The sequence below is a fragment of the Clostridium facile genome, from assembly GCF_014297275.1.
Lineage (GTDB): Bacteria > Bacillota > Clostridia > Oscillospirales > Ruminococcaceae > Massilioclostridium > Massilioclostridium facile.
In genome coordinates this window covers 2,422,201-2,479,871 of record NZ_JACOQK010000001.1, presented here as the reverse complement: position 1 = coordinate 2,479,871, position 57,671 = coordinate 2,422,201, and the positions used below count along the sequence as shown (strand labels likewise).

52 protein-coding genes and 2 tRNA genes (2 of these 54 only partly in view) are annotated in these 57,671 nt (G+C 40.4%); 12 read left to right on the top strand and 42 right to left on the bottom strand.

The window, feature by feature from the left end:
- The 14 genes from H8Z77_RS10295 to H8Z77_RS10230 form a co-directional block, all read right to left on the bottom strand.
- Positions 1 to 165 carry the 5' end (the start) of a 1-phosphofructokinase family hexose kinase gene (locus tag H8Z77_RS10295; RefSeq protein ID WP_186996941.1) on the bottom strand. It extends 783 nt beyond the left edge of the window, so only the first 165 of its 948 coding nucleotides appear in the window; its start codon is at positions 163 to 165; its stop codon lies off the left edge, out of view.
- A gap of 49 nt (positions 166 to 214) precedes the next feature.
- Positions 215 to 1,612, bottom strand: a complete 1,398-nt coding sequence (gene cysS / locus H8Z77_RS10290) for a cysteine--tRNA ligase (RefSeq protein ID WP_186996940.1) — start codon at positions 1,610 to 1,612, stop codon at positions 215 to 217.
- A complete protein-coding gene (gene epsC / locus H8Z77_RS10285; protein WP_069986892.1) occupies positions 1,609 to 2,286 on the bottom strand; it encodes a serine O-acetyltransferase EpsC in 678 nt (225 codons plus the stop codon). Before epsC ends, cysS begins: the two co-directional genes overlap by 4 nt.
- A 441-nt stretch (positions 2,287 to 2,727) precedes the next feature.
- On the bottom strand, positions 2,728 to 3,549 hold the full coding sequence (locus H8Z77_RS10280) for a Cof-type HAD-IIB family hydrolase (RefSeq protein WP_186996939.1): 822 nt from the start codon (positions 3,547 to 3,549) through the stop codon (positions 2,728 to 2,730).
- A 146-nt stretch (positions 3,550 to 3,695) separates the two neighbouring features.
- Positions 3,696 to 4,259: a CDP-diacylglycerol--glycerol-3-phosphate 3-phosphatidyltransferase gene (gene pgsA / locus H8Z77_RS10275; RefSeq protein ID WP_069986890.1), complete on the bottom strand. Its 564-nt coding sequence runs from the start codon at positions 4,257 to 4,259 to the stop codon at positions 3,696 to 3,698.
- Entirely contained in the window at positions 4,256 to 5,596 is a 1,341-nt protein-coding gene (gene rimO / locus H8Z77_RS10270; RefSeq protein WP_186996938.1) for a 30S ribosomal protein S12 methylthiotransferase RimO, read from the bottom strand. Before rimO ends, pgsA begins: the two co-directional genes overlap by 4 nt.
- 4 nt (positions 5,597 to 5,600) lie before the next feature.
- Positions 5,601 to 6,230, bottom strand: coding sequence for a regulatory protein RecX (locus H8Z77_RS10265; protein WP_186996937.1), 630 nt, complete (start codon positions 6,228 to 6,230; stop codon positions 5,601 to 5,603).
- Positions 6,227 to 7,396, bottom strand: coding sequence for a recombinase RecA (gene recA / locus H8Z77_RS10260; RefSeq protein WP_076939101.1), 1,170 nt, complete (start codon positions 7,394 to 7,396; stop codon positions 6,227 to 6,229). The genes H8Z77_RS10265 and recA overlap by 4 nt, the downstream gene beginning before the upstream one ends.
- A 15-nt stretch (positions 7,397 to 7,411) precedes the next feature.
- The gene (prmC, locus tag H8Z77_RS10255; RefSeq protein WP_069986887.1) at positions 7,412 to 8,260 is read right to left on the bottom strand and encodes a peptide chain release factor N(5)-glutamine methyltransferase; all 849 of its coding nucleotides are present in this window, start codon (positions 8,258 to 8,260) and stop codon (positions 7,412 to 7,414) included.
- Between the two features lie 5 nt (positions 8,261 to 8,265).
- Positions 8,266 to 9,204: a DUF1385 domain-containing protein gene (locus H8Z77_RS10250; protein WP_069986886.1), complete on the bottom strand. Its 939-nt coding sequence runs from the start codon at positions 9,202 to 9,204 to the stop codon at positions 8,266 to 8,268.
- Between the two features lie 5 nt (positions 9,205 to 9,209).
- The gene (locus H8Z77_RS10245; RefSeq protein WP_235843871.1) at positions 9,210 to 10,679 is read right to left on the bottom strand and encodes a sensor histidine kinase; all 1,470 of its coding nucleotides are present in this window, start codon (positions 10,677 to 10,679) and stop codon (positions 9,210 to 9,212) included.
- Between the two features lie 31 nt (positions 10,680 to 10,710).
- Entirely contained in the window at positions 10,711 to 11,412 is a 702-nt protein-coding gene (locus H8Z77_RS10240) for a response regulator transcription factor (RefSeq protein ID WP_186996936.1), read from the bottom strand.
- 4 nt (positions 11,413 to 11,416) lie between these two features.
- Positions 11,417 to 12,784 (bottom strand): hypothetical protein, encoded by a 1,368-nt coding sequence (locus H8Z77_RS10235; RefSeq protein WP_069986884.1) that lies wholly within the window; start codon positions 12,782 to 12,784, stop codon positions 11,417 to 11,419.
- A gap of 421 nt (positions 12,785 to 13,205) precedes the next feature.
- On the bottom strand, positions 13,206 to 13,682 hold the full coding sequence (locus H8Z77_RS10230; protein ID WP_069986883.1) for a deoxycytidylate deaminase: 477 nt from the start codon (positions 13,680 to 13,682) through the stop codon (positions 13,206 to 13,208).
- 235 nt (positions 13,683 to 13,917) lie between these two features.
- Here H8Z77_RS10230 and H8Z77_RS10225 point away from each other — a divergent pair, with 235 nt between their 5' ends.
- Together H8Z77_RS10225 and H8Z77_RS10220 are read left to right on the top strand one after the other, a co-directional pair.
- Positions 13,918 to 15,015, top strand: a complete 1,098-nt coding sequence (locus H8Z77_RS10225) for a glycerol dehydrogenase (protein ID WP_069986882.1) — start codon at positions 13,918 to 13,920, stop codon at positions 15,013 to 15,015.
- Between the two features lie 269 nt (positions 15,016 to 15,284).
- The gene (locus H8Z77_RS10220; protein ID WP_069986881.1) at positions 15,285 to 15,977 is read left to right on the top strand and encodes a DUF2461 domain-containing protein; all 693 of its coding nucleotides are present in this window, start codon (positions 15,285 to 15,287) and stop codon (positions 15,975 to 15,977) included.
- Positions 15,978 to 16,153: 176 nt separating this feature from the next.
- Here H8Z77_RS10220 and H8Z77_RS10215 read toward each other — a convergent pair whose 3' ends face one another.
- The gene (locus H8Z77_RS10215; protein WP_186996935.1) at positions 16,154 to 17,164 is read right to left on the bottom strand and encodes an AraC family transcriptional regulator; all 1,011 of its coding nucleotides are present in this window, start codon (positions 17,162 to 17,164) and stop codon (positions 16,154 to 16,156) included.
- Positions 17,165 to 17,548: 384 nt separating this feature from the next.
- On the opposite strand from H8Z77_RS10215, the gene H8Z77_RS10210 reads away from it, so the two are divergent.
- Positions 17,549 to 20,701: a glycosyl hydrolase gene (locus H8Z77_RS10210; RefSeq protein ID WP_186996934.1), complete on the top strand. Its 3,153-nt coding sequence runs from the start codon at positions 17,549 to 17,551 to the stop codon at positions 20,699 to 20,701.
- 390 nt (positions 20,702 to 21,091) lie between these two features.
- On the opposite strand, the gene H8Z77_RS10205 is transcribed toward H8Z77_RS10210, so the two are convergent.
- The 7 genes from H8Z77_RS10205 to pduL all read right to left on the bottom strand — a co-directional run bounded on the left by H8Z77_RS10205 (position 21,092) and on the right by pduL (position 27,224).
- Positions 21,092 to 22,441 (bottom strand): CCA tRNA nucleotidyltransferase, encoded by a 1,350-nt coding sequence (locus tag H8Z77_RS10205; RefSeq protein WP_186996933.1) that lies wholly within the window; start codon positions 22,439 to 22,441, stop codon positions 21,092 to 21,094.
- Between the two features lie 15 nt (positions 22,442 to 22,456).
- Positions 22,457 to 23,173, bottom strand: coding sequence for a DNA alkylation repair protein (locus H8Z77_RS10200; protein WP_186996932.1), 717 nt, complete (start codon positions 23,171 to 23,173; stop codon positions 22,457 to 22,459).
- A gap of 17 nt (positions 23,174 to 23,190) precedes the next feature.
- Positions 23,191 to 24,135, bottom strand: coding sequence for a tRNA modification radical SAM protein MnmL/YtqA (gene mnmL / locus H8Z77_RS10195; RefSeq protein ID WP_186996931.1), 945 nt, complete (start codon positions 24,133 to 24,135; stop codon positions 23,191 to 23,193).
- Positions 24,136 to 24,143: 8 nt separating this feature from the next.
- The gene (locus tag H8Z77_RS10190; protein WP_069986875.1) at positions 24,144 to 25,121 is read right to left on the bottom strand and encodes a permease; all 978 of its coding nucleotides are present in this window, start codon (positions 25,119 to 25,121) and stop codon (positions 24,144 to 24,146) included.
- A 40-nt stretch (positions 25,122 to 25,161) separates the two neighbouring features.
- On the bottom strand, positions 25,162 to 25,788 hold the full coding sequence (locus tag H8Z77_RS10185) for an ECF transporter S component (protein ID WP_069986874.1): 627 nt from the start codon (positions 25,786 to 25,788) through the stop codon (positions 25,162 to 25,164).
- 288 nt (positions 25,789 to 26,076) lie between these two features.
- Entirely contained in the window at positions 26,077 to 26,370 is a 294-nt protein-coding gene (locus H8Z77_RS10180) for a hypothetical protein (protein WP_069986873.1), read from the bottom strand.
- A 275-nt stretch (positions 26,371 to 26,645) separates the two neighbouring features.
- Positions 26,646 to 27,224, bottom strand: coding sequence for a phosphate propanoyltransferase (gene pduL / locus H8Z77_RS10175; RefSeq protein WP_069986872.1), 579 nt, complete (start codon positions 27,222 to 27,224; stop codon positions 26,646 to 26,648).
- A 318-nt stretch (positions 27,225 to 27,542) separates the two neighbouring features.
- Between pduL and H8Z77_RS10170 the strand changes: the two genes are divergently transcribed.
- Entirely contained in the window at positions 27,543 to 28,610 is a 1,068-nt protein-coding gene (locus tag H8Z77_RS10170) for a hypothetical protein (protein ID WP_186996930.1), read from the top strand.
- Between the two features lie 411 nt (positions 28,611 to 29,021).
- Here H8Z77_RS10170 and dnaJ read toward each other — a convergent pair whose 3' ends face one another.
- From dnaJ to ychF, 8 genes are all read right to left on the bottom strand, one after another.
- A complete protein-coding gene (gene dnaJ / locus H8Z77_RS10165; RefSeq protein ID WP_186996929.1) occupies positions 29,022 to 30,155 on the bottom strand; it encodes a molecular chaperone DnaJ in 1,134 nt (377 codons plus the stop codon).
- Positions 30,156 to 30,243: 88 nt separating this feature from the next.
- On the bottom strand, positions 30,244 to 32,103 hold the full coding sequence (gene dnaK / locus H8Z77_RS10160; protein ID WP_069986869.1) for a molecular chaperone DnaK: 1,860 nt from the start codon (positions 32,101 to 32,103) through the stop codon (positions 30,244 to 30,246).
- A 68-nt stretch (positions 32,104 to 32,171) separates the two neighbouring features.
- Complete coding sequence (gene grpE, locus H8Z77_RS10155; RefSeq protein ID WP_069986868.1) at positions 32,172 to 32,711, bottom strand: nucleotide exchange factor GrpE; 540 nt, start codon at positions 32,709 to 32,711, stop codon at positions 32,172 to 32,174.
- Positions 32,695 to 33,744 carry a heat-inducible transcriptional repressor HrcA gene (gene hrcA / locus H8Z77_RS10150; RefSeq protein ID WP_069986867.1) on the bottom strand — a complete coding sequence of 350 codons (1,050 nt, stop codon included), beginning with the start codon at positions 33,742 to 33,744 and terminating at the stop codon, positions 32,695 to 32,697. Before hrcA ends, grpE begins: the two co-directional genes overlap by 17 nt.
- A gap of 457 nt (positions 33,745 to 34,201) precedes the next feature.
- Positions 34,202 to 34,723: a methyltransferase family protein gene (locus tag H8Z77_RS10145; protein ID WP_186996928.1), complete on the bottom strand. Its 522-nt coding sequence runs from the start codon at positions 34,721 to 34,723 to the stop codon at positions 34,202 to 34,204.
- Positions 34,724 to 35,026: 303 nt separating this feature from the next.
- Positions 35,027 to 35,947 (bottom strand): 50S ribosomal protein L11 methyltransferase, encoded by a 921-nt coding sequence (gene prmA, locus H8Z77_RS10140; RefSeq protein ID WP_186996927.1) that lies wholly within the window; start codon positions 35,945 to 35,947, stop codon positions 35,027 to 35,029.
- Between the two features lie 55 nt (positions 35,948 to 36,002).
- Positions 36,003 to 36,803 (bottom strand): HAD family hydrolase, encoded by an 801-nt coding sequence (locus H8Z77_RS10135; RefSeq protein ID WP_207726008.1) that lies wholly within the window; start codon positions 36,801 to 36,803, stop codon positions 36,003 to 36,005.
- Between the two features lie 134 nt (positions 36,804 to 36,937).
- The gene (ychF, locus tag H8Z77_RS10130; RefSeq protein ID WP_186996926.1) at positions 36,938 to 38,032 is read right to left on the bottom strand and encodes a redox-regulated ATPase YchF; all 1,095 of its coding nucleotides are present in this window, start codon (positions 38,030 to 38,032) and stop codon (positions 36,938 to 36,940) included.
- Positions 38,033 to 38,506: 474 nt separating this feature from the next.
- Here ychF and H8Z77_RS10125 point away from each other — a divergent pair.
- Both H8Z77_RS10125 and H8Z77_RS10120 read left to right on the top strand, forming a co-directional pair.
- A tRNA-Met gene (locus H8Z77_RS10125) sits at positions 38,507 to 38,583 on the top strand.
- Between the two features lie 5 nt (positions 38,584 to 38,588).
- Positions 38,589 to 38,663, top strand: a tRNA-Glu gene (locus H8Z77_RS10120).
- Positions 38,664 to 39,011: 348 nt separating this feature from the next.
- Here the strand turns inward: H8Z77_RS10120 and H8Z77_RS10115 are convergent.
- Positions 39,012 to 39,602 carry a TetR/AcrR family transcriptional regulator gene (locus tag H8Z77_RS10115; RefSeq protein WP_186996925.1) on the bottom strand — a complete coding sequence of 197 codons (591 nt, stop codon included), beginning with the start codon at positions 39,600 to 39,602 and terminating at the stop codon, positions 39,012 to 39,014.
- Between the two features lie 154 nt (positions 39,603 to 39,756).
- On the opposite strand from H8Z77_RS10115, the gene H8Z77_RS10110 reads away from it, so the two are divergent.
- From H8Z77_RS10110 to H8Z77_RS10095, 4 genes are all read left to right on the top strand, one after another.
- Complete coding sequence (locus H8Z77_RS10110; RefSeq protein WP_186996924.1) at positions 39,757 to 40,779, top strand: NAD-dependent epimerase/dehydratase family protein; 1,023 nt, start codon at positions 39,757 to 39,759, stop codon at positions 40,777 to 40,779.
- A gap of 310 nt (positions 40,780 to 41,089) precedes the next feature.
- Positions 41,090 to 41,464: a GntR family transcriptional regulator gene (locus H8Z77_RS10105; protein WP_069986838.1), complete on the top strand. Its 375-nt coding sequence runs from the start codon at positions 41,090 to 41,092 to the stop codon at positions 41,462 to 41,464.
- A gap of 2 nt (positions 41,465 to 41,466) precedes the next feature.
- On the top strand, positions 41,467 to 42,312 hold the full coding sequence (locus tag H8Z77_RS10100) for an ABC transporter ATP-binding protein (protein ID WP_069986837.1): 846 nt from the start codon (positions 41,467 to 41,469) through the stop codon (positions 42,310 to 42,312).
- Positions 42,312 to 42,920 (top strand): ABC-2 transporter permease, encoded by a 609-nt coding sequence (locus H8Z77_RS10095; protein ID WP_186996923.1) that lies wholly within the window; start codon positions 42,312 to 42,314, stop codon positions 42,918 to 42,920. Before H8Z77_RS10100 ends, H8Z77_RS10095 begins: the two co-directional genes overlap by 1 nt.
- A gap of 44 nt (positions 42,921 to 42,964) precedes the next feature.
- On the opposite strand, the gene H8Z77_RS10090 is transcribed toward H8Z77_RS10095, so the two are convergent.
- From H8Z77_RS10090 to H8Z77_RS10060, 7 genes are all read right to left on the bottom strand, one after another.
- Positions 42,965 to 43,813 carry a cobyric acid synthase gene (locus H8Z77_RS10090; RefSeq protein WP_069986835.1) on the bottom strand — a complete coding sequence of 283 codons (849 nt, stop codon included), beginning with the start codon at positions 43,811 to 43,813 and terminating at the stop codon, positions 42,965 to 42,967.
- A gap of 18 nt (positions 43,814 to 43,831) precedes the next feature.
- Positions 43,832 to 45,259, bottom strand: coding sequence for a S1C family serine protease (locus tag H8Z77_RS10085; RefSeq protein WP_069986834.1), 1,428 nt, complete (start codon positions 45,257 to 45,259; stop codon positions 43,832 to 43,834).
- A 190-nt stretch (positions 45,260 to 45,449) separates the two neighbouring features.
- Positions 45,450 to 46,937: a HAMP domain-containing sensor histidine kinase gene (locus H8Z77_RS10080; protein ID WP_186996922.1), complete on the bottom strand. Its 1,488-nt coding sequence runs from the start codon at positions 46,935 to 46,937 to the stop codon at positions 45,450 to 45,452.
- A 146-nt stretch (positions 46,938 to 47,083) separates the two neighbouring features.
- On the bottom strand, positions 47,084 to 47,776 hold the full coding sequence (locus tag H8Z77_RS10075; RefSeq protein WP_069986832.1) for a response regulator: 693 nt from the start codon (positions 47,774 to 47,776) through the stop codon (positions 47,084 to 47,086).
- Between the two features lie 247 nt (positions 47,777 to 48,023).
- A complete protein-coding gene (locus H8Z77_RS10070; RefSeq protein WP_186996921.1) occupies positions 48,024 to 48,434 on the bottom strand; it encodes a CBS domain-containing protein in 411 nt (136 codons plus the stop codon).
- Positions 48,435 to 48,482: 48 nt separating this feature from the next.
- Positions 48,483 to 49,295: an epoxyqueuosine reductase gene (locus tag H8Z77_RS10065; protein ID WP_186996920.1), complete on the bottom strand. Its 813-nt coding sequence runs from the start codon at positions 49,293 to 49,295 to the stop codon at positions 48,483 to 48,485.
- Between the two features lies 1 nt (position 49,296).
- Entirely contained in the window at positions 49,297 to 49,848 is a 552-nt protein-coding gene (locus tag H8Z77_RS10060; protein WP_186996919.1) for an NUDIX domain-containing protein, read from the bottom strand.
- A 142-nt stretch (positions 49,849 to 49,990) separates the two neighbouring features.
- On the opposite strand from H8Z77_RS10060, the gene H8Z77_RS10055 reads away from it, so the two are divergent.
- A complete protein-coding gene (locus tag H8Z77_RS10055) occupies positions 49,991 to 50,890 on the top strand; it encodes a M14 family zinc carboxypeptidase (protein ID WP_186996918.1) in 900 nt (299 codons plus the stop codon).
- A gap of 6 nt (positions 50,891 to 50,896) precedes the next feature.
- On the opposite strand, the gene H8Z77_RS10050 is transcribed toward H8Z77_RS10055, so the two are convergent.
- Together H8Z77_RS10050 and H8Z77_RS10045 are read right to left on the bottom strand one after the other, a co-directional pair.
- Positions 50,897 to 51,964 carry a tetratricopeptide repeat-containing glycosyltransferase family 2 protein gene (locus H8Z77_RS10050; RefSeq protein WP_186996917.1) on the bottom strand — a complete coding sequence of 356 codons (1,068 nt, stop codon included), beginning with the start codon at positions 51,962 to 51,964 and terminating at the stop codon, positions 50,897 to 50,899.
- 282 nt (positions 51,965 to 52,246) lie between these two features.
- Positions 52,247 to 53,617, bottom strand: coding sequence for a sodium-dependent transporter (locus H8Z77_RS10045; RefSeq protein ID WP_186996916.1), 1,371 nt, complete (start codon positions 53,615 to 53,617; stop codon positions 52,247 to 52,249).
- 98 nt (positions 53,618 to 53,715) lie between these two features.
- Between H8Z77_RS10045 and H8Z77_RS10040 the strand changes: the two genes are divergently transcribed.
- Complete coding sequence (locus H8Z77_RS10040) at positions 53,716 to 54,270, top strand: manganese efflux pump MntP (RefSeq protein WP_186996915.1); 555 nt, start codon at positions 53,716 to 53,718, stop codon at positions 54,268 to 54,270.
- Positions 54,271 to 54,622: 352 nt separating this feature from the next.
- On the opposite strand, the gene H8Z77_RS10035 is transcribed toward H8Z77_RS10040, so the two are convergent.
- Together H8Z77_RS10035 and H8Z77_RS10030 are read right to left on the bottom strand one after the other, a co-directional pair.
- The gene (locus H8Z77_RS10035) at positions 54,623 to 55,417 is read right to left on the bottom strand and encodes a glycyl-radical enzyme activating protein (protein ID WP_069986824.1); all 795 of its coding nucleotides are present in this window, start codon (positions 55,415 to 55,417) and stop codon (positions 54,623 to 54,625) included.
- A gap of 66 nt (positions 55,418 to 55,483) precedes the next feature.
- Positions 55,484 to 57,671, bottom strand: the 3' portion of a protein-coding gene (locus tag H8Z77_RS10030; RefSeq protein WP_186996914.1) for a glycyl radical protein. It continues 341 nt past the right edge of the window; the window shows 2,188 of its 2,529 coding nt (coding positions 342–2,529); its start codon lies beyond the right edge, outside the window; the stop codon is at positions 55,484 to 55,486.

Here is a 57,671-nt window from a genome sequence, read left to right as displayed (position 1 = left end):
TGTTCCTAAAGAGTGCAGTACACAAGCGATGTTTACCGCTTTTCCACCAGGATAGACCGTTTCGGATATGGCTTTTACCGGCTCGTCAAAATCAAGCCTTTTTGCCCAAAGCGTAACATCCAAAGCCGGATTTAACGTAACAGCAATTACCTGGGGTTTCCCCATGTGTAACTCCCCCCTTTTACCAATTTACAATTGTTAGATTACCAGATATTTATTTTTTTGTCAATTTTGTTCCCTGGCGAGTTTCTTCAATGAGGTATCCCATTTCGTTAATTTGGTCACGTAGGCTGTCCGCCAACACAAAATCTTTTGCTTTTCTGGCTGCCGCGCGCTGTTCTACCAACGCCATTACTTCCGCTGGAACTTCATCCTCTTTTTTGGATTCGTATAATAACCCCAGCACGCCGGTTAATTGGTCAAAAATCTCTTTCGCGAATAACAAGTGCTGCTTACTTGCCAAGGAATCCCCGCTAATCAGTGGGTTGACATCGCGGATCAATTCAAAAATGGCGGAAATACCATCAGCTGTGTTAAAATCATCATCCATTACACGGATGAATTGTTCTTTCCTTGCCAAAATAGCGTTTTTCTGCTCTTCGGTAAATTCGCCATCCTGGGCTTTGGTCAAAGCAAAATCCAGATTTTCTTTAAATTTATACATACGGTCTAACGCCGCACGGCATTGTTCAATGACCTCAGTGTTGTAGTTGATTGGGCTGCGGTAATGCGCTTGCAACATCATAAACCGGATTGGCTCATAGCCGTATTTGTTGGCAACTTCCCTAACGGTGAAAAAGTTCCCCAATGATTTGGACATTTTTCGGTTATCCACATTAATATAGCCGTTGTGCATCCAGTAGTTGGCAAATGGGACACCGGTAGCGCATTCACTTTGTGCGATTTCATTTTCATGGTGTGGGAAAATCAAATCCTGACCGCCGCAGTGCAGGTCGATGGTTTTGCCAAGATAGTTGGTTGCCATGGCGGAACATTCAATGTGCCAGCCTGGACGCCCTTTTCCCCATGGAGATTCCCAATATGGCTCTCCTGGTTTTGCCGCTTTCCAAACAGCAAAATCCATTGGATGCTGTTTGATGTCGCTTGCTTCAATGCGGGCGCCAGCTTCCAAATCTTCCAAAGGCATATGGGAGAGTTTTCCGTAATCCGCAAATTTTGTCGTACTAAAATATACATCCCCGTTCACTTCATACGCATATCCATTGTCTACCAGATGTTTGACAATATCAATAATCATATCCATACTCTGGGTTACTTTTGGGTGAATGGTTGCTGGACGAACATTCATCCCACGGGCATCGGTTTCGTATTCTTTAATATAACGTTCGGAAATAACCGAAGCGTCTACCCCTTCTTCATTTGCCTTGTTGATGATTTTATCATCCACATCAGTAAAATTTTGCACAAATTTTACTTCATAACCACGGAATTCAAAATAATTGCGCAGGCAGTCAAACAGGCAGATGGGACGGGCATTTCCAATATGGATAAAATTATAAACGGTTGGACCACAGGCATACATGGTTACTTTACCTGGTTCAATCGTTTTAAACTCCTCTTTTTGTCTGGTTAAAGTATTATATATTTTCATTCTGTTTTCGCTCCTTTTTCCTTGATATCCTGTTTTGTAAACTTATTTAATTCCCGTTCCAAAGCGCAAATGCGTTTTACTAGATCCTGAATTTCCTGTTCCACTGGATTGGGCAGATGAACCTGATCCAGCTCTTTGTTGGCATTTTGCACTTTTTGGCCGTTAATCCGGACAATCTTGGCAGGTACGCCTACCGCCGTCGCATTAGGAGGAATCTCCTCCAGCACCACGGCATTTGCGCCCACTCGGGCATTATCTCCCACTTTAAATGGACCCAATACCCTTGCGCCACAGCTTACCAGTACATTGTTCCCTAAAGTTGGATGGCGTTTTCCGTTCTCTTTTCCAGTACCACCCAACGTGACGTTCTGATAAATGGTACAGTCATCCCCCACTTCAGTGGTTTCTCCAATCACAACGCCAGACCCATGGTCGATTACCAGCCCTTTTCCTATTTTAGCACCGGGATGGATTTCAATACCAGTGAAAAAACGGGAAAGCTGGGAGATAGCACGGGCGGTAAAAAAATGTTTGTGCCGGTAAAGAAAATGTGCTACCCGATGGTTGATGACAGCATGTAAACCAGGGTAGAGCAACAGCACTTCCAAGCCAGAACGTGCCGCTGGGTCACGTTCTTTATACGCGTTGATATCATACCGTATACGTCGAAACATACGCAACTCCCTTTCCATTTTATTCAAAAAGTGAGGCAAAAATACGGAAATTTTTTAAACAAATAAAAAAACCTCTGTCAAACACATTTGACAGAGGCGAATAATCCGCGGTTCCACTCTTGTTTCTCACTCACATTGCCGGATAACGGTGGCATTCCGCAAAAGGATACTCCACAACCGTGTTTGTCCCTTTGTGCTGACAGGACGCACTTGGGTTGCTGCCAAAACCGCACCGCTCTCAGCCAATGGCAGGTGCTCTCTGGTTGCCTGGCTGGCAACTTACTCTTTCCTGTTCCAACGCATTTAATTTAATCAAGATTAGTACTATTATACACAAACCGTTCTTTTTTTGCAACCATATTTTTGATCACAGGTTTCTGTTTTGGCTTTCTTTAGCATAAATTACAAGAAACAAAAACAGAAATCAATCTTAGTTGTGAATCACTCCAAAGGAGGCAGGAACTGTTTGAGCGCCACTGCCACCCCATCCGCATCGTTGCTGGCTGTGACCAAATTAGCTATCTTTTTTAAATCCTCGCAGGCGTTTTCCATTGCCACCAGTGTTCCTACTGCTTCCCTCATGGAAAGGTCGTTATTATTGTCCCCAATTGCCAGCACCTGACTTTTGGATATCCCTAACCGTTGGGCAAGATGGGCTAAGCCCTTCCCTTTCTTTACACCAATCTGGTTGAATTCCAGATTGCTTTTGGTCTGGTATGCCATATCGTAAGGAAGTTGTTTTCCCCATTCCCTGGCTTTTAACAAGATTTCCTGCCCAGCAAAAAAGATGTTGATTTTCCCCACTGGATCTGTTCGCTCTTTTAAATAATCCGCAAAATCAGGAACCCCTTTCCTTGTTTTACGGATATGTCCCTCTAACTCCCGCAACTGGAATTGCGCCAGATAATTCAAACAGTTCTGGTCGGTTAAAACCACACCGTCCGCAAACAGTTCAAACATCATGGGAAAGCCGGAAAAATGCTGATAAATCCTATTAACATCCTCCATGGAAAGCGTATTTTGATAAAGCTCTTTGCCCGACCATAAATCCACCGCATAGGCTCCATTACAAGAAATTGCATATTGTACTTCTGGTAAAATAGTAATGACATCCTGCAATTCATTGGATATCCTGCCTGTACAAAAAGCGAATATCACCCCGCTTTTTGCATAACGCCGGATAACAGCCTGGGTCATTAAATCAACCTGCCGTTTGCTATTAAAAAGGGTTCCATCTAAATCCATTGCCACAAGCCGAATCATTTTTATCTCCTAAATGCCACAAAATAGCCATTTTCATGGCTATTTCAGACTGTTTTTCATTGGTAAATCACACACAACTATAGCTGCTCCTGCAAAACTTATCAAAGATATTGCTTTCCAGGTAGGCTGCTGTTGTACCATCTTTGCTATTTATCGTTTAAAAATCCACGGTTGGAAATCATATACTCCGCACCGGAAATCAAAGTCAACAAGGTGGCAATCCACATGAGAATTTGACCAATCATTACGATGAGATCCATACTTGCAAATGGAGTGAACTGGTATACCGTCTGCAATAATAGGATCACTACAATCCCAACCATTTGAGAAACCGTTTTTACCTTTCCCCACATGCTGGCTGCAATCACTTTGCCTTTTCCGCTGGCAATCAGCCGCAAAGAGGTTACCATAAACTCCCGTGCCAGAATAATAACGACCATAATCGAGTTGACAAAACCCAGTTCAATAAAGCAAACCAAAGCGGAGGTAACTAAAATTTTATCCGCCAATGGATCCATAAATTTTCCAAAGTCGGTGACCAGATTGTATTTACGCGCCATTTTTCCATCAATGGTATCGGTAATCGAGGCAATCGCGAAAATCAGAGTTGCCCACAGGTAATTGTACGGAATCTGTTTTATCAACAAAAACGCTACAAAAAATGGAACCAGCAAAATCCGCAGTACCGTCAATTTATTTGGTGTGTTCATTCTGTTTCCTCCTGTACTACCTGACCCATCAGGTCGTATTCTGTTGCGTCAATGATTTTAACAGTGACAAATTCCCCTGCATCGTGTTCTTGCTCGGATACAAAAAGTACTGTTCCATCGATTTCTGGAGCGTCCGCCTCGCTGCGCCCATAATAGCAGCTATTATCATAATCAAAGCCTTCTACCAGTACCTCGATTGTTTTTCCCAGCAAAGCACGGTTGTGTTCCCCATTGATGGTTTGCTGTTCCAACATCACTAGTTCTGCACGGCGTTGTTTTACAGCATCTTCTAATTGTTCTGGCATCCTTCCCGCTGGAGTACCCTCTTCCTGGGAGTAAGCGAAGCATCCCATCCGGTCAAACTTCACCTGTTTTACAAACTCCACTAATTCTTCAAACTGTTCTTCTGTTTCCCCTGGGAAACCAGCAATCAAGGAGGTACGCAATGTGATATTTGGTACCTTTGTGCGAATTTTTTGGATTACATCTAAAATTTCTTCCTTAGTACTACGGCGGTTCATCCGTTTTAACACAGATGTATTGATGTGCTGGATAGGAACATCCAAATATTTTGCGATTTTTGGCTGGGTTGCGATAACATCCAGCAGTTCGTCTGTAATCCGCTCTGGATAGCAGTATAACACACGGATCCAGTGGAATCCCTCGATTTCGCAGAGCTGCTCTAATAACTGCGGTAATTTGGAAGCTCCATATAGATCCTCCCCATAACGGGTGGTATCCTGCGCCACCACAACTAGTTCTTTCACACCGGTTTCTGCCAACCATCTCGCCTCTTTGAGGATATCCTCCATTTCGCGGCTGCGGTATGGCCCACGGATCGATGGGATAGCACAATACGTACAACAGTTATTACAGCCCTCTGCAATCTTTAAATAAGCCAGGTAAGGCGGTGTGGTCAACATGCGATCCCCATTCAACGCAAGCTCGCATTTTGGTGCAAACGCCGCTACCTTTTTCCCTTCTAACGCCTGTTCAATGGCTTTTGCAATTTCACCATTTGCTCCAATCCCCAACACAACATCGGTTTCTGGAATCTCTTTTGCCAACTCCTGCTGATACCGTTCCGCCAAGCAGCCAGTAACTACCACACATTTTAGATTGCCTTGCCCTTTCCGTTCACAAAAATCCAATATGGTATCAATGGATTCCTGTTTGGCACTTTCAATAAAGCCGCAGGTGTTAATTACAACAACATCCGCTTCTTCTGGATTGGATGTAATGGCATAGCCATAGTTTGACATATTGCTGAGCAACATTTCCGCATCCACCTGGTTTTTGGGGCATCCCAGAGATACCATTCCAACTTTTATTGTCATCCGTCTAAAACTCCTCATCATATTCCTGTTGGTCTTCAAATTGCTGCAATGCCTGCTTGATCTCATCATAAGGATGACCTAAACGCAACAAAGCGTTTACCACTTTACGTCTGCCTTTTTCATCCCCTAAATAACGGGCATATTTGCATTCCAGCAAAGAAACCAACTGTTCTTGGGGGTCAATCTCGTATTCCTCCAACACTTGTTGTGCCAGATCACGGGAAACCCCTTTTTTCATCATTTCAAAACCGGCGCGCCGTTTTCCTAGACGTTTCCGTTCCAGGAAATCCCGCGCCAGTTTTTTTGCGTACCGCTCGTCATCTAAAAAACCGTATTCCTCCATTTTATCCGCTATTTCTTCCGCAATATGGAGATTATTTACCGAACGGAGCAGTTTATCAATTAGTTCTTTTCGGGAATGGTCCCGGTATTCCAACAAGTATAGGGCACGTTCCCTGGCTTTTCGGTAATCTGCCTCATAACGGATTTCTTCCAGCTGTTCCTCTGTAACGGAAAGCCCTTCTTTTAGTTTATGATCCACTACCAATTCCGCATGCAGGATATACCAGTACTCTCCATCTACAAAAATTTTGTAGCTCCGGCCTTTTGTCTTTTCAATCCCTGTGATTCTCATCCTTCAAAATCAGCCTCATCCGGTTTGATATCCAGGTTGGGTTCCGCCACTGTATTAGCAGTGACTGGTTCCGCTTTTTCTTCCGCTTTGGAAACCGCTTTTTCTACCGCTGTTTTTTTCTTTTTTGGAGGTTCCAGCTGTTCCTGGTTCTGTTTAATCAGGCTAGCCAGTTCTTCCAATACTTCAGGGTGTTCTTTTAAATATTTTTTGGAATTATCACGTCCCTGGCCTAAATGTTCCCCATTGTAGTTGAACCAGGCACCGGAACGTTTTACAATATCCAAACTAACTGCCATATCCAGGACTTCCCCAACATAAGAAATCCCTTCCCCATACATAATATCAAACTCCGCCTCTTTAAATGGAGGAGCCACTTTATTTTTCACCACTTTACATTTTGTGCGGTTACCGATAATTGCACTACCATTTTTAATCGCTTCGGAACGTCGGATTTCCATCCGGACAGACGCATAGAATTTCAGGGCACGGCCACCTGGAGTAGTTTCTGGGTTCCCGTACATGACGCCAATTTTCTCACGCACCTGATTGATAAAGATCGCCACACAATTGGTTTTTCCTACAATTCCTGTGAGCTTCCTCATCGCCTGGGACATCAAACGGGCTTGCAGACCAACGTGGGTATCCCCCATTTCCCCTTCAATTTCCGCTTTTGTAGTCATCGCAGCAACAGAGTCGATAACAATGACATCTATCGCACCAGAACGCACCAATGCCTCCGCAATTTCCAATGCCTGTTCTCCAGAACTTGGCTGAGAAACCAGCAACGAATCAATGTCAACCCCCAAAGCTTCCGCATAAGTTGGGTCCAACGCATGTTCTACGTCGATAAAAGCAGCTTCACCGCCATCTTTCTGCGCCTGCGCAATAATGGAAAGGGCAACGGTAGTTTTACCAGAAGATTCCGGACCGTAAATTTCTACAATCCTTCCCCTTGGTACACCGCCAATTCCCAATGCCATATCCATGCCCAGGGAACCGGTGGAAATCGCTTCAATATTCATGGCGGCAGACTGCCCCAATTTCATCACAGCTCCCTGTCCAAACTGGCGTTCAATCTGTTCCAAAGCGGTTTCCAGCGCTTTTTTCTTATCCGCAATTAAGTCTTTTTTATTAAACTGTTTTTTTCCTACCTCTTTTTTAGCCATCTATCGAAAACCTCCTTAATCAGCTGGTTTCATTCCATACACCACACGGGTAATATGATTGAGGTCCTGACGGCACCCAATCTGTACAAAACCATGCTCCTGCAATATCTTTATTACATCCTGTTCCTGATCCATTCCAATTTCATAGGCGACCATTCCACCAGGATTTAATTTTTCTTTCCATAACCTTGTGATTTCCCAGTAAAAGTACAATCCATCCTGTTGGCCATATAAAGCCATTGCCGGCTCATATGTTACTTCCTTTTGCAATTCCTCCATATCCTGGGCGGTCAAATAAGGGGGATTGCTCACAATAAGATCAAATGTTCTTACCTGGTGAACCAGCTGCTCCTGCAACACATCCCCTTCTATCAGGGTGACATTCGCATGATGGCGGACGATATTCTTAGACAAATAGGGGATCGCCTGTGGAGAAAGTTCCACTGCGTCCACCATACAGCCAGGACACTCCAAGGCCAGGGTGATCCCAATACAGCCGGAACCCGCACAAAGGTCAACAATCTGCAATTGACGTCCATTGATCCATTCAATTGCCCAATCACAGATGGTTTCTGTGTCAGGGCGAGGGATCAATACCCCTTCCCCAACCGAATATTCCCGTCCATAAAATTCCCATTGTCCCAACAAATATTGAAGTGGGTAGCCCTTGGCGCGTTGTTGTGCCAGCTCCAGAGCCTTTTGTTGTTGCTCCTGTGGGACAGGCTCTCCTTTTCCCAACAGGATTTGTTGACGCTCTTTCCCTGTTGCCAGTTGCACCAAACAAAACGCCTCAAATCCAGCGGAATCCCCTGTATGTTCTAACAGAATATTTTTTACTGCCATTTGCAGTTGTCTTAAATCCATCTATTTCACCACCGGTCAACATCCCGATCTTCTGGAAGGACTTCTTTTAATGCGGCAATCGCAACCTCAATCTGGCTTGCATCCGGTTCACGGGTTGTCAGCCGTTGCAGCCATAATCCTGGTGCGGAAATAATTCGTGTTACAATATTATCATAACGCCCTGCAATGCGAATAATCTCATAAGAAATCCCCACCACAACAGGAAGCAAAGCGATTTTTAATAAAATGCGGATTAACATGCTGTTCCAGGTCACTACAGAGAATACCAAAATACTAATGACCAGAACAATTAAAAGGAAACTTGTTCCACAACGAGGATGGAAACGACGGTATTTTTTGATGTTTTCCACCGTCAATTCTTCTCCTGCTTCATAGCAAGCAATGGATTTATGTTCCGCACCATGGTATTCAAAGGTACGCCGGATATCCTTTAAACGGGATACCCCCCATAAGTACAATATAAAAATAATAATTTTAATAATACCTTCTATTACGGTTTTCCATCCTCCCAGCGGTACCAAATAAGAAATACCTTTTACAATCAGCATTGGAACGTACATAAAAAGCAATAACGCCAATACTACGCCCAATATAGTACCAATTGTTCCAACAATTTTAAACAGTTTATCCCCAAAAATAGATTCTATTTTTTGTTCAAATTTGGAAGGTTCCTCCTCTTCCTCATCATCAGGAATAGACTTCTCCGCGGATTTCATCAAGCACTTATAGCCCACAATCAAAGATTCTACCATATTTACACAGCCCCGCACAAGTGGAATTTTCCGGTACCACTTTGGATGCACTAAATCTCCAGAATCCCATTTTTCTACATCAATTTCCCCATTTGGCAGCCGTACCGCCATAGAAGTTTTGTCAAGCCCGCGCATCATAATGCCCTCAATCAGCGCCTGACCTCCGATTTTGCTTTTAATTGGTTTGTTCAATTTTGTCACCCTTTTTCTGTTATCCCACCGGTTTCTGGTGGAAAATCTGTAATTGTTTGTTCATTTGTTCCCTGATCAATTGGCAAAGTGATTACCACTTTTGTTCCAACATTCTCCTGGCTTTCTATGGTAAGCGTACCATCGTGCATGGCTATAATTTCGCTAGCAACTGCTAACCCTATTCCAGAGCCACGGCGAGTGTTATTCGCTTTATAAAACTTTTCTTTTACCCGTGGCAAATCCTTTTCCGCAATGCCACAGCCGGTATCCTCAACCGTCACCACTATTTTATGTTCTACCGCCTGTGCGGTAACAGTAACGGTATCGCCAGCATCAGAATATTTCAACGCATTGTCAATGATATTGATAAACACCTGTCGAATTCGATTTTTATCTCCATAAATAATGGGCAACATTTCCATATCCTCATAAACCAGCTGTTTCCCATCCCGTTTTGCCCGTTCGGTATAAATTAATACTGCTTCTTCCAGCTCTGCCAGGATATCCATTTTATCCTTTACCAATTTAAAACGTCCATTTTGAATCCTAGAAAAATCCAGTAATTCTTCCACCATATCGGAAAGGCGTTCGGTTTCATTGCTGATCACACGCATGCCTTTTTTTACGGTTTCAGTGTCGTTTACCCCAATACTTAAAATGGTTTCACTCCATCCCTGGATGGCAGTCAATGGCGTCCTCAACTCATGAGAAACGCTAGAAATAAATTCATTTTTCAACTGTTCTGAATTGGATAACTCATCCGCCATATAGTTAATCGTTTCGCAAAGTTCCCCCAGTTCATCCTGGGAATCCCACCGCATCCGTACTTTCATATCACCTGCTGCGATTTTTCGCATAGTAACCCCCATTTCTCGCACAGGGCGGACAATGGAGTTGATAAAAAAGGAACCGGATATAATCACAAATAAAACAATAATAATGCTAACCCCAATAAACAGCAGCACTAGCTTTAACAGCAGGGAGTCTACCTGCTCCAGGGAAACCATATAACGTAAGGCGGAAAACTGATTATTGGTTACGGTAATCAACGAGGTAACTGCCATGTATTTTTCCCCTGTCTCCAGTTTGCCTACATGGTACCCCTTCCCATCCGCCGAGTTCAATGCCTGCACATAATCCGGTGGATTGCTTTCTCCCATATAGGGGAATCCGCTGGAAGTATAGGTGATATTCCCATTAAAATCAATCGACATCAATTCAATGGTATCCTTTTCAGAATAGCTTTCCACCAGGTTTCTAATTTCACTGCTAATATTTTTGGTCGGATCATTCGAGTAGAGCTGGATCAGTTTGAAATTGGAATCCACGCTGGAAATAACCGCCTGCCGAACTCCGGAGTAGTAATAATTTTTGATACTGTACGCAAACCCGATGTTAAGGACGATCAACAATAACAAAATCAACCCTAATGTATTGACCATCCACCGTTGGGTGATGCTTTTTTTTACAGACAAAAATTACACCTCCTCATTTTTTCAGTTAAAATCAGTTTCCATTACTCCACTTATACCCAAAACCCCAGATAGTCTGGATATATTTTGGGGAAGATGGTTCATCCTCCACCTTCATTCTCAAACGGCGTATATTTACATCCACAATTTTTACATCGCCATAGTAGTTATCCCCCCAAATCTGGTTGAGGATTTGAGTGCGATCAAGAGCGATATTTTGATTTTTCAAAAACATCTCCATAATCTGGTATTCCACCTGGGTCAAGTCAATCGGCGCCCCGTTTTTACTGAGAATCCGGCTTTTCGGATTCAATTCAAATGGACCGGATACAATGGTTTTAATCTGCTGAGGCTGATTTACCATCATGTTGACACGGCGGTAAATAGCATCCACCCTCGCAACCAGTTCAGAAGGGCTGAATGGTTTTGCCACATAATCATCTGCGCCCAACATTAAGCCACGTACCTTATCCATCTCTTGCGTTTTTGCGGTAAGCATAATAATCCCAATGGTGCTACTTTTTTCTCGGAGTTTTTTGCATACCTCAAAGCCATCAATTCCTGGCATCATAATATCCAATAAGGCAATGTCAAAATCGCCATGTTGCTCCTCAAATACCCGCAGGGCATCTTCCCCACAACTAACATCCACTACTGTATAGCCAGAACGCTCCAGATTAATCACCACAAAATCACGGATTGCGTCTTCGTCCTCACAGACTAAAATTCTTTTCATCCTTCTATTCCCCCATTAAATGTAAATCAATAAAATTTTCTTTTAATTGTTGTTCTGTCAAATTGTATTGTGGGTCAGAAGTTTGGTACAATTTCGCCAAAAATACAATCTGCCCCATTGTCATAATTTCAAAATACCCCGTTGGCATCCCGGTACTTCGGATGTTGGCAGAAGTATCCATTTTTAAAGTAAAAATCTTTTCCTGTTGTTCTGTATTATCCTGATAAATATAAAAATCGATCTCATCTTTTTCCACAACAGAGTTGGCGCTTACTGTTTGCTCCCAGGTTTGGGGCAAAATAATTCCAAATCCTTGGGCGTAGTTAATATAGGTGTTACTTACCAGTTGGAATACTCCATTTTCCAGTTGGTACCATTTTGTCAAATACACTGGATTTTCACTTTCCTCGTTATAACCAGGCATAAAGCTGGTATTCGGGATCTCGATTTTCCCATCCCTGTTAATATCATAACAGGAAGGCACTTGCGTCCTTACTGTTTGGCTAAAAATATCCGAACCATAGGTTAAATTCACCAGTTGTCCATCCGAAAAAGTTAAAATTTCGGTTGCATAAGTAGAGCTTCCAATCAGTTCATCCAAGAATAAGGCAGGCCGGCCAAACGAATCCTCATTTTTTGTAATTTTAATATAATCCGCAACAATTTGATTCATGGGCGTTTGGTATGTTTGATGGAATTGCCCTCCAAGATATTCTGTTACCACCGCCATGGTTTCAATTTGTGTTTTTTCTTTTACAGTGGCCTTGCTATCCTGTAAATCCCCTGATTGTACTACAGTAATGATCTCATCTCTACCATCTTGGTTTAAATCATATACTTCCAACACTTGGTAAGAGTTGGTGTATACTTCGTAAAAGCCCTGCTGTGTGTAGGAGAATACCTGATATTGCTTTTGCGTTTTTTTCTCATCAGATGTCCCTACAATCACAAATTTTTGGTTGGTATCCGGTTCCTTTAAAAAAGAAACTTGGTCAATCGAGGTCCCGCTGAGGGGAACGGTCCATTTTGCCTTCCAGTTTCCATCTATTTGGTCCAACAAACAAATTTTTAGCCCCATATCGCTGGATGTTGTTTTACTTACATTTTTATAAAATACCATTGCTTCCTCAGAAATCTCGGTATCAATATCCTGCATCACAATTGCGGAGCGGTTGGTCCCATTCTGTGGGTATTTTAGTACAACATCATCCTCGACTAGGGAAGACTTTTTCATTGCCTTGTAAATATCCGCTTGCTGTTCTGTCATTTTCGGTGGGGAGATCATGCTATCAATATCTGTTTGGACATAGTCGCATCCCGTTAAGGAAATACAACATAAACAAGCCAAGATAACCGCAATGATCCTTTTCAATCTTATCCCCCTCTCTGAAAAACCACATAATCATCCATGATAATCATTCTTATTTTATCATATTACTTTCCAATTTACAATCGGGCAGCCAAAAAAACCAGTGAATAATTTATTTCTAAACTGTAACAAACAAAACAAACAAAAAACCTACCCGAATCTTTGGATTCAGGTAGGCAATTTTTATTACATTATGTCACTAACATATGTATCGTGTTGGTTCTAAAATCTGCCTCACATTGATATATGAAAAAAATCCAATCAAAACAACCCTGGTTTTGAAAAGAGTTTCTATCCTTATGTTTGGAATAGATTTTAAAACAGCCTATCTGCGAAACAATCTATTAGAAATCCTGCATACCAAGCTGTAAAAACTATCTTTCCTATAAAATAATACCCGTTTTACAAAATAAGATAATTCTTTTTATAAATTCAACTCTAACGTTTTACCGTGAAGATTATATTCATGGTAGGTGACCCCTGCCATATCAAACATTCTTTTAGAAGCAATAGTAGCATCAGTCTCTGCATATTTGTCCGATAAGTATACCACATGCCGAATTCCTGCCTGGATAATTGCCTTGGCACACTCGTTACAGGGGAACAAGGTGGTATAAATAGTAGAACCTTTTAAATCTTTCCCGCTATTTAAAATAGCATTTAGTTCTGCATGGCACACAAACATATATTTTGTATTTAAAGCATCCCCTTGATTATTCCAAGGAAGCCGGTCATCACTACACCCTACTGGCATGCCGTTATAGCCCAATGATAAAATTTTATGATCCCCATCTACAATACACGCCCCTACTTGTGTATTAGGGTCTTTACTGCGTTGTGCGGAGAGCATTGCAATCCCAATAAAATATTCATCCCAAGAAAGGTAGTCCTTCCGTTTCAAACCGATTCGCCTCCTAAAATACAATTCTTTTTATTTTTTATTATATCACAACAAAGCCCATAACCGCAAGAAAAAAGGAAGGTTATTTTTGCTTTTTTATACAAATTTTATCCAGACTCTTCTTTACAAAACAACCGAAAAATATTTTTATAAATCGCTGTATTTTATCTTTTGGCTATGTTATAATTTGAATAAATAAAAGACGTGTCTTTTGTAAAGTAAGGAGGTTTTTATCATGGCAAAAGTTTTAATTAGCCCTGGAAAATATATACAGGGTTCTGGAGAAATGAAAAAAATTGGAGAATATGCTGCTGGATACGGAAAAAAAGCTTTAATCCTGATTAGCAGTGGTGGAAAAAAACGAATTGGCGCGGAAATTGAAGCGAGTTTCCAAAACCAGGATTGCACCTATCAATTTGACTTGTTCAACGGAGAATGTAGTAAAAACGAAATCAACCGTTTGGTAGCCGTAATGGAGCAGGAAAACTGTGATTTTGTAATTGGTATTGGTGGTGGAAAAATCTTTGATACTGCAAAAGCAGTTGCCTATTATAAAAACACACCTGTATTAATCTGTCCGACCATTGCTTCTACCGATGCTCCATGTAGTGCCCTTTCTGTTATCTATACCGATGAAGGGGTGTTTGAGGAATATTTATTCCTTCCTTCTAATCCAAACCTAGTATTAATGGACACTGATATTATTGTAAAATCCCCTGTCCGTTTAACAGTTGCAGGGATTGGGGATGCTTTGGCTACCTATTTTGAAGCAAGGGCATGCCAACGCTCCGATGCTGCTACATGTGCTGGCGGAAAGGCAACTGGAGCTGCTATGGCACTTGCAAAACTCTGTTTTGATACCTTGATGGAAGAAGGTGTGAAAGCAAAAATCGCGTTGGAAGCTGGTGCTTGTACAGAATCCGTTGAAAAGGTGATTGAAGCTAATACCTTACTTTCTGGTTTAGGCTTTGAAAGCGGTGGACTTGCTGGTGCCCATGCAATTCATAATGGATTTACTGTACTGGAAGAATGCCACCATATGTACCATGGGGAAAAAGTAGCGTTTGGTACGATTACACAATTGATTCTGGAAAACATTCCAATGGAAGAACTAGCGGATATTATTGACTTCTGTATTGAAGTCGGCCTTCCTGTCACCTTAAAACAGTTGGGTGTCCAAGAAGTAACCGATGAAAAAATCATGGCAGTAGCAACCGCCGCCTGTGCAGAAAATGATACGCTACATAATATGCCATTTGAAGTAACACCAGAAAAAGTAAAATCCGCTATTTTGGCAGCGGACGCATATGGCCATTATTTCTTAGGAGAATAATCCAAAAGGGTACAGATAACATTCTGTACCCTTTTATCACACTAAAATATAATCCTTACTCTATTTTACTATAATCTACAAAAATTCATACTTGTATCTATCCTATATTTTGATCATTCCGTTTTTCTATCTTCCATTCCTTCTATACTAGAATCTGATATTGTCGAAAAAATAGATTTGTCTTTTTTCTAAAATAACGGTATAATAATCTTATCAATCGTACCATTTCTATTTTGGATGAGGCAGATCTTCTAAGGAGGAATGATTGGATGCGTTTTACCCCTCAAACACTGGACTTTTTATTTGAAAACAAACTCAATAATAACAAAGAATGGTTCCATTCCCACAAGCAGGAATATCAGGAACTAGTATTAGACCCTCTGGTCGATTTGGTAGAAAAATTAACTCCAACTGTACTGAAAATTGACCCTCAATTTATTACAATTCCAAAGCCCACAAAAGCGATTTCACGTATTTATCGGGACACTCGTTTTTCCAAAGATAAATCTTTGTACCGAGACAATATGTGGATTTTGTTTATCCGAGATAAAAAACTGTACCATGGATTACCTGCATATTTTGCTGATATTTCCGCCAATGGTCTTGAATATGGAGTGGGATACTACAAAGTATCCAGTGAATCTATGCTGTGCTACCGGGATATGATTTTAAAGAAAGAACCTGCTTTTTTACAGGCAAAACAGGCAGTGGAAAAAGCAAAAATCTTCTCCTTATATGGGGAACCATTGAAACGGAGCAAAGCGCCAAATGAACCAGAGGATATCAAAAACTGGCTAGATCGGAAGCAGATTGGAGTTTCCAATACCATTACAGATTTCGACCTGGTTTTCTCGGAAGATTTATACCAAACAATTGCCAAAGGTTTTGAACAACTAAAACCTGTTTATGATTTTCTCATGGCAGTGGAAACGAGAAGAAGCCATAACAACCGGGAAGATTAACTTTATAGCTGAACCTTTAAAAACGCCCTATAAAAATAGGGCGTTTTTTCTTTAGATACTTACTAGGGTATTCATTTTGAAGATGCCATTGAAATCCAACTCTACGGATTTCTCTTTTTGTATATAAATTCAATAGTTGTTCTCATTAGTTTCTAAGATGAACATATCATAAAACATTATTTTTTTCCACGATGGTACTTTCGGTATTCCCCCATGCTCATTCCAAATTTTTTGCGAAAGACAGAGTTTAGATAACCGCTACTACTATATCCCACTTTTTCCGCAATAACTTCAAAAGTATCATCAGTATTCAAAATATACTCACAGGTCTTTCGCAACTTTAATTCTTTCATGATATCAGAGAAAGACTGGTTGGTATAACGGGAAATATACCCTGTCATAAACCGAGTAGTATAGTGGAAATGTTCCGCAGTAGATTGCAGGGTAGCGGTAGAAAAATGGTCTGTTAAGTAGGAAATTACCTGGGAAATAGACAAATCTTTTTGTTCCTGCTGGCTTTCCTGTTCCATTTTGTCCCCATAATTTCTCCCCAATTCCCGAAAAAAACATGCCAATAGCAGCCGTAAATAAACAGGGTCTTTTTGCTCTGGATGAGACAGATATTCTACCATCAATTTATGCAGGAAAAACTGCAGAGAACTCTCTGGTTGTAGATGAAAAACCATACAGGAATTTTCATTGTTTACATTCATGATAGAATTCATAAAAAATGAGGTGAACAGGTGATTCCCTTCAATCATCTGCAAAAAGCTATCATCAAACATACTGGGCATAATCATGATATTAAATAGGTAATCGTCTGTCCCGAATGTTTTACATTGATGAAGGGATTGCAAATTACAAATAAATAGATCTCCCGCTATAAGTTCTGTTTCCACTCCATCACTGATACTGGTTGCCCTGCCTCGTAACAAATATCCCATCTCAAAATAATTGTGGTAATGTTTTGGGGATAGCCCATATAAAGGAGCATTAAAGGGATGGAGATAAATCCTCAAATGATCCCCTTGAAAAATCCTTTGCGTCCCAAATACTGCTGTTCCATCCTGTTTATGGGCGAGATACCCATAGTGGGAACTGGTAAATTGGGAAAATTCCTTACTCCCCGTCACATTATTTTTGGCATAGGACATTATAAACTGTTCTACTGTTTGTATTTCTGACATTCTATTTCTCCCTTATCCCTTTCTTTTTCTAGATACTTCAATTATATTCACTTTCTTTCATTATTTCAATAGACACAACCAAACCATTTTTGCAAAACAACCGTAAAATAGAACAATTTTCTTCTTTATTTATTGTAATAATTTCACAAACCAATCTTTTAAATTTAGTAAAAACAGTTAAATAGAAAATTGAATTTTTATTGTAAACCACTAATTTTTTGCTGCGTTTCATACAAAAAATTAATTATAATATTGTTTTTTTGTTCTACTTTTTATATATTTGAAATTCAATCTGTTCTATTTTTTCTATTTTTCGTTCCATTTTGTTTTGTTATAATGAGGTTATCGCAAAGGAAACACACCCAATTAAAAGGAGGAAAAGCAATGAAATATTCTTGGAAAAAAAGGATTCTTGCGGTTGGTATGGCTGCTGCTTTAGCAGCTACTGCTACAATTGCAAGTTTTCCAGCAATGGCAACTGATAGCCAAACAACAGCCCTGGCAAACTCTTTTAAAGACCCAGGCAGTGATTACCGTCCAAAAGTACGTTGGTGGTGGCCTGGTGGTGATGTCCAGGTAGATGAATTGCTGCGGGAAATGCAGGTATTATATGATAATGGTTTTGGCGGGGTAGAAATCCAACCATTTGACTATTCCTTAAAACCAGAAGCAACCTCCGATCCAAATAGCCCTGTAAAGGATTTTGGCACAGAGGAATTTTTTGAAAAAGTTCGGGCTGTATTGGATTTTGCCCGGGAAAAAGGGATGACAGTAGATCTAAATATGGGCAGTGGCTACTGTGCAGGCGCCGATTTTGTACCATTAGAGGACAATGAACAAACATTAATGTCTGCTGATGTTGTGGTAAACAGTGACCAGATAAACGCTGCAATCCCAAAATTAAGCGATAAAAATTACATGTATGAACTGTTTGACCCAAACAACAACGATTCTACAATTAAACCCGGATGGCGAACTATGAACTACCATCCAGAAACCGCTAAACTGATCACTCTATTAGCCGCAAAAGTGATGGATGGGGAACGCAATCCTGATTATACAGTACTCAACGACACGGTAACATTGGATATGACCAGCGTGGAAAAAATCACTGACTTTGATAAGGAAAGCGGAACTTTTAACTGGACATGCCCAGACCCTTCCGCACAATGGCAGATTATCGCGGTATATTCCATGTATGTTGGAAGCAATCCGATTGGTTCAGTTGAAGTAGGTGCACCAGGGGAAGAGTCCTACATGGTAAATGTATTGGATGCAGACGCTGTTGCCCGCTATTACGATAACTGGCTAGAACAGATTAAAACATTACTTCCTTATACAGAAGATGGAACATTACGTGCAGCATTTAATGATAGCTATGAATTCTTTGCCCAAAGGATTTACAGCGATACCGTATTAGAAGATTTTAAGGAAATCAATGGTTACGATATCACAGACTATACCCCAGCATTACTGATGCCTGGTAAAGATCAAATTGCTTCTTTCTTTGTCGGCAACCGCGCACCAGAATTTGCGTTTGAGGATACGGAAAACGCAGGAATCAACGACCGTTTGAATTATGATTACAATAGGGCGGTCGCAAACGGATTCTACGACGGATGGTATACAGGAAGCCAAGAAGCGCTAAAAGATACTGGTTTATTATTCCGTCAACAGGGCTACAACACTCCAATGGATATTATTAAAGCTACCAGCATGGAGGATATTCCAGAAACAGAACAAAGCAATGTTGCAAACAATAAAGTAGTTAGCTCCGGCGCCCATTTCTATGATAAAAACATGGTAAGCTGTGAATCTATGGTATTCTATGTAGATGAAGACGGGGCTGGAAACTTTAAAATGACGCCAGAAGTTTACCGCCAGCAGGCTGACCAGATTTTATCTTCTGGTGTAAACGAAATGATTTACCATGGCTTCCCTTATGTCTATAACGACGAAACCAACAGCTATGGGGTACAAAACTGGTCCGCCTTCTGTTCCGGTTATAGTGGCTATGATATTTCTACTACGATTTCTGAAGCAGACCCATATTTCAATTATATCAATTCTTTAAATGATTATGTAGCACGGTTGCAATACCTGTTCCGGGAAGGAAAATCCACTGCGGATGTTCTGGTTTACCTGCCACTGTTCGCGGATGAAACCAGCGCCCAATTTGCCCCAGTGATCAACGCTCTGGATGACGCTGGATTAGCATGGGATTGGATCAATGAAGAATTAATTGAATCCGCTACCTATGACAACGGCATTATAGTAAATGGAAAAACCTATGATGCTCTAGTTCTTCCAGATGTATCTTCCATCCCTGTATCTACCATGACAGCAATTGACCAGTTATCTTCCGCAGGCGCTCCTATAGCGATATACGGAACCACACCTTACATGCAGCCTTCCTACTCCGCTGGAGATTATGCGGCGCAAGATGCTATTGTCGCAAATTTGGCACAAGCTATGATTACCCGTGAAAATAGTCCTAGCTTTGACGATGCAGCACAGATGGCTGCATTTGTAAAAGAAAATTCCAACCCTGAAATTACTTATGATACCAATCAGAACCTTGCTGCAATGCGCCGTGACTTAGGGAATAACGGACAGTTAATCTTTGTCACAAACGACAGCAACGAGGCGACACCTGTTACCTTCCATTTGGATTCCAGCTTAACGACAGCTTATGTATTGGATGCCCAAACTGGTGAAATCTACGAAGTTCCAGTTGTAAATGGTACCGTACAAGGTGAAGTAACTGCAAAAGGTTCCATTGTACTGATTGGCGCCTCCTCTGAAGTGTTTACCAAAGCAGATTTATCCAAAGGCAACCCTATTGCACCAGATGAACCAGTTGCTACAACCAATCTTGACCAATGGACATTGACTGTTACTGGACAGGATGTAAATGGTACCTATACCGCAATCGGTGAACAAGCCCTCACCAATTGGAGGGACAACCCAACCTTAAAATACAACGCTGACCCAGGCGTGTATACAACAACATTTAATCTGGACAAAGTAGATCCAACCCAGGATTATATCCTACAGCTTGGCACACTATATGGCGTACCTGAAATTTCAGTAAATGGAAGCGAAGCAATCGCTGTACCAATGGCACCATATCAGCTAGATATTTCCCAATACTTAAAACCAGGTGAAAACACAATTTCCATTCAATTAGTAGTTGGCATCCGCAACCGTCTGATCAAGTACGGATTAGAAGGGGAAGACGGAAACGGACAGAACCAACAGGCATATTTGCAATTCGCTTCCGCAACACCAGTAAAACTGGGGATGGTAGAACCAGCCCAACTGATCCAGATACAAACAGACCGGGTAGTTGACGACACTTCCTCTGGATCCACCTCTGAACCATCCACACCATCCGATACTTCTAGCAATTCTTCTACTTCTTCCAATCCAGCAGATAACCTTCCTCAAACCGGTGATGTTGCCCCACTCATTGGTATCCTTACCTTATTCGGTGCAACTGGTGCTGCTCTTGTAATCACCAAACGCAAAAAATAAATTTCTTTTCTCTTTCTTCTCATATAGAAAAAACTCCTGCGCTACATGCACAGGAGTTTTTTGCTATTTCTTTTATCTTCCATTAAAACAGAACTTGGCATAGGATTTTTCTATAGGACATCCTAAAGGATCAAAAAATGATAGTAAAGTGATTAGTATATATTTATTCCAATTGGTTTATTCAGCTTCTATTTCCATGATTGTTTAATCACTGACAAACCAACACAATAAAGGCAGAATAAACTTTAATGGAAATATGATTCTAGTCGGCAAACTTTAGTAATTAATAATACCTGTTTTGTGTACGAGCTACTAAAGACGTAACACAGTGCTAAACCTAGAATAAATCTCTTGCCCGTGTTACACTTTATACTCGAGGATACTAATTCCTTAATTCTCACTGTTACTCGCCGTTTGGCTTACCAGATATTCTTTTGCAGTATCCAATAAAACCTGTTTTTGATTTGGGACTTTTTCTTGAATCACCAAATCCAATAAATATTCCAGCGTTTTTCCAACCATACGTCCCTGTTGGATACCAAGCTGTTGCATATCATTGCCATTGACCGCAAGCTGTTTTATTTGAAAGCACTGACCTTCACGAATAATCTGTTCCAGTAATTGCTCTAACTGGTCAATCTCCCTGGCTTCATACCAATAATTCGGGTCTTTTCCCATCACATCCGCTCGCTGTACTTGGAATAGATAACGCAAAGTAGATTCCCCTAATTTATGGAGCCATTTTTTCACTGAACGGGCTGTTCCATCAAATTCCGCACTATGCCAACGAATTAAGGTGACAACAAGCTGGGAAAAATCATTGCCGTAATGCAGGCGCTTTAAAATCTGTTCTGCCAAATCCGCGCTTTTTCCTTGATGGCCGTAAAAATGCCCCACCCCATCGTAAACGCTAAAGCATAGGGGCTTTGCCAAATCATGCAACAACATGGTTAAACGCAAAGTTAAATCCGGTTTTGTGCTCGCCAAGGCATGGACAGTGTGTTCCCAAACATCGTACATATGGTACTTGGTATGCTGCCCAAAATTCTGGCAAGGAATGATCTCAGGGATGATTTCAGCGATAATATCCGTGTATTCCAGTAATACCTGTTTTACATTATTACCACACAACAGCTTATTCAATTCATCACGTAACCGTTCCCGAGAAACATGTACCAATAATCCGCGCTTTGCATATAACGCCTGTTTCGTCCGTTCTTCTAATTGGAACCCCAAAGTGGAACAAAAACGCACCCCACGCATAATTCGTAAAGCATCCTCAGCAAAGCGTGTTTCGGGATCCCCCACACATCGGATACAATGGTTTTTTAAATCTTTCTGGCCATGGTAATAGTCGACAACTCCTTTGGTAGGATGGTACGCCATGGCATTGATCGTAAAATCACGGCGTGCCAAATCTTCCTCCAGATTTCTAGTAAACCTTACAGCATCAGGGCGCCTGTTGTCGCTGTAATCCCCATCAATCCGATAAGTTGTAATTTCCAACGGCATATCATCGATCCACACGGTAATTGTCCCGTGTTTTTTCCCTGCTTCAATGACCCGCATCTGCTGGAACACCTGTTGGGTTTGTTCTGGCAATGCATTGGTAGTAATATCATAATCGGTTGGCTGTAAACCCAACAGTAAATCCCGGACACAGCCCCCTACTACATAGGCTTCAAATCCATTTTGTTCTAATAATTGCAACGCGGTTTGTACCGGTTTTGGCAGCAGCATGCCTGCCCCTCCTTTTTATCTTAATGCTTTCATGGTAGAAATCCATTCTTTGGTTGCTTGGTCTACCCGGTTAGATTCCATAATCTTTTGCAGTGTTTTATGATAGGTCCAATCGTCCAGCCGGCTGCTCTTTAACAGATTCACCGTTTTATCACGGTATTTTACAAAAGCAACCGATAACAGCCAGGCGTTCCCCATACGGACATAATAATGGTCATTTGTAACCGAAGCGCTGGCTTCCAAAACTTTATCAATATAATCATCCTGTAAATAGTGGGATAAAAACATAATCAATACAAAGCGGATGATCCAGGGGTTATCCTGTTGTAGCAGGTCCAGCAAATAGTGGAACCCCTCCGGCGCATCTTTTTGAAAACAGGTTAATGTATTACACACCATATCACAGATTGCCCAGTTGTCAATCAGGGGCAAATAGCTGGTTAAATACTCCAGACGTTCTGAAAACGGAACGTTCCAATAACCGATTACCAAACCTTGCAGTAACCGCTCCTCATGCCAATCTCGCTGGGCTACCTGTAAAAACCCGGGCACATTCCCTTTGGCAATTTCCTTGGCAAACGACCGCAACTTTGGCGTGCGGATACCTAAAATTGCTGTATCCGGTATTAAACGCTGCTGAAACTGCTGGAATTTTGATTCAGATGATTCTCGCAAATATTGCAGCAGTTCCGTATAATCCTGAGCTGTCCAATTTTCTTTTTTCCAACCCATCCTATTCACCGCCTGTCCTATGGTTTTTGATAATATTTTCCCTGCCAGCTATCCCGCCGTACCAACTCTTTGTCAATCTCATTGAGCACGACAAATTTTTTCAGACTCCATAGCGGTCCAATCAAATCTTCTTTTGCACCATCTCCCGTCAGACGTTGAATGATGAGTTCTGGTGGAAGCACCTCCAATTGATCACAGATAATCTGGACATATTCTTCCAAACGAAGCAAAGGGAATTCTCCATTTTGATATTGTTCCGCCATCACTGTATGCTTTAACACATGCAGCAAGTGAATTTTAATACAATGCAAATCTAATTGAGATAATGCCTGTGCTGTCTCCAGCATATCCTGATGGGATTCTCCAGGCAGCCCATCTATGATGTGGGCACAAACTGGAATCCCTTTTTGGTGTAGTTTTTCGTAGCCCTCCAAAAAGTCCTGATAGGTATGGTGCCGGTTGATCCGCTTGCCCGTCTCATCGTGGATGGTTTGCAGCCCCAGCTCCACAATCAGATAAGTACGCTGGTTAATTTCTGCCAAGTAATCGACTACATCATTTGGCAGGACATCCGGGCGAGTTGAAATGCTCAGCCCAACTACTTTTGGAAGTTGGAGAATGGATTCATATTTTTGTTTTAATTCTTCCAATGGGGCGTAAGTATTGGTATATGCCTGAAAATAGCCAATATAGCTGGCTTCCGGCCATTTTTGGTGCATCTTTTGTTTGACCTGTTCAAACTGTTCCGGCAGGCTTTCCAGCGGATTTCCAGCAAAATCTCCACTGCCATAATGGGAACAGTAGGTACAGCCTCCTACCCCTTTTGTTCCATCAATGTTGGGACAGGTAAATCCTCCATTTAATGAAACCTTAAATACTTTTTCGCCAAATTTGTGGCGCAAGTGATAATTCCAAGTATGATAACGTTTGTTGTCGTCTGAATATGGAAATGAGTTTGTCATAATTCACCTCAGAAAAGCACCAAAAGTAATCCGCCTGATACCAAGGTTAATACAAACATGATCCCCCAGGTATACCAAATATACCGCAATTTCATGGTACGTTTTACCATGACCAGCATCGGCAGGGAGAAAAACGCCAAAGAAACCACCAGGGAAAAAATAATCCCATAAGTGACATTCAATTGCAATAAACTAGAAATTACTGGCAATAAAGAAACCACATCCGTATGAGGGATAATACCCAATACAGTTACCAAAAAGACTCCTAAAAATCCGGTATCAGAAATTTTTTGTGCCAACTCAAAATCCATAAACCCATTGATTAACGCGGAAATCAGAACACCCAGGACAATATAAGCCCATTGTTCCCCCATAGTATGCTTTAACTCATGTACCGCATAGCCCCACCTTCTCCGCTGGGACCAGGCAGCGTCCTGGTTTGGCGGTGCCAGGGATAAACTATCCTGATACAAATATTTTTCCCCGCCTACAAAGGAAAGACAGAATCCTGTAACAACTGCTATTATCAGACAGCATACCAGATAAACCAAAGTAAATTTCCATCCCGCCATCGCAAACATCGGTAATAAAGACGCCGCATTAATCAGGGAAGCGGAAATCAAATAAGTCATCGCTAAATGCAACGGAATTCCAAACGCTATAAAGCCAAAAAATAATGGGATATTGGTACAGATACATGCAGAAGCTACAAATCCAGAGAGCGCCGCTAACATCAGCGCCGCAAAAGGATTCAGTTTTGCCATGGCACACCGCACCTTTTCAATTGGAATGTATGTTTTTAGCCAAGAAACAGCTACCAGCACCACCACAAAAATGAAAAAAGTCCGGATTAAGTCATAAGTAAAATGGGAAATTACCTCCAGTAATTTGTCTCCTTCTGTAAGATGAAACAGCCAACTGTAAAACTGTTCAATCCACTCCTGGATGATCCCGTGTTCATGGTGATGAGCTTGTACTACATTCATTCCATAATTCCTTTCCAAATCAATTCAAGAAGATCTAAAATTATCCTCGTTTTAATATTTTAAGTAGTGGAGTAACAATTGCCGCTGTAAGGATTGCCGCCACAATCGCTTCTGGTACCCCATTCACTCCAACTGCGGTACCAATGACAGCTAATAAGGTACTGGATTTCGCACTGGCATATTCACTTCCAAAAAATAGAGCGATCCCCCCCATGACCAATATGGTATTGGTCATGGAACCAACCAAACCAGCTACGAAGCCAGAAAGATAAGTGCGGCATTTTTTGCTTGCCATCCATTGGAAAATCAGCCCTGCAAATACACCAACTAAAATACGCGGTACAAAACAGATGATTAAACTGCCAAAATTTCCGTGGTAATCCCCTAAGCTATAAAGAGGGGTAAACACAAAAGAAGTGACTATTGGTGCGACAAAACTGTTATTGATAAAACTGAGTAATCCAAACAAGAACCCCAGTATGCCACCTATCTTTGGTCCCAATAAACAAGCCCCTATAATTACCGGTATATGTAATGTGGTAACTTTTAGTGGAGAAAACGGGATGGGTATTAAACCTAAATTTGTAAAGTTTAACACAATCATTACCGCTACCAATAGGGCAATTTGTACCAAGGTTTTTGTTCGTTTGTTTGTTTCGCTTTCCATGATAATTCCTCCTGCTGCAATTCTGCTATATGCAGATATCGCGCAAATGTATCCGTTTTAGAATCGTTATAATCCGATTGCAGCAACTAGCTCTCTATTTAGATGAACCGTCCCTGTGTGATTGTAATATTCCAAAGCAGACCAAATTCATTATACACGAAAACAGTATAAAATACAATAAAACCTTGTTGTTAAATTGTATGATTAACTTATTCACAAATGAACATATTAGCATAAATCTTTTGCAAACAAAAACACAACACATCCAATATGTGTTGTGTTTTAAGATTACGATTTTTTTGGATTTAACGCCCTATTCAACCAAATATCCGCAATATCTAACGCATTGTATAGCCCAACTTTTTCACTTTTTTTGGTGATACAATCCTTCGGGTTAATATTGGGATCAGTTGCCATTAACTGGACTAAAACATGGTTTGCTAGCTCTAAATCATTTTGTTTTGTGGTATCTTTAATCATCAACATGACAACAAAATCTTCCCACATATTTCCATAATAAAGGGTGTTTCCGTTCCTTACCAGAGGACGCCCTTTATAGGTAAAAAATTTTTGTTTTTCCATAAAGTCTCCTTTCCCCGGCTCATGCCGGTAGTACCCATCTAAAAGCGAAAGCCCGCTTTTTTAAGCCCCTTGTTTTACATTATTAAAATTATACCATTTTATATACAAAGTGTAAATAACTAGAATGTGAATGATCTGAAAACTCCCTGTTGCTTTCTGTAAAAAAAGAGATGAATTAGCTTATGGGCCCAATTAAAATTTTTCCAGGAGATAACAAAAATTGCGCACCACTTTGGATGCGCAATTTTGGCTTCAAAAGCAATGATCACAACAGATTAATCGATTGTTACAATTTCCCCGAATACTTCGCCAGCACAACGTGCAGCATTCGCTTCGTCTGTATCAATGTGCATTGCCAAAGCAAATTTATCAGATACACGCACTACAGTATCGCCAAACACTACTTTTCTTTCAGGGGTATTTACTTTTACCCAAACAATCTGTTTGTCCTGTACGCCAAATTCAGCAGCATCAGCAGGAGTCATATGGATATGACGTTTTGCAATAATAATGCCTTTTGTCAGTTCGATCTCACCAGCTGGACCTACTACTTTGCAGCCTGGAGTTCCTTCAATATCACCAGATTCCCTTACTGGAGGGTTTACACCCAAAGTTCTTGCATCAGTAGCAGAAACTTCGATTTGAGTTTCCGCACGTTCTGGTCCTAAAATGGACATTCTCAATTTTCCCTTTGGTCCAATCACTTCTACTTTCTCTTCACAAGCGAATTGACCTGGTTGGGAAAGATCTTTTTTATTGGTTAAGGTTGCGTCTGGCCCAAATAAAACAGCCAGATCTTCTTTTGATACATGGATATGACGCGCGGAAGTTTCTACAATAAAATTTTTAGCCATAGTTGTTCCCTCTTTATCAAATTATAAATCCTGTGCAACTATCTGCACATATCCATTTTATTATAATACATCTTGTAAAAAAGGTCAATTGCTTCGCTTCACCTTTTTTCTTTGTTTCCCATAGAATAGGGTAACAATAAAAAAATGCCTGAAATTCTATCATAAGTTATTGTAAAAGTTCGTTTAAGCGGAAAAAGCTTTTCCTTTTGTATCTGCTCCCCCCTGGCAGAAAAATAAAAAACGACTTTTTCCCTTTAAACTCTCCCATTCCTACAAATTTTACAGGCAATTTTGATTTTTCCAAATGGAGGTTATACTATGGCTACTGTTGATTTTTTCCTAGGAAGTTCCACCCCCGCTGGATTCCTTTCTTTATTTGAGCCGGCTGTTCGTCCCCCAGCAACTAGTTTTTTACTAAAAGGTACTCCTGGTAGCGGAAAATCCACTATTTTAAACCGGATTTGTTCTACTTTTACAGACCATCGTCACATTGTAGAACGAATCCATTGTGCGGGAAATCCAGATTCATTGGATGGCGTAATCTATCAAAAAACAAAAACCGCTATTTTAGATGCCACCGCACCCCATGTCCTTTCTTCTATTTATCCAATAGCAGTTGAAACAGAAATCAGCCTGTATCCTTGTACCAGTTATGGAAAAATCAAGCCATACCGCAATGATATTGTACAACTGGTCAACCGAAATCAGCTCTTATCCATCCGCTGTTACAACTTCTTGCAGGCAGCTTGTTCCCTTTTGGCGGATAATCGCGCCCTAGTAGCAGAGCAGACAGATAGCATAAAAATAGAACGTCTGGTAAAGCGGATTTGTCCCAAAGAATTTCCACGTCAGAATACTTCCCATATAGAACATCTGCGCTTTCTTTCCGCATTGACTCCAGAAGGCTACCTTACATATGGAGATACACCCAAACAGCTTTGTGAGAGGATTTATCTGCTTCGGGACGAATATGGGGTAGCGTCTGAAAAAATTTTGAAAGAGGTTCGGGAATACGCCCTGGAAAATGGTCATGAATGTTATACCTGTTTAAATCCTCTTTTCCCCGACCAGATAGAACATTTATTTTTCCCACAGTTAGGAGTGGGGTTTTTTACCGCAAACCGATATCATGAGGAATTTTTCACTCCTTGCAGGGTCATTACTTCAGCACGTTTTACCAATACAGAAGAATTGAAAAAACACCGTCAAACCATCTGCTTCCGAAAAAAAGCTGCCAATGAATTGCTCAAGCAAGGGGTTTCTCTGTTAGATGCTCAAAGGGAATGCCACAACCAACTGGAAAATATCTATACCCATGCAACCGACTTTAATCAAATTGACCTAATCACAGCCGGATTAATGAATCGGTTAGCACGCTTACTTTAAAATATATGTTTTATAAAAAAATCCGCTTAGCCTATTTTATGGGTTCGTTCTCATATAGAAAGAACACCAATAAAGCAAAAAGATTTCTGTTTTCATAAAGCCACAGAAATATGGATCGTTCGCTATTCCAATCCAAGAAAAAAGGAACAGACACTACACATCTTTTAGAATGGATGAATAATTATTTTGCCTTTTAAAGTACAGTAAATTTTATCTTGTTATTATCATACTGCAACCAAATGATTATAAACAGAAATAATACCATGCATTATATGTTGTGTAGTAAAACCCCATTTCCTTTTTGAAAATCTACACAAACATTTTTGCTAATCTCCAATAGAACCGAAAAATATCATCATGTGAAAACGGCACAAAAAATTACAGGCAGTTTAATCAAACTGCCTGTGATTGTTATTCAAACATCTTTTTCAATTTATCAAAGAATCCACTGCGTTTTGCGTAGTTCTTTTCGGATAATTGGGATTCAAAGCTGCGCAGGGCATCCTTCTGTGATTTGCTCAGATTCCGTGGTACCTCAATATTCACAGTGACCAACTGGTCTCCACGTCCGCTACCACGCAGCTTGGTAACACCTTTTCCTCGCAAACGGAAAGTTGTACCTGGCTGTGTGCCTTCCCCAATCTTATATCGCACCTGTCCATCAATCGTAGGTACGGTAATCTCATCCCCCATTACTGCCTGAGTATAGGTAACAGGGATTTCACACAGAATATCAAACCCTCTGCGTTTAAATAATGGGTCCGGGCGCACGGTTACCGCTACGTTTAAATCGCCGCTTGGCCCACCATTCGCACCAGCGCTGCCAGAACCACGAAGCATCAACGTCTGACCATCATCAATTCCGGCTGGAATATTAATTTTGATCTTTTTGCTTACATTCTTCCGACCAGTTCCACGGCAGGATGGACAAGGGTTGCTAATAATTTTACCTTTCCCACCGCATCGGCTACAGGTACGGGTAGAAGACATAACACCAAACGGTGTGCGCTGCTGAACTTTTACCTGGCCAGCGCCGCCGCAGTCCGGACAAGTTTGTGGGGAAGAACCTGGAGCACATCCAGTACCGTGACAATGGTCGCATTGCTCCTGACGGGAAACGCTGATTTCTTTCTCCACCCCTTTACATGCTTCCATAAAAGAAATGGTCACGCTGGCAAAAGCGTCTTCTCCCTGTCTGGGGGCATTTGGGTTGGGCCGCCTTCCTCCGCCAAATCCACCAAAAAATCCTTCAAATATATCACCAATATCAAAACCAAAGTCGCCTGCTCCAGCTCCGCCGCCAGCGCCAAAGTTCGGGTCAACACCGGCATGGCCATACTGGTCATATTTCGCACGTTTTTGGCTGTTGGACAGTACTTCATAAGCCTCATTGACTTCTTTGAATTTTTCCTCTGCCTCTTTATCCCCTGGATGCAAGTCAGGATGATATTTTTTTGCCTGTTTGCGGTAGGCTTTTTTAATTTCGTCCTCGGATGCTCCTTTTTGGATGCCAAGAACCTCGTAATAATCTCGTTTTTCTGCCAAACCGAGAGCCACCTTTCCCTAATGTTGCTGAAAAAAGCATACCGATTGCACCGAATGATATTCGGCGCAATCCGGCATCTGCAATTTTTTATTTATTGTTATTGTCGTCTACTTCTGTGTAATCTACATCTACAACATCATCTTGAGGAGCGGAATTTGTATTGTTGTTTGCTGCTCCTGCTGCCGCATTTGGGTCAGCTGCTTGTTGTTGTGCCTGTGCCTGCTGATACATCTTAGCGGACATATCATATACCAGTTTTTGTAATTCTTCCTGTTTTGCTTTAATATCGTCGATATTGTCGCCTTTTAAAGCTTCTTTCAAAGCATCTACTTTTGCTTGGATAGAAGATTTTTCATCTGCAGAAACTTTATCTCCCATTTCATTCAATGTTTTTTCACTCTGATATACCAATTGGTCAGCTTGGTTGCGGATTTCAATTTCTTCTTTGCGTTTTTTGTCTTCAGCCGCAAATTTTTCCGCTTCTTTTACCGCTTTGTCAATTTCTTCACTGCTCATATTAGTAGAAGAAGTAATGGTGATGTTCTGCGCTTTCCCTGTACCCAGATCTTTCGCGGATACATGAACGATGCCGTTGGCATCAATATCAAAAGTAACTTCAATTTGTGGAACCCCTCTTGGAGCTGCTGGGATACCGTCCAAACGGAACATACCTAATTGTTTGTTGTCACGGCAGAAATCACGTTCTCCTTGGTAAATGCTAACGTCAACAGAAGTCTGGCCATCCGCAGCTGTGGTGAAGATTTGGGTTTTCTTCGTTGGAATTGTGGTGTTTCTTTCAATCATTCTAGCCATAATGCCGCCTTGGGTTTCCAAACCTAAGGTCAATGGGGTAACATCGAGCAATACCAAACCTTTTACATCACCAGACAAAACACCGCCCTGGATAGCAGCACCAATTGCCACACATTCATCTGGGTTAATACCTTTGAATGGCTCTTTGTTCAACTGTTTCTGAACTGCTTCCACAACGGCTGGAATACGGGTAGAACCACCAACCATCAGGATTTTATCCAGGTCATTTGCAGTCAAACCAGCATCGGACAACGCCTGGCGTACTGGACCCATAGTAGCTTCTACCAGGTCAGCAGTCAATTCATTAAATTTTGCTCTAGACAATGTCATATCCAGGTGTTTTGGGCCGTTTGCGTCAGCAGTGATAAATGGCTGGTTGATTTGAACCTGGCTCATGCTGGACAGTTCAATTTTTGCTTTTTCAGCAGCTTCTTTCAAACGCTGCATTGCCATTTTATCGCCGGAAAGGTCAATTCCTTCCGCTTTTTTAAATTCTTCAATAATCCATTTGATGATTCTTTCATCAAAGTCATCACCGCCCAAGCGGTTGTTACCAGCAGTTGCTAAAACTTCCTGTACGCCATCGCCCATTTCGATGATGGATACATCGAAAGTACCGCCGCCTAAGTCGTATACCATAATTTTCTGGTCGTCTTCTTTATCCGCACCATAAGCCAGAGCAGCTGCTGTTGGTTCGTTGATGATACGTTTTACATCCAAGCCAGCGATTTTACCAGCGTCTTTGGTTGCCTGACGTTGGGAGTCAGAGAAATATGCAGGTACAGTAATAACCGCCTCGGTTACTGGTTCGCCCAGGTAAGCTTCCGCATCTGCTTTTAATTTTTGTAATGTCATTGCGGAAATTTCCTGTGGAGTGTAATTTTTGCCGTCAATGTTTACTTTATAATCACTACCCATATGACGTTTGATGGAAATGATCGTTCTTTCTGGGTTGGTAATTGCTTGGCGTTTTGCTACCTGACCTACCATTCTTTCCCCTGTTTTGGAAAACGCAACCACAGAAGGTGTTGTTCTAGCGCCTTCCGCGTTGGCGATAACAACAGCTTCGCCGCCTTCCATAACAGCAACACAAGAGTTTGTAGTACCTAAGTCGATTCCAATGGTTTTTCCCATGATAAATTCCTCCTAAAATGAATTTCATTTCTATAGTAATATAAATTGGTTTGCTTTTATCTGAACTATTATGGATTTGCTACAACCACCATTGCGTGACGGATCACTTTATCCCCCATCTGGTACCCTTTTTGGAATACTTGACAAATGGTGTTTTCTCCATAATTTTCATCTTGTACTTGGTTTACCGCATTGTGCAGTTCAGGGTCAAATGGCTGGTTCAACGCATTGATTTCGTGTACATCCATTTTTGCCATGACTTCTTTAAACTGTGTGGCGATCATCTCCACACCTTTTTTCATGCTGCTATCCTCTTTTTCTGCATCCAGCGCACGCTCCAGATTATCCAATACAGTAATAAATTGTAACACACAATCTGCAGTAGCATTTTTATAACTTTCTAATTTTTCACGTTGGGTACGTTTACGAAAATTATCAAATTCCGCATACTGCCGTAAATTCTGGTCTTTTAATTCCTGCACCTGCTGTTTTAGCTGCTCCATTTCCTGGTCCGCAGCATCCTGTTCTGTCTGGCTATCTTCCTGCTGAGTAGTTTCTTCCACTACTTCATCCAGGTTTTCCTTTTCATCGTTATTTTTTTTCGCCATCGGTCAATGCTCCTTTCTGCTCTTCCATCATATTGTCAATGATCCTTGATACACTCTCAGAAAAATACTCCATATAAGGGATAATCTTGGAATAATCCAACCGGATTGGCCCAATCACTCCAAATGACCCCATAGGATGGTCGCTTCCATATTTGGAAAGGATCAAACTGGAATTGGTAATGGTAAAGGTGTCAGTTTCTTTACCAAATACAACATTTATGCCATCAAAAGCCGAGGAAAGGATTTTTCCAATCTCATTTTTGGTATTGATAAAATGGATTAGTTCCCCTGCATCAAAATCCCTGCAACGCAACAGGTTTCGTTCCCCTTTCATTTCTACTTGCTGACGGGAAATTTCATCTGACAGTTCGTAGATTGCATATAACAATGGGGAAAGGGAAAGCATGTAACTGCCAAGGGCAACTGCCATGTTTTGCATTGTGACTGGGGTAAGCTGCTCCACATTTTTACCTAATAATTCGTGTTTTACTAGGTTCTCAAAAAAGCTAAGCTGTTCTTGATTTAAATCAAATTCCAAACGGCATATTTTATTTTTAATCTCTCCGGTAGATGTAATCATCAACAGGGCGTATAATTTTCTACCTGCAGGTACCACCTCTACCTTTGTGATGACTGAAAATTTAGGAAGGTTGCTGGTGTTGACCGCCGCGCATCCTGTAACTTCCGCCAGGGCTTCCAACGCGTTTTCCACCACTGCGTGAGGGGATGTTTTTTCCCGCTGCAACATGGTGTCAATCCGATGTTTTTCTTCCTCTGACAGGCCGCTGGGGCGCATCAATTTATTGATATAAATCCGGTAACCCAGATAAGTTGGAATCCTTCCAGCCGATGTGTGGGGCTGCTCTAAAAAGCCCAGCCGTTCCAGCATTGCCATGTCGTTCCGTATGGTGGCGGAGGAAACCTCATTGTTCATTAACGCAGCCACTGTTTTGGAACCAATCGGCTCACCGGTACGGATATAAGAATCCACAACAATTTGTAATATTTTCAGCCGTCTGTCATCACTTTTCATTGATTTCACCTCTGGGTGTGACAAATCTCGCTTTTAGCACTCCATCTATCTGAGTGCTAAATATAATATAGCACCCTCTTTTCGGAATGTCAAGGGCAAGGAGAAAAATTGAAGAATGATTTAAATTTCGTTCAAATTTACATAATAACTGCTTATGTGATCGTGCATGTTATACAAATGCTAACAGTCAAAGCGTTCCCAAAGAATCCATCTATATACCAGTAAAAACATGAAAAATAACTTGGTTTTTAGAAATGTTATTCGTAGAGTGCTAAAAATACAACAAGATAAAAGGCAGGTTTTTGAACCTGCCCTTAGATTACCTGAAATTTATGCTAAAATTATGATTTGATTGCAAACAAACCAAAAACCCAGATTGAATTTTTACCACAAACAAGCTGTTTTTCATCCAGAATCCCTGTTATAGAAAACGAGCCAATCGAATAAAAGATTTAAGTTAAATATATCGCCGTACTTTTTTCATATATTCCTGATAGGCTGTCCCAAATGTTTCAATGCACCATCTTTCTTCTGATAAGATGATCCAATGTGCAGAGATTTGAAAAAATAGAACTATCCCAAACAGTACGAGAGAACGCGTTAAAAAAGCCATGCCTATAAAGCAAATGAAATAAGCTAAATACATAGGATTCCGGGAGAAACGGTAAATTCCATTTTTGTTTAATCCTGTATCGCTGGGAAAAGCAAAACAGACCATTGTAACAGCACATAAGCATAAACCCAATACATAACAAAATAACCCCAGAAAAAGCTGCCACGATAAATCTATCTTTACCGTCAGAAACAGTGGATATAGTAAGATACCAACCATGGATACCTGATAAATCAAATAGGCTATTTTCTCTTTTCCCTGTACTGGCGCAAAATAAGCTGCTCGCCGCAAAGCTGTTTTATTTAAAACGGTAAGTAATATAAATCTTACCAGTAAAAATGGAACCAATAAAAGAAAACCATTCATTTTTCAACTCCGTATGAAAATAGTTTGATAAAAAGCCGGCTTTTCCTGTATTACATTTAGTTGTCCAATTGGCGATCATTTGGCGGATTCTCGGTGCAATCCACCACTCGCCAATTCCCAGCCCATTATAAAGCACCTTTTCAATCAGTTAAACAGCAAAAAAGGAGTATCTGGAATTTCTCTTTGAATAAAGCCGTCGTAAAAATTCTCTACTACGCTCTACAACTTTCCGTTTTTTATTATGTTACACCATTCGTACACATAAACATATCCTGTTTTTACAAACTGTTATTTGTAGAAATCCTATTTTTTACAACTAATGGCTACCCAGCCATTTTCACGCTTAATCTCTAAAATTTGCAGGTTTGCCTGTTGTAGTGCCATAACTACATCATCTTCTCTCTGGTCAATGATACCGGAACACAGCAACACAGTATCCTGATGCATAAAGTCGGTTACAGTATCGCACAGTTTAATAATCACATCCGCAACGATGTTAGCACAGATAACATCATAGGTGCCGGAAATTTTATCGGTCAAATCTCCACATACAAAGGTAACTTGATCCTTTATTCCATTTAAGTCGGCATTTTCATAAGCTACTTTTACCGCTAATTCGTCAATATCAACCCCAACTGCGGATTTTGCCCCCAACAGCATTGCGGTAATTGCCAAAATACCGCTTCCACAACCGATATCCAACATTTTAGAATCTGGCGTTATATGCTGTTCCAACAGTTCCATACATAAACGGGTCGTTTCATGGGTCCCTGTCCCGAACGCCATACCAGGGTTTAAGGTGACCTTTATATCGCCTTGCTGCAAGTCACATTCTTCCCATTCCGGACATACCACAAGATGGCTGCCAACCCGAATTGTATGGTAATATTTTTGCCAAGCTGTCGCCCAATCCTCTTCTTTTACCCCTTCGGTGTCAATTTGATAAGGAATGGCCTCACTTTCAAACCGTTCCCGTAAAAAGCTAACTGCTTCCATTGGATTCTGGGTTGGGTCGATATAAACGTGGATAATTGCTTTTGTTCGGTCTTTTTTTAATAAGTCCTCATCAATTAAATCAATATGGGCAATCTGCTCCACTTGTTCTTCCAAATTTGTATAATCTTCAATATAAATGCCATAAGGTACGACCATTTGAGTAATTGCTGCCGCCTGATCTACCAGTTCACAAGGAATTTGAATATGAATCGCTGTCCAGTTTTCCATTTATAAAATACCTCCGTCCGTTTTCTTTGATTATACCGTATCCAGAAAGGGATTGTCAATTTTTCTGCAACATCTGTTGGATTGCCTTTACTACCCCATCCTCATCATTGGATTTTGCTTGAAAATTGCTCACAGCCTTTAGATCAGGATGAGCATTTGCCATAGCATAGCTATAATAACAGGATTGCATCATTTCATAGTCATTCAAATAATCCCCAAACGCCATGGTTTCTTCAGGTGTTGCTTGGATTGCCGCCATCAATGCCTTTAATGCTTTGCCTTTGTTCACTTCCGGATTCATTACATCCACCCACTGTTCTCCAGAAAGCAGCACACGGAACCTTCTATTTAATTCCTGCAATGCAGGATAAGTGTTCTGTTCCGCTTTTGTTACATCAAAGATGGCAATTTTACAGATATGGTCCTGCTTTGCCGCCTCCAATATATCTGGAACCAGTTTCAGCCGTTCATAATACATTTTTGCATTCCGCAGCACCTCTGTGTCGCTGGCATCTAGTTTGGAAAGATAAGCGGATTTTACTCCACATAAAATTGGTTTTGCGTTGGGTATTTTCTGGATTAGCTCCACAGGCCGTTTTAAATCCTCCCATGGAATTTCATCAGTAAAAATACAGTTTCCCTGATGGAATACCATCCCGCCATTTTCCGAAATATAGCTTAGTCCGTCTACCCCTGCAAACTCCTTGGTTAAATTATAGTATTGTCGTCCACTGGCTACCGCAAATAATATGCCCCTGTTTTTTAATTCCTCTAATAGTGGAAACAAATTAGGGGACAATTCTTTTTGACTATTTAATAAAGTTCCATCCATATCCGCCGCAATTAATTTAATCATAATGATACTGAAAACCTTTCCATTGTTTTATAGAATTTATTATATCACAAATAAAGATAATTCTGGTTACAATTATCCCAACAGGCTAAAAAAATCCGGCTGTATTACCAACCGGATTTTTTCTATAATCCATTTTACACATTAAAGCGGAATACAACAATATCGCCATCCTGCATGACGTATTCTTTTCCTTCTAGGCGTACCAGGCCTTTTTCTTTTGCCACTACCATTGTCCCACATTCCATCAAGTCGTCAAAGCTGATGACCTCCGCACGAATAAACCCACGTTCAAAATCAGTGTGGATTTTTCCGGCAGCTTGTGGTGCTTTGGTGCCTTTTTTAATTGTCCAAGCCCGCACTTCCTGTTTTCCTGCTGTCAGGAAGGAAATCAACCCCAGCAGAGAATAACTTTCCTGAATAATACGGTCCAGCCCAGAACGTTCTAGTCCCAACTCCCCTAAGAACATTTTTTTATCTTCCAGTTCCATGTCGGAAATTTCTTCCTCAATTTTTGCGCAGATAGGAAGCACCGCCGCTTTTTCCCGTTTCGCGATTTCACAAACCTGCAAATAATAAGGATTGGTTTCAATATTATTGATAAAATCATTTTCACTTAAATTCGCGGCGTAAATTACCGGTTTGTTGGAGAGGAAATCAATGGTATTGATGACCGCCTGTTGGTCCTCATTACATTCAAAGCCGCGGACTGGCAAACCGGATTCCAGGTGGGAACGGAGGGCTTCCAGCAAATCCACTTCGGATTGTAATTTTTTATCCCCTTTTAACGCGCGCTTTGTTTTGTCCAAGCGGCGGTCCAGCATCTCAATATCAGAAAAAATCAATTCCAGGTTAATGGTTTCAATATCCCGTTCTGGACCAATTTTTCCATCTACATGGATGATATTATCATCCTCAAAACACCGTACTACATGTACAATCGCATCCACTTCGCGGATGTTGGATAAAAATTTGTTTCCCAAGCCTTCCCCTTTGGAGGCGCCTTTTACCAAACCGGCAATATCCACAAACTCTAAAACAGCAGGTGTAAATTTATCTGGGTCATACATTTCAGCCAGTTTATCCAAACGGTCATCTGGAACGGATACAACGCCTACGTTTGGTTCAATCGTACAGAATGGATAGTTCGCGGATTCCGCGCCTGCGTTTGTAAGCGCGTTAAACAATGTACTTTTGCCTACATTAGGCAAACCAATCATACCAAGTTTCATAACAATACCCCTTTTTATGATTTCAATTCATTTTTATACTTTTTATGATAAGGCTTTTAAATATGCCACAGTAAAATAAAATTGTTTTTATTTTCTTATTAACTATCTTTTGAAAGATAAGGCACCTAAGTATCCCGAATCAAACAAAACACTACCCATATATAATGATTAGATTGATATATAAAATAAAATCTATTTTTATTATCTAATTGGGTATCCTAACAACAATAAGAAAAATCCATCCAAACAACTCATTATTACAGATTCCTTACCCATGTTATCACAATAAAAAAAATTCGTCAATAAAATCAAAAAAAATGTTGACAAACAGATAATGCTGTAGTATAATATGTTTACCGTAAGTTCGGGTGTGAAACTAGAAAGCAAAGTTTTTCAATTTTTTAAAAAAAGTGCTTGACAAATTGAAATAACTAGTGTATAATAATTAAGTGCTCAGCACCACGAAAGCAATATGGCGATATAGCTCAGTTGGCTAGAGCATGCGGTTCATACCCGCAGTGTCAGTGGTTCGAATCCACTTATCGCTACCAGTTATGGCCCGTTGGTCAAGAGGTTAAGACACCGCCCTTTCACGGCGGTATCGCGAGTTCGATTCTCGCACGGGTCACCAAAAAAGCTTGTTCATATGAACAAGCTTTTTTCTTTGCTTTTTTATTTCACAACAAATTTACTGTTTACAGTATTTATTAAACAAAAGCATCTCAACTTTCCCATAAAAACAGTACAATGGCATAAATTTGTCAAAATAGGTTGACAGTCCTTTATCCGAATGTTATGATAATAACATACTTAAAACATAAAGCTAATTAAACTAACAATGGGGTTAGTGATAAGAAACATTATCACTAACCCCATTTTAATTTATCAAAAATTCCTGCTCTTTGTTATATTTGATCTACCTTTTGAAAAAATGGCGGCATTAAATACCGCCATTTTTTCATTTTTAGTGCCACTGTTTCTAGCTGGCTTCATCCTCTTGTAAAAATTCAACGCCAGACAACATAATTTTTTCCGCCATTTTCGCGATCTCCTCGATTGGACTTACCATGCCATCCGCTAACCACTTCCTCAATAGCCCAATACAGCCGGAACTGACAAAAGCGTAAAAATATTCAATTTTTCTTGGGGACGCTTTTTTAAAATAATGGGAGTAGGATTCCAAACACTGTTCCCTCCCCAGGTTCATCAATTTCATCATAAATTCCTTATCCCCATATTTTCCTAACGTAACGGTGCAAAGGTCTGAATTTTCTTTTAAACAGCGGAAAATTTCGGTGGTAATCTTTACAGGGGTTACCGTTGTATCTTTGCGGAGCATTGGTTCCATGGAATCTTTTAAATCCCGCAACATATCCGCTTCGATCTGGTCGCATAAATCATAAATATCAGTATAATGGCTATAAAATGTTCCACGGTTAATCCCCGCCAACTCACAAAGTTCTTTGACAGAGATGCTTTGGATCGGCTTTTGATTTAATAAACTGGTAAACGCCTTCCGTATCAATAATTTTGTCACTCTAATCCGGTGATCATTTGTTACTTTTTTCAAAACACATCACACCTCTCAACAATCCGTGGTTAATATGTTGAATTTTATCTCATAACCTGGGAAAACTGATGATTGATTCCTATCTTCCTTTAAATTATAATACAGTTAGGAAAGAAAATCAACACATGTTAATTAAATAAAAAGGTGTATTGTTATGAATCAAAAACTTTATTTAATTACAGGAGCCAATGGCCATTTAGGGAATACGATTATCCGTTTATTACAACAGGAAAATTGCCAAATCCGTGGGCTTATTCTGCCAAATGAAACACCTTCCAACCAATTTGACAACACCACCTATTTTCATGGGGATGTGAGTAAAAAAGAAACGCTTCTCCCCTTATTTGAGGATATGAACCCAGAACAAACCGTTCTCATCCATACAGCAGGTATCATCGATATCTCGGAAGAAGTTTCCCCTGCCCTATACAATGTAAATGTAACTGGTACAAAAAATATCGCGGAATTAGCACTACAATATAAACTAAAAAGGATGGTCTATGTCAGCTCGGTCCACGCGATCCCAGAGGGTGGAACCTTAAAGGTGTTAAAAGAAATTTCCCATTTTTCTAAGGATAATGTAGTTGGTGGGTACGCAAAAACAAAAGCGGAAGCAACTCAGGCTGTACTGGATCTGGTGCCAAAAGGCCTGCCAGCTATTGTGGTCCATCCTTCCGGAATTCTAGGCCCTTATGACAATTCTGGAAACCATTTAGTCCAGTTGGTCCACGATTATATTTTGGGAAAACTCCCTGCCTGTGTGCATGGTGGATACGATTTTGTGGACGTAAGGGATGTAGCGCAAGGTTGCCTGTTAGCAGCACAAAAGGGAACAGTTGGTGAATGCTATATCCTTTCCAACCGTCATTATGAGATCAAAGACCTGTTAAAAATGGCGCAAAAAATATACGGTGGGAAACATCTTCCCATCTTACCAATTTGGATGGCAAAATTATTTGTACCTTTGATAGAATGGGTTGCGAAACAGAAAAAACGCCGTCCGCTTTATACAAAATATTCTTTGTATACTTTAAAAAGCAACGATAAATTTTCCCATGACAAAGCCACTAGTGAACTGGGATATCGCCCTCGAGATTTATTTCAAACAATCTCAGATACAATTTCCTGGATGAAACAAAACGGCCAATTAAAAAAGAAAAAACATGTAACCGCTTAATTTGAAAGCCACAATCTCAGTTCAGATTGTGGCTTTTCCATTGGGTTATCCTATTTTTGTTTGGGATTATTTTTCCATCTGCGTTGTAGTATAGAACATCTATCAGAGCATTATTTAAAATATCTCCCACCACACCTGCTTTTTCACCTAATTATGAAACAAATTAATCATATTCATTTATAATATAAAATGGGGATGATTCTATTTTTTCTTATATACAAAAAATAATAGAATAAAAAATTTATTTTTTTCTTGACATATCAGGTATATTGTATATAATAAATATATACAATATATTGGATGGTGAACTATGAAACTAATCATTAGTAACTCCAGCGGCCAGCCGATCTATGAACAGATTGTTTCCCAAATAAAGGCTTTGATTATTGCCGGGGAATTGAAAGAAGGGGACGCCCTTCCTTCTATGCGGCTGTTGGCAAAAGAATTACGCATCAGCGTAATAACAACAAAACGGGCTTACGAAGAGCTGGAACGGGAAGGCTTTCTGGTTTCTATGACAGGAAAAGGAAGCTTTGTTGCTGGTATCAACCAAGAATTTTTACGGGAACAGCAGCTTCGTTCTATTGAAGAGCACATGCAGGCAATTGTTTCTGCTGCAGCAAGTTGTAACATCAGTTTATCCGAGCTTGTGGAGATGTTATCGCTGATTTATAAAGGAGAATAAACATGGGATACGCATTAGAACTAAAGGGCCTTTGTAAACATTATGGAGATTTTTCCTTAAACCACATTGATTTTTCCCTTCCCACTGGTTGTATTATGGGGTTGATTGGTGAAAACGGTGCTGGAAAAAGCACTACAATTAAGCTTATCTTGGATTTGATTAAAAAGGATAGCGGAAAAATCCGTTTGTTTGGGCAAGATTCTACCAATGTGCCCCCTCATTTAAAGGAACAAATTGGCGTTGTGTTGGATCAAAGTTCTTTTCCTGAAACACTTTCCGCAAACCAAATCAACAAAGTGTTAAAAAAAGTATACCATACCTGGGAAGAAAAAAAGTTCCTTACTATGGTTCAAAAATTTCAGATTCCATTCAAAAAACAAGTAAAAGACTATTCCAAAGGGATGAAGATGAAACTTTCCATTGCCGTGGCGTTATCCCACAACACCAAACTCCTTATTTTGGATGAAGCTACCAGTGGGATTGACCCTGTGGTTCGGGATGAACTACTTGACCTTTTCCTGGAATTTATCCAGGATGACAGCCACTCCATTTTAATGTCTTCCCACATCATTGGGGACTTGGAAAAAGTATGCGATTATATCACTTTTATCCATCATGGAAAGATGATATTCAGCGAATCAAAGGATGATTTATTAGAACAATACCGAATTGTAAAATGTTCGGTAGCTGAATTAAAACAGATTGATGCCAATGCCATTTGCGGAAAAAGAGAAAACCAATTTGGGGTAGAAGCCTTGGTAAAGGCAAACAAAATACCACGTGGATTTTTGGCTGATCCTGCAAACATTGAAGATATTATGCTATTTACCATAAGGGGGGAACAATAATGGCTGGTTTATTGTTAAAGGATTGCTACAATTTAAAATCCCAGTTAAAAATGTTGGGCTTATTTTTAATTTTATTTTTAGTTTTGGCAATTTCCATGAAAAACAGTGGGTTTTTTGCTGGAATTGCAATGATGTTGGCTGTTATGATGCCGGTAACCGCTTTGGCCTATGATGAACGGGCAAAATGGGACCAATTTGCGGTTACCATGCCAGTTACACGGACGCAGATTGTTGACAGTAAATATTTATTGGGGATTCTGTTTATGGCAGGTTCCTGCATCCTATCCACTATAATTGCATATATTATAGAAAAATTCTCTTTTTCGGATACCTTCCAGTTCTTTTGCATCTTCTTTAGCATTGGAACGATAATACAGGCAATTTTACTGCCATTGATGTTTCAGTTTGGCACCGAAAAGGGTAGATTTATTTTAATTGGTGTCATTGGTATCCCCGTTATTATTGTCGCATTACTAATACAGCCTGGTTTCCAAATTGATTTTCATTTGATTTCCCTTCTGTTAAAGGTTGCACCTATCATCGCAATTTTTATTTATGTAGTTTCTCTCTTTGTTTCTATTACAATCTATCGCAAAAAAGAACTATAAATATAGCACAAAAAGGTTGGAACAAATTGTTCCAACCTTTTCTTTTAAAATAAAAACTGGCTAATCTGCAAATGCTTTTCAAATAATTGCGCTAAACGATCTAGTTCCTGGTCGAGTAACGAAACATATGAGGCACCATAACAGGCGAAACTCTCTTTTGTTTTGATATCTTCGTTGCCAAACACAATATCCTCATCCTCGATTTTGAGATCGAATGAAGGAAGAATCCCTAAAACAGGTATTTTGGTAAGGTTCTGTAGGATTTGAGTGCCATCGAAAAAAGACTGTGGATCCCCATGAAATTTATTGATAATAATCCCTTTTATCAGGTTACGTTCCTCTGAATTTAACAAAGCAACTGTACCATATAAAGAGGCAAAAACCCCACCTCTGTCAATATCGGAAACCAAAAGTACTGGAGCTTGAAGTTGGGTTGCCAGACCCATATTGACAAATTCATTCTGTTTCAGGTTTAGTTCAACTGGGCTTCCAGCACCTTCCACCAAAATATAATCATACTGCTTTTCCAATCGTTGAAACGCTTGCAATACCACTTGTTTTAACATTTGGTTCTGTTTTTTCACATCCACCTGAAATGCTGCCGGTTCCCCATTCACAATTAACACAGGATATTTATTTAGGACAGGTTTTATCATGATGGGATTCATGTCTGTAGACGGTTGTATTTTACACGCCTGTGCCTGGATCGCCTGAGAACAGGCGATTTGCTGACCGTTGGGAAACACATAGGAATTATCCGAAGTATTAAGCGCTTTAAATGGAGCGACTCGACATCCCTTTTGTACCAACAGCCGGCATAAGCCAGCTACAATCGTAGACTTCCCTACACCGGAAGCCGTTCCCTGTATCATAATTGTTTTTGCGATTACCAACCACTCCTATGGTAAAATTTAAGCGGAAAGGGTATTTTTTATCGAAAAAACACCCTCGTCGTCATCGACATCTGCGTTATAATAACGATCATCGGAATAATCTGAACCGGAAGGAGCAGTTTGGATCGTACTTTGATCCTCATATAATTTTACTTTAATCTCAAAAGTAGTCCCTTTGGAATTTCCAGACTCCCGATAAACTGTTAATTTTATACTATCATTTGGTTTTTTTCCATCCAAGGCATCTGCCAAATCACTGGTATCGCCAATGGATTTCCCATTGATTTTGGTGACAATATCACCCGCGCTTAGTCCTTGTGTTGCAGCATCCAAGGTGTCATCAACCGAAACGACATACAAGCCCTCTGGTATTCCATTGGCATTGGATAAAACAGAATCTATTTCACGGTAAGTAAATCCAATTTTTACCCTGTCTTTTACATAACCATATTTAATCAATTCATCTACAATCGGTTTTACACTATTTGTCGGCAGGGAAAAACCAATCCCTTCATAATTGGATTTTTTGATTTTAGCGGAGTTAATTCCAACAACTTGACCATAACGGTTCACCAAAGCCCCTCCAGAATTCCCTGGATTGATGGCAGCATCCGTTTGAATCAATGTCATATCTGTGCCATTACTGGTTTTTACTGTGCGATTTAACCCGCTGACAATTCCCTGTGTAACAGAGCCCATAAAGGTAACCCCGCCTGGATTGCCAATGGCAATGACACGGTCCCCCACTTGTACCTGATCAGAATTTCCAAATTCTGCATAGGTCAAATTTTCCGCGTCAATTTTAATCACCGCTAAATCCGTCTTAATATCACTGCCAATTACTTCAGCTTCATATTCGCTGCTGTTGTTCAATACCACTTTAATAGTAGGTGTAAGATATCCTTCACTATCCAACAATACATGGGCATTAGTGACAATATAGCCATCTGAACTCATAATCACTCCTGACCCTTCGCCAGCAGCTTCATAGCTTAAATCCTTATTATAGGTAACAATCCCTACCACAGAAGGAGTAACCTTTGTTGCAATTTCCGCTGTCGTCTGTCCATCATCCCCCGTATCTGAAGTTTCCGCTGGAGAATCATTTAAAATCAAACTGGGAAATTGCTGCTTTGATTGAGTAACACCCATGGAGGAAGGTTGTTTTTGTTCATATACAACATAGATTGTAAACATCATGATAACCGCAACCAGAGCAAAACCAAGTATAAAAGCTAGTAGCACAAGACCTCTACTTTTTTTAGTAGGTACAGCCCTTTCAGCCGCTATTTTTTCATAATCAGAAAAATTCCATTCGTAAACATCGTCCTGGTTCGATTCAATCTGGTCAATTAAAGTCAACTGCTCGTTTACAATGCCATCTTCTACAGCATCCTGTAAAACTTCTGTTGTTTTTTCTGGCTGTTCTGGATTATGCCGTTCCATCTTACCACCTCCTATTACCAATTGTATATTTTAATATAAAATTTATCAATCTAACTAGAAAACCAAAATACTATTAGAAGCTACACTACGTATATTATAAGTATTATATCAAAAAAACAAATCATGATTATCAACAGGGTGTTAAAATTCATCCTACTTGTTATGATGCCCCCATTTTTTCATCCAAAAATTATTGTTGTTCCTTATCAGAGCTTCTTCTTGGCTTTACCGGGGGTTTCCCTGTTTTTAATGTAATACTAAACTCGGTGTACTCCCCTTTTTTGCTACGAACCACAATATCGCCATCATGTAGGTTGATAATGGTCTTTACAATGTTGAGACCAAGACCTACCCCATTTTTATCTAAACCGCGGGATTTATCCGTTTTATAAAAGCGGTCAAACACCTTATTCATCTCATCTGGCGCTAAGCCTTCCCCACTGTTCCGGATGGTAATTTCGGTACGGGAAGCAATATTGCGGAATCCAAACTCAATATATCCATTTTGGTTGACAAACTTAATCGCGTTATCCATCAAGTTATAAATTACCTGATGGATCAAATCCTCATCCGCTTCTACCCAAATATCATCCACATCTAGTCCACGAATTTCCAGATTCTTTTCGTTAATAGCATTCTCGAAATTGAATAACGTTTGTGCAATTACATTTAATGCGTTAAACGGTTTGCACTCCAGCTTCATTTCCCCTGCTTCAATTTTAGATAGGTTCAACATAGAACGAACCAGCCTGGATAAACGCGCTACCTCATCCGAAACTATACGCAAATATTTTTTATGCTGACTTTCTGGGATTGTCCCATCCAAAATTCCATCAATAAAGCCGCCAATCGAAGTCATTGGAGTCTTTAACTCATGGGAAACATTCGCGGTAAAGCTCCGCCTGGAGTTTTCAATTAAGGAGAGGTCGTATGCCATCGTATTAAGGGTTTGGGCCAACTGGCCAATCTCATCATCCCGTTCGATGGATATTCTTGGGGAAAAGTCTCCTTTTCCGTATTGCTGGGCCGCATAGGACATATCTTTTAATGGTTTTACCAGCTGAGAAGTAACTAAAAAGATAATGACAAACGCCAAAAATAAAACCACGCCAGAAGAAAGGATAAACATGTTAAAGATTTCTTTCAAAAAAACCTGCAAATTGGAGGAAGAAGAAGACGCAAACAAATAGCCAATGGTAACATCATCATTTTGTACTGGAATCCCCACTGTATAGTGATTACTGCTATACAGTCCTTGAAACGTCCCTGTTTCCTTATAAATCCCCTTTTGGTCAATCATACCCCGAATTTCGGACGGTACTGTATAAGGGGAAGTATGCTGACAGAGGGTATCCTCGGTACACATAATCGTTTTACCGGAAGTATCCGTCATAAAAAAGTCAGCGTCAATAATACCTGCCAGCATGTTGTAAATGCTTAAAGAAGAAGCAACATCAATCGTGTAGTGGGTTTGGTCGTTGTCATCTTCCACCGCGCTTATGTAATTTTGTTCTACTGCCATGGTAGCTCTTTGTAGGTTTACTTTTAAGGTATTGTACTGCTCCTCTTGAAAGTACTGGGAGGCGCAAATCAGCATCATCCCTCCTAAAAAGATAATGCTGACAATAATAATCGAAATACATACCGTAAAATATTTGGCAAAGAGGCTTTTTTTCATTGTATTCCTCCTTTAACCCCTTAAACAAAACAGGAAAAACAGGATCGCTGTAAACCATCCTCCGGAATACTCTTCTTCCGCCAGTTATGCAGCTATCCTGTTCTGATTGATTGGTATGGGAAAGTCATCCAATCAGATGGCTTTCCTTATTCATTTACTTCAAACTTGTAGCCAACGCCCCAGACAGTCTTTAACGCCCATTTATCAGATACGCCTTCCAGTTTTTCACGCAAACGTTTTACATGGACATCGATTGTTCTGGAATCGCCATAATACTCAAATCCCCATACTTCGTCCAGCAACTGGTCACGGGTAAATACACGGTTTGGGGAGGAAGCAAGGTGGAACAACAGTTCCAACTCTTTTGGAGGAGTATCTACCACTTTGCCGTCTACCTTCAACTCATAACGGGTCATGTTGACAACCAGTTTATCATATACTACTTCTTTTACTTCTGCCTGTTGAGTGTTTTGTCCCAATCTACGATGAATTGCCTTAATACGGGCGATAATTTCTTTTGCGTCAAACGGTTTTACCACATAGTCATCTGCGCCCAGTTCCAATCCCAACACTTTATCAAAAGTTTCGCCTTTCGCTGTTAACATAATCACTGGAACATTGGATTTTTTACGGATTTCCCGACATACCTGCCAGCCATCCAAGCCTGGGAGCATAATGTCTAACAGCACAAAATCCGGTTTTAACGCATTAAATTTGACCAGTGCTTCTTCTCCATCATGGGAGAGGATGACACTGTAACCCTCTTTTTCTAAATAAAGGCGAAGTAACTCGCATATGTTTTTATCATCATCTACAACTAATATTTTTTCCGCAGCCATTTATAATGTCCTCCTTTTTATCCTGTATTTTCTCACAGGAAAAGAAAATTTGTTGGGGTTTTTGTAGGAGAATGGCAGATGAAACGCCTACAATTATGAATTTATAATATAAGTATAACATATTCACAATTACAAAGGTGAATAAATGATAAAAAAATAAAAAGGGATTATTGACTTTTTGTACTCTAAATTATGAACTTAATTAACAAAATTAACAAAATATATGTATCGACGGAATACGCCGAATTTAAGGCATGGAAATTTCGGTTAATGCCCATGAGGTCTCCGCCGAACTCCGTATCCTTGCAATGTCCGATAAGCTGATTACTCCAGCCAATTTTCCCTGGTCTGTTACTGCCAAACGCTTTACTTGCCGCCCTGCCATCGCTTGTAACGCCATATCCAAAGGCTGGTCTGGGGATACAGAAACCATATTTTTACTCATAACCTCTTTCACTTTTGTTTGAGTAATATCCTTTCCTTTTGCCACACAACGGAGAACAATATCCCGGTCAGTAACCACACCTAGTAGCTGTTTTTGTTCCACTACAGGCACAACTCCAATATCGTACTCTTCCATTAAAACTGCTGTATCTGCAATGGTGGTTTCTTCCCCCACTATAGCAATATGCCGGCTCATAACATCCTTAATTAACATCTTTACTACCTCCCCAATTATGATGTTGGTAGTATGGGAATGATTTCTTTATTTTATACAGCTTTCCGGATATAACAGCTGGTAATTCCGTAACAACGGCTTTGGTCCGCGGAATCCGAACGCCCTTGTTTGAACCAGTTTAGGAATTGTCTCCCATGATACAGAACAAACTGGAGGACGTAAAAATTCCGGTATTGTAGTGGTTTGGATATTCTGGTTATGAGGGCAAACTTTTTGACAAATATCGCATCCCCAAACCAGCCCACAATCCTTTACCAACTGCTGCTCCTGTTCTGTTAAGTCCCGTTTAAGTTGGTTAATATGGGAAGCACATTGTTCCAACCTGATTTTCCCGTGTTGGATTGCTTTCCCTGGACAGGCAGTTTCGCATCTGCCACAACCGCAACAGAAAGCTTTTGATGAAACATCGTATTCTAGCAGCTGGTCGGTTACTATTTCCCCAATAAACTGGTAAGTTCCATATTGTTTGGTAATCAACAAACCATTCTTGCCTTGTTTTCCAAGTCCGGCCTGTAATGCAATGGATACTTCTGGTATCGGAGAATTGTCCACAAAAGGAACAAACTTCCCTCCCACTTGAGAGAGCAGCTCACAGGCCCGACTCAGGTAACTACCAACCACTTTATGATAATCCTCCACCATGGCATACTGAGAAATATTCCCCTGTTCTAATTCAGGAGAATAATAAGGAAATAAACAGACAATTACTGATTTTGCCCCTTCCGGAATTTTAGATTTCGCCCTACATTGCAACAAAAATTCTTCCGCTGGCATGGGAGCAACTCCAAAAAGGAAAATTCCCGCCTGGTTTAGCCGTTCCGCTAATTCTTTCCGTTGCATCCTACTCAATGATACCCCGTTCTAATAAAATAGAAAGTTTTAAAATCGCTGCCTGGCTTTTGGAATCCTTAATTTCACCCTTCAACACCAGGTCTACCGCTTGGGCTAAAGGCATTTTTTCTACCTCTAAAAATTCCCCTTCATCCAGCTGCTGCTGACGGAAATGCAGCCCTGTCGCCACATACATCGAGATAATTTCATCGCAATAGCCAGGAGAAGGATAGAGTTTTCCTAAATCATAATAATGGTCCGCTACAATTCCTGTTTCTTCCAGTAATTCCCGCTTTCCAGCTTCCAAAGGGTTTTCATTGCCTTTGTCCAATTTCCCCGCAGGTAACTCTACAACAACTTCCTGGTAAGGATAACGAAACTGACGCACCAGGTAAATACAACGGTCATCGCTCAAGGCAGCTACACATACTCCACCGGGATGCCGCACTACCTCACGGGCACTTACTGTTCCATTCTCCAATTCTACTTTATCGTTAATTACGGTAATGATTCTTCCTTCGTAAATCGTTGTTCCATCCAAACGTTTTTCGGTCAATTTCATTTTGGGATTCTCCTTTCTGGCTTCATAATACCAGTAATTTCTATTTTATCTAATCTAAGAAAAAGCTGTTTCTTTTATTATCACATAAACAGAAAAATTTTTCAATATATATGGAATAACCTAAACACGAAGGAGTAATGATATGGACCAGTTTTATCAAAATCCGCCTACTTATGAGCTGCTTTGCGACAAAGTACAACAGATGAAAAATACCTATCCCCACATGCGAAATTTCTCAATTGGAAAATCCGTCCTTGGTAGAAAAATTTTTGCTTTAGGGATTGGTAATTTAAAAAACGCCACTTTATTTGTTGCCGCCATCCACGCACAGGAATGGCTAACCTGTATGTTAGTAACACACTTCCTGGAAGATTTGTGTTACCATGAACAAAATCAAAAACCCTTATTCGATACCAATTTAACGGATATGTTTGCCGAGAGAGGGCTAATTGTAGTACCAATGGCAAATCCAGATGGAGTAGAGATTGCATTGAATGGTGCAGCTTCCGCCAAACATCTTCGCCGTCAGGTAGGCCGGATGTTAACAGCCAGTACACGTTCCTGGCAGGCTAATGCCCGAGGAATCGACCTAAATCATAATTTTAATGCTGGTTTCCAGGAATTAAAAGCTATGGAGCGCGCTGCTGGAATCACACGCCCCTGTGAACGTCAATTTGGAGGATATACTCCACAGTCGGAACCAGAAACAAGGGCATTAGTCCACCTATGTCTAGGGCTAAATATAAAAAAACTATTGGCATTCCATTCCCAAGGAGAAGAAATCTACTATAGTTATGGCCCGAACACCCCTAAAAACGCAAAAATGATTGCAGATGCCTTGAAAGCCAGTTCTGGATACCAAGTAATGAATCCAACTGGCCTTGCTTCTCACGGAGGGTTAAAGGATTGGTTTATCAACCACACCCATAGGAATGGGTTTACCATTGAAATTGGAAAAGGAGAAAACCCTCTTCCTATTTCAGACCTACCTGGAATCTATCACAAACTACGTGAAATGATGTTTATTAGCCTTTTAATTTGATTCATTTTACAAAATAGACTGAAAATAATTTTTGTTGTGTACTACCATGGGATGGTGGGGTTTCAAGCGTTCTGTTACTTGATGATACTGGTAGGCGGTCTGAAGTTCCCCTATCCTATCATAGCAAACACATAACTGGATATTGGGGATAAAGTCATAACAATCCGGTAGGATAAAACCACCTTTCGAGTCCTCTTTATCGCACTGCAATGCCGCTTGATACCAATAAATTGCCTGTTGATACCGCTCTTCTCGCAAAAAACAGGCTCCAATTTCACAACAAATTTCAGCCCTTGGCCGATCAAAAATAAAACTGTAAAATAAGGATTCCAATGCTTTTTGTTTCTGTCCCAATCGTTGATAACATTGGGATAAATCCAAACAAGCATTGATATTGTTTTCTACCCAGCCCTTTCCAGAATCTAAAAAGTTGCGGAATACCAATATAGCCTCCTTGTCACGATGATGGTTCATCAGTTCTCTGGCATAGTAAAATTGCTGTCTTGGGTCCAATTCAGTATTTTTCTTTATTTTTTCTAAAATGCGTAGATTGCGATCAGGGTCACTGGGATGAAGTTTTTGATGAGTGATTGCAATATCAGTATGGAGGATATTCCCTGATGGTGTGATTGCTTCATGGACGGCACCCTTCCATTGGTAACCCTTTTCCCGTTTTACAAGTCGTTCTCTCTCGTATGAGAAACTGGGATTCCCTTCCTTATCAAAGGCTACATGGTATTGCATCATAACCATATCAACTTCCGGGGAAAGGGTTTGTTTTAACTGGAGCAGTTTTTCTGCATCCTGTTCTAATACAACGTCATCCGCATCCAACCAGAATAAATAGTCTTTTGTCCCTTTGGAAAAGGCAAAATTCCTGGCTGCCGCAAAATCATCCTGCCATATATAATCATATACTTGGTCGGTATACCGCATTGCAATTTGCTTTGTATTGTCCGTAGATCCAGTGTCCACAATAACAATCTCATCTACAATATCTTTTATGTGGTCCAAACACCTAGCTAAAACATCCTGTTCATCCTTTACAATCATACATAAACTGATCTTGACCATATCATTTCCCCCATTTATTTCATTACTCTATATTACGTAATGAGGAAAAAACAGGTTCCTATCAAAAGAAGATTCTATCAGATTACCCAGATATTCTATCATACTTCTATACCGGAAAATATTATTCTAGAAACAATGCTTTCTTGTTTCTATGAGACGAGAAAAAATAATGATGAAAAATACATTTATATGATATTTTCCTATTTTCGATGATTTAATTTTTCAGTAAAACCTCCAAAAAAGCAAAAAACTCCAGTTGGAAAACAACTGGAGTTTTTTCTGTTATAAGAAAAATTTACTAATATATCCTTGTACAAAAATAACCAGTACAATCAATGGGAGGACAAATGTAATGTATTTTCTTGTCCATTTTGGGAACTTAATCCCTTTACCGGTATTTGCTTCTTCGATAAAGTTATCCCAGCCCCAACCATAGCGGGTAACACAGAATAAAAGATATACCAAGGAACCTAATGGCAACAGGTTGCTGCTGACAATAAAGTCTTCCAAATCCATAATCGTACTGCCAGCACCAAATGGCTGTACCCCGCTCAGTACACTAAAGCCTAAAGCGCAAGGTAAAGAAAGGATAATCACCAACACAATATTGATTAAAACCGCTTTTTTACGGGACCATCCCCATTTATCCATGCAGGAGGAAATGATATTCTCAAATACTGCAATTACGGTAGACAACGCCGCAAATGCCATAAAGATAAAGAATAAACTTCCCCAAATGCGGCCTCCTTGCATTTCATTAAAAATATTTGGCAGGGTCTGGAAGATCAGTCCAGGTCCACTTCCTGGTTCCACACCAAAGGAGAAACAAGCAGGAAAAATGATCAAACCGGACATTACCGCTACAAAGGTATCCAATACTGTAATGCTAATAGCATCCCCAGTCAAGCGGCGTTCTTTTCCAATATAACTTCCAAAAATCGCCAGCGATCCAATTCCAATACTTAATGTGAAGAATGCTTGGCTCATCGCCGCAAAAATGGTATCCGCTAGCCCTGCTTCCATCATCCTTCCAAAGTCAGGCAACAAATAAAATTTTAATCCCTCTGATGCATTTGGCAAAGTTAAAGAACGGATTACCAAAACAATAATAAGAAATAGCAGGCAAAGCATCATGACTTTTGTGATTTTTTCTACCCCATTTTTTAGCCCTAAAGAACAAATCCCAAAGCCAATGAACACTACCAATACCATACATATCAGCATTAGCCATGGCTGTGCTGTCACTTCTCCATAAACCCCTTCTATTTGTGAGGTCGTCATCCCTACAAAATCTCCTTTTGCTGTTTTGGCAAAATACAACAGCATTAGGCCTGCAATTGTAGTATAAAACATCATTAAAATATAGTTACCTGCCAAGGCGACATATCCAAATAAATGCCATTTTTGTCCTTTTCTCTCCAACACCTCAAAAGACCGAATAGGACTCTTTTGGCTGGCACGGCCAACCGAAAATTCCATTACTACAATAGGTAATCCCAATATAATTAAAAACACAATATAGAGTAACACAAATGCTGCGCCCCCATACTGCCCTGTAATATATGGAAATCTCCATACATTACCCAAACCAATTGCACAACCGGCTGAAATTAACAAAAACCCCAACCTAGATGAAAATTTTTCTCTTTCCAACCATCTTCCACCTTTCCTGTTATTCTTTTGTCCATTCCTTGCAACCTTTTCATCCCCACTTCATAGGATAAGGGGATGGAAGAAAAAGGAGGAATGGCATGGAACAATTCTTTTCTATTATCGTTCTTTGTTTTTCCGCAAATATTGATACACTTATTTTATCTGCCACCACTGCTGCGGCAAACAAAAAATTTACCATACAGCATATTCTATGTATTGCAGTAATTTCTACTTTTGGAACATGGGCATCTCTTATAGTGGGAAGCTTATTTTCCGGCTTGCTCCCCACATGGCTTCCGGATAAAATTGGCGCAGCATTACTGGTACTGATTGGAATATGGATGCTGATGGACTCGATTTTGCATACCAACCAGCCCCAACAAACAACAGAGATATCATTTCAATCCTCTATTTTTTTAGCAATTGCGTTAACTATAAATAATGCTGGCATTGGATTTGCAGCAGGGGTTGCCGGATTGTCCATCGTTATAGCTACCACGGTAACCTTTATTATCACAATTCTATGCTTTATTCTGGGAAATTTCCTAGGAAAACACATTGCCCAAAAGTTACTTGGTAAATATTCTTCTATTTTGTCCGCCCTAGTTTTAATAGGGATTGGTTGCTATGAACTAATTGTTTCCTTTCTTTAAGGAAACATAGAAACCACAAAATAAGTGGACTCCCTATTTGCCAAAAACAAAAAATAAAATAGACATTTCCTAATACTTATGATGTTGCTTCAACTATCTTAACCCTAAAAAGGACAGTATCTTATCATTGGTTAAGATAAAGCCTTATCATTACAACTATTTCGTTCTGAATCAAACACAATTCATAAAGAAAAGCAAAATAAATCATTTTATCTTAATAAAATTATTATACCACATTTGCTAGGAAAGAAAAAGGGGTTATATTTTATAAATAATATAACGAAACCCTATAAAAATCACAAAATCCCACTGTGAATACAGTGGGATTTTGCCTATTTAAAATAATAGAAAATTAGCCGCCAATCTGGCACTCTAAAGCAGTATTATTTCTTACAGTATTTAAAAGTTCTTCTAACGCCTCATTGTTCTGAGGATCAATATTGCTTAACTCATACTTACGTCCAAGTCCTGCATATTTATCTTCCCCTAAGCGATGGTAAGGAAGTAGGTGGATTCGTTTTACTCCAGGCAGCTGCTCCGCAAATTTTGCAATTTGATAAATCTCACGAGGGGTGTGGTTGAACTCCGGAACAACTGGAACACGAATCACCAAATTAGCACCTGATTCCGCAATTTTTTTTGCGTTTTCCAAAATCAGTCGATTGGATTGTCCAGTAAATGCCTTGTGTTTTTCATCATCCACATGTTTGATGTCCATTAAAACCACATCCAGCCAGGGCAGCAGCTTTTGGATATTACTAAATGGCGCAAAACCCGTTGTTTCAATTGCAGTGTTAATACATTGTTCTTTGCAAGCACGCAGGATTGCCGCAGCAAAATCTGATTGGAACAGGCATTCTCCACCAGAAAGGGTTACCCCTCCGCCGGAACGCCAATAATAAGTTAAGTCTTTACGAACTTCATTTAATACTTCTTGAACGGTAACGTCCCGCCCCATTGTCTTTGGTACACCATTTACCACCATCTTTTGAATCTCATATTGCTGAGATTCTGGATTGCAACACCATTTGCAGCGCAATGGGCAACCCTTTAAAAAGATAATGGTACGGATACCCGGGCCATCATGTACAGAGAACCGCTGTACGTCAAAAATACGCCCTGTTTCTTCTAAATAACTGTGATCCATATTTCCTCCAACAGGCAAACTGCCCGGTTGTCTGATCAAATACGAGCCTACCTTTTGTTTTCTATTTTATTGGAAAACGTGTTCTGTACGTTTAATAATATCATCCTGCAAGGACTTGGATAATGTGGTAAACAACGCACTGTATCCTGCTACACGTACGACCAGACCTTTATAATTCTCTGGATGTTTCTGGGCGTCTATCAAAGTTTCCCTGCTGACAACATTAAACTGTACATGCATACCTTTTTGGTCAAAGTAAGCACGGATTAAAGACGCAAAGTTCGCCAATCCCTGTGTACCAGACAATGCAGATGGATGGAACTTCTGGTTAAACAGTGTTCCGTTGGATGCAATAAAGTGATCCAAACGGGATACCGAGTTACAAGCAGCCGTTGGTCCATGTACATCTTTTCCGGATACTGGGGATACACCATCTGCAACTGGCGTTCCAGCTAAACGGCCATCCGGTGTAGCACCTGTTTGCGCACCTAAAGGAACGTTAGCAGATACTGGATACAAACCAGCTTGGAAAATACCGCCACGTGGGTTATGGTACTGCTCTAATGGTTTTGTATAAGTATAAGCAACATCACGCGCAAACCGGTCTACCTCTTCAATATCGTTACCGAATTTCGGTAATTCATCAATCCAGTTTAATAACTGGTTGTATTTTGCTTGTTTTTCTGGAGAACAAGCTTGGGATTTTACCTGGTTGTAAACAGCAGCAATCTGTTCATTACTAACATTTTTTCCAACAGCAGCTAACTGTTTTACAATTTCAGCGGTAATTTGGGTTGCTTTTTCCTCCGACATACCATGTCCAAAGTTGTCATCTAAAGCTTGTTTGTATTCTGCCATGGTCAACTTATGCTGTTCAAATACCAGGGTTTTGATTGCCCAAAGTGCGTCTGTCATGTTGGCAATCCCAAAGCCCTGTGGACCGGTAAAGTTGTAGATTGCTCCACCTTCCTGCACACTCTTGCCCCGTCCAATACAATCTTCAATCATAGAGGAGAGGAATGGCAATGGACAACGTTCTGCATGGGCAACATCAATTGCATTATCTGCGTTTACTAACAAGCTGATCAAATATTCTGTTTGTTTTTTATACGCATTGTAGAACTCGTCAAATGTTTTCATCTGGGTAACGTCGCCAGTATCAATCCCAACCATTACGCCATTATCCATACCACGGGAGAATACCAGTTCCAAAGGGCGGAGCATGTTATAGAACGCAGCATCATGCCAGCCCTCAGTTTTTCCAGATTTTTGTGGTTCTACACAACCGATGATATTGTAATCACGGGCATCCTGTAATGTCAAACCACGGCTTTCCAGAGATGGAATAATCACTTCGTCGTTATAATAAGCTGGCAAACCAATTCCTGTTCTGGTCAGTTCTGCACATTTAATCAGCAATTCGTTTGGGGTACCATTCCAAACACGGCAGGACAAGGATGGCTGTGGCAGAAATACGTGCATAGAAGCTTCCACACACATAAAGGACAGGTCGTTAGTAACGTCCATACCGTTTTCATCCTGACCGCCAACACAAAGGTTCTGGAACAAACTATATCCAGCAAACCCTTCTGCAGAGGCAGCATCTCTCGCTTTGTTCAGGTCATTTAATTTAATCCAGATACAATCCAACAGTTCCTGAGCGGATTCGTGGGTGATTTTACCTTCTTTTAAATCCTTTTCAAAATAAGGGTACATATATTGGTCAAAACGGCCTGGGGAAATTGAGTGGCCGCTGGATTCCAACTGTAGCAACTGCTGTACAAACCAGAAGGACTGGCAAGCTTCATAAAAATTACGGGCAGGTTTACCTGGAACCTGGGCACAGTTGCGGGAAATTTTAAACAGCTCTGTTTTACGGGTTGGGTCCGTACATTCTTCTGCCTGTGCTGCCGCCAGTTCAGAATAACGGTGTGCATAACCAATGACTGCTTCACAGCTTTCAATGACCGCTTCTAAAAAGTGGCTGCGTCTTGCAAAATCCGCATCCCCTGGATTACATTTTGCCAAAGCAGCTTTTGCTTCTTCTATAATCCCTTCAAACCCAACTTGCAGGATTTTACCATAACATACGGTAACATGCCCTACCCCATTGTAGAAATAGTTTCCTGGAGTAAAAATATTATGCTCGATTGCTGTCAATGTTTCTGGAGTCATATAAGAAGTAGCCAAATCGCTGGTTGTTTTGCCTTCCCAATACTGGAACGCTTTTGCCAAACGTTGTTTGGTATCTTCG

Coding starts and splice junctions, on each gene's coding strand:
- H8Z77_RS10040 (WP_186996915.1), top strand. CDS start 53,716: ATGGAACAATTCTTTTCTATTATCGTTCTTTGTTTTTCCGCAAATATT.
- H8Z77_RS10135 (WP_207726008.1), bottom strand. CDS start 36,803: ATGATTAAATTAATTGCGGCGGATATGGATGGAACTTTATTAAATAGT.
- dnaK (WP_069986869.1), bottom strand. CDS start 32,103: ATGGGAAAAACCATTGGAATCGACTTAGGTACTACAAACTCTTGTGTT.
- H8Z77_RS10280 (WP_186996939.1), bottom strand. CDS start 3,549: ATGATTCGGCTTGTGGCAATGGATTTAGATGGAACCCTTTTTAATAGC.
- rimO (WP_186996938.1), bottom strand. CDS start 5,596: ATGACAATAAAAGTTGGAATGGTATCTCTGGGATGCCCCAAAAACCAG.
- recA (WP_076939101.1), bottom strand. CDS start 7,396: ATGGCTAAAAAAGAGGTAGGAAAAAAACAGTTTAATAAAAAAGACTTA.
- H8Z77_RS10210 (WP_186996934.1), top strand. CDS start 17,549: ATGAAATATTCTTGGAAAAAAAGGATTCTTGCGGTTGGTATGGCTGCT.
- epsC (WP_069986892.1), bottom strand. CDS start 2,286: ATGTTTCGACGTATACGGTATGATATCAACGCGTATAAAGAACGTGAC.
- H8Z77_RS10225 (WP_069986882.1), top strand. CDS start 13,918: ATGGCAAAAGTTTTAATTAGCCCTGGAAAATATATACAGGGTTCTGGA.
- H8Z77_RS10185 (WP_069986874.1), bottom strand. CDS start 25,788: ATGGAAAGCGAAACAAACAAACGAACAAAAACCTTGGTACAAATTGCC.
- H8Z77_RS10060 (WP_186996919.1), bottom strand. CDS start 49,848: ATGAAATTGACCGAAAAACGTTTGGATGGAACAACGATTTACGAAGGA.
- H8Z77_RS10215 (WP_186996935.1), bottom strand. CDS start 17,164: ATGTCAGAAATACAAACAGTAGAACAGTTTATAATGTCCTATGCCAAA.
- prmC (WP_069986887.1), bottom strand. CDS start 8,260: ATGGATTTAAGACAACTGCAAATGGCAGTAAAAAATATTCTGTTAGAA.
- H8Z77_RS10220 (WP_069986881.1), top strand. CDS start 15,285: ATGCGTTTTACCCCTCAAACACTGGACTTTTTATTTGAAAACAAACTC.
- H8Z77_RS10075 (WP_069986832.1), bottom strand. CDS start 47,776: ATGGCTGCGGAAAAAATATTAGTTGTAGATGATGATAAAAACATATGC.
- ychF (WP_186996926.1), bottom strand. CDS start 38,032: ATGAAACTTGGTATGATTGGTTTGCCTAATGTAGGCAAAAGTACATTG.
- H8Z77_RS10265 (WP_186996937.1), bottom strand. CDS start 6,230: ATGAGAATCACAGGGATTGAAAAGACAAAAGGCCGGAGCTACAAAATT.
- H8Z77_RS10095 (WP_186996923.1), top strand. CDS start 42,312: ATGGCTGGTTTATTGTTAAAGGATTGCTACAATTTAAAATCCCAGTTA.
- cysS (WP_186996940.1), bottom strand. CDS start 1,612: ATGAAAATATATAATACTTTAACCAGACAAAAAGAGGAGTTTAAAACG.
- pgsA (WP_069986890.1), bottom strand. CDS start 4,259: ATGAACACACCAAATAAATTGACGGTACTGCGGATTTTGCTGGTTCCA.
- H8Z77_RS10050 (WP_186996917.1), bottom strand. CDS start 51,964: ATGGTCAAGATCAGTTTATGTATGATTGTAAAGGATGAACAGGATGTT.
- H8Z77_RS10070 (WP_186996921.1), bottom strand. CDS start 48,434: ATGTTAATTAAGGATGTTATGAGCCGGCATATTGCTATAGTGGGGGAA.
- H8Z77_RS10110 (WP_186996924.1), top strand. CDS start 39,757: ATGAATCAAAAACTTTATTTAATTACAGGAGCCAATGGCCATTTAGGG.
- H8Z77_RS10065 (WP_186996920.1), bottom strand. CDS start 49,295: ATGCAACGGAAAGAATTAGCGGAACGGCTAAACCAGGCGGGAATTTTC.
- H8Z77_RS10100 (WP_069986837.1), top strand. CDS start 41,467: ATGGGATACGCATTAGAACTAAAGGGCCTTTGTAAACATTATGGAGAT.
- H8Z77_RS10105 (WP_069986838.1), top strand. CDS start 41,090: ATGAAACTAATCATTAGTAACTCCAGCGGCCAGCCGATCTATGAACAG.
- H8Z77_RS10055 (WP_186996918.1), top strand. CDS start 49,991: ATGGACCAGTTTTATCAAAATCCGCCTACTTATGAGCTGCTTTGCGAC.
- grpE (WP_069986868.1), bottom strand. CDS start 32,711: ATGGCGAAAAAAAATAACGATGAAAAGGAAAACCTGGATGAAGTAGTG.
- H8Z77_RS10240 (WP_186996936.1), bottom strand. CDS start 11,412: ATGAAAAGAATTTTAGTCTGTGAGGACGAAGACGCAATCCGTGATTTT.
- prmA (WP_186996927.1), bottom strand. CDS start 35,947: ATGGAAAACTGGACAGCGATTCATATTCAAATTCCTTGTGAACTGGTA.
- H8Z77_RS10080 (WP_186996922.1), bottom strand. CDS start 46,937: ATGAAAAAAAGCCTCTTTGCCAAATATTTTACGGTATGTATTTCGATT.
- H8Z77_RS10205 (WP_186996933.1), bottom strand. CDS start 22,441: ATGCTGCTGCCAAAACCGGTACAAACCGCGTTGCAATTATTAGAACAA.
- mnmL (WP_186996931.1), bottom strand. CDS start 24,135: ATGACAAACTCATTTCCATATTCAGACGACAACAAACGTTATCATACT.
- H8Z77_RS10035 (WP_069986824.1), bottom strand. CDS start 55,417: ATGGATCACAGTTATTTAGAAGAAACAGGGCGTATTTTTGACGTACAG.
- H8Z77_RS10200 (WP_186996932.1), bottom strand. CDS start 23,173: ATGGGTTGGAAAAAAGAAAATTGGACAGCTCAGGATTATACGGAACTG.
- H8Z77_RS10085 (WP_069986834.1), bottom strand. CDS start 45,259: ATGGAACGGCATAATCCAGAACAGCCAGAAAAAACAACAGAAGTTTTA.
- pduL (WP_069986872.1), bottom strand. CDS start 27,224: ATGGCTAAAAATTTTATTGTAGAAACTTCCGCGCGTCATATCCATGTA.
- H8Z77_RS10170 (WP_186996930.1), top strand. CDS start 27,543: ATGGCTACTGTTGATTTTTTCCTAGGAAGTTCCACCCCCGCTGGATTC.
- H8Z77_RS10180 (WP_069986873.1), bottom strand. CDS start 26,370: ATGGAAAAACAAAAATTTTTTACCTATAAAGGGCGTCCTCTGGTAAGG.
- hrcA (WP_069986867.1), bottom strand. CDS start 33,744: ATGAAAAGTGATGACAGACGGCTGAAAATATTACAAATTGTTGTGGAT.
- H8Z77_RS10145 (WP_186996928.1), bottom strand. CDS start 34,723: ATGAATGGTTTTCTTTTATTGGTTCCATTTTTACTGGTAAGATTTATA.
- H8Z77_RS10190 (WP_069986875.1), bottom strand. CDS start 25,121: ATGAATGTAGTACAAGCTCATCACCATGAACACGGGATCATCCAGGAG.